Raw genomic sequence first — 54,350 nt, 5'->3', positions numbered from 1 at the left:
GCGTAGAACAGCGCGGTGGGGTCGTCGGCGCCGGCGAGTCCGGTCGCGAAGGCCGCGATCAGCTCGCGCTCGGCCTGGGACGCGTGCTGCACCGAGACGGGGCGGAACAGCGCGTCGAAGCTCGCCTGCAGCTGCTCGCGCGTGATCGGACGGCGCCGCCGCAGCGCGTCGAGCCCCGGCGTCACCTCCGCGATGCGGTCGACGATGTCGTCGGTCATGCGTTCTCCTTGAGGGTCGTGTCCGCGGGGGACGGGGTGAGGGCGTAGCCGAGTGCCGGGGCGACCTCGGCGGCGAACAGCTCGATCGAGCGCAGCACGTGCTCGTGGGGCGCGTCGACCGAGTGCACCTGGATCGCGACCTCGGTCGCGCGGGACAGCGTCGCGTCGTCCGCGAGCGAGGCGGCCACCTCCTCCGGCGTGCCCAGGTGGGTGTCGAGCGCGGCGATCAGGTCGTCGAGGTCGTCGCCCGGGATCGTCTGCCCCTGGCGGCGGAAGCCCTCCGCGGCGCGCCGCAGCCCGACCTCCGCGAACCGCAGCGCCTCGGCCCTGCCATCCGCCACGAACACGGTGCGCGAGGCCGTGATGCGCGGCGTGACGCCGGCCGGCAGCGCGTCGAGGTAGGCGTCGATGATGGGGTCCTGCAGCTCCGACAGCGGCGCGCGGAGGCGCTCGGCCGTGCGCGGCTGCGTGCGCGAGAGCAGCAGCCCGTGGCCGTGCACACCCGCGCGGCGCCCGCCCGCGGCCGAGAACGTCGCCTGCCAGACGCGCGAGGCGAGGTCGCCCGGGTCGGGGTACAGGGTGTTGTCGCCGCCGACGTCCTCGCCCGCGAGCGCGTCGAGCAGCACGCGCAGCTTGCGGTCGTACGTGGCGGCCTTGTCGCGCGCATCCTCCCCGAACGGCACGAACGACGAGGGCGTGCCCCCGCTGCCGAGCCCGAGATCGAGACGCCCGCCGGAGAGCAGGTCGGCGACCACCGCGTCCTCCGCCACGCGCACCGGGTCTTCCAGTGGCAGCGTGATCACCCCGGTGCCGAGCCGGAGGCGGTTCGTATGCGCCGCGGCGTGCGCCAGGAACACGAGCGGCGACGGCAGCCCGCCCTCCGCGGCGCGGAAGTGATGCTGCGCGACCCACGCACGACCGATGCCGTGCCGCTCCGCGTGCTGGAGCTGCGCCGTGGCCAGCGCGTAGCGATCGGCGGGCGACGCATCGTCGAGCAGACGGGTGAAGAACGCCACGGTGGGTGCGGCGGCTGGTGCGGTCATGCGAGGACCTCTCGGCTCTGGGGAGCGTCGCCGACGCCGGGCACGGCGGCGAGCAGCTCCCTGGTGTACTCGTGCTGCGGGTCGTGGAACAGCTCCTCGGTCCGGCCCTCCTCCACCACACGGCCGCGGCGCATGACCGACACCGTGTGACTGATGCGCCGCACCACCGCGAGGTCGTGCGAGATGAAGAGGTAGGTGAGCCCGAGCTCGGCCTGCAGCGAGGTGAGCAGCTCGAGGATGCGGGCCTGCACCGTCACGTCGAGCGCGGACACCGCCTCGTCGAGCACCACGATCTCCGGGTCGATCGCGAGGGCACGGGCGATCGCGACGCGCTGCCGCTGCCCGCCCGACAGCTCCCGCGGGGTGCGGCGGGCGACGTCGGCCGGCAGCGCCACCCGGTCGAGCAGTGCGAGTGCGCGCTCCCGCCGTTCGGCCCTGCCGCCGACGCGGAAGTTCTGCAGGGGCTCCGCGACGATGTCGACGACGTGCTGCCGCGGATCGAGCGACGCGAACGGGTTCTGGTACACGAGCTGGATGCGCCGGCGCAGCGCGCGCAGCGGCGCCCCCGTCGCGGCCGTCACGTCGGCCCCGGCGACCTCGATCGATCCGGCATCAGGGCGGTGGAACCGGGTGACGAGTCGTGCCGTGGTGGTCTTGCCCGAGCCCGACTCCCCCACGAGCGCGTGCGTGGTGGCGCGGCGCACGCGGAACGACACGTCGTCCACCGCGCGGAACCGCTCGCGACCCGCCACGCGGAACTCCTTCACGAGCCCCTCGGCGACGATCGCGTAGGGGTTCTCGGCGGCGACCGCGGCCGCATCCCGCAGGAACGGCGGTGCGTCCGGCCGGCGGAACCCGGTCGCGAAGGCGGGCGCGTCGGCGAGCAGCTGCCGCGTGTACGGCTCCCGCGGCGCCGCGAGCACCGCGTCGCTCGCCCCCTGCTCGACGATGCGGCCGTCCTTGAGCACCACGAGCCGCGCGGCACGGTCGGCCGCGACCCCCAGGTCGTGCGTCACCAGCAGGATGCTCGTGCCCTCCTCGCGCTGGAGCTCGTCGAGAAGGTCGAGCACCGTGCGCTGCACCGTGGCGTCGAGCGCGCTGGTGGGCTCGTCCGCGATCAGCAGCCGCGGGCGCAGCGCCACCGCGGTCGCGATCAGCACCCGCTGCCGCATGCCGCCGGAGAGCTCGTGCGGGTACTGCCGTGCGCGCAGCCCCGGGTCGTCGATGCCCACGCGGTCGAGCAGCTCGATCGCCCTGGCCCTGCGCGACCTCCGGTCCCGGTGCCCGTGCAGGCGCAGGATCTCCTCCACCTGCACCCCGACCGGGCGCACGGGGTCGAGCGAGGTGGTGGGGTCCTGCGGCACGAGCCCGATCTCGGGGCCGCGGATGCTGCGCAGGGCGCGGTCGCTCCAGCCGGCGATGTCGAGCTCGCCGAGGAGAACGCGCCCCGCGTCGACGCGGCCACCCTCCGGCAGCAGCCCCAGCAGCGCGTGCGCCGTGGTGGACTTGCCCGACCCGGACTCGCCGACGAGCGCGAGCGTCTCGCCCTCGGCGATGTCGAACGAGATGCCGTGCACGACCTCGCGGTCGCCATACGACACCGTGAGGTCGGTGGCGGCGAGGACGGGGCCCGCACTCATCGCACTCCCCTTCCGAGGCGGTGGCGGGTAACACTCATCGCACTCCCCTTCCGAGGCGATGGCTGATGCGGTTGGCGCTGAGCACCACCGCGACCACGACGAGGCCGGGGAGGGCGGTGAGCCACCAGGCCGTCGCGATGTAGTTGCGCCCCTCGGCGATCAGCAGGCCCCACTCGGGCGTGGGCGGCGGAGCGCCGTAGCCGAGGAACCCGAGCGTGGAGATGGCGAGGATCGCGGTGCCGAACTGGAGCGCGGCGAGCGCGACGATCGGGGTGAGCGAGTTGGGCAGCACGTGGCGGCGCAGCACGGCGACGAACGTCCCGCCACTGCCGAACGCCGCCTCGACGTACTCGGTGCGCCGCACCCGCGCGACCTCGGCGCGCATCAGGCGCGCGAACGCCGCGACGCTGCCGAGTCCCACCGCGATGGCCGCGTTGACGGTGCCGAACCCGAGCAGGATGATCACCGACAGCGACAGCAGCAGGCCGGGGATCGCCAGGAGCACGTCGACGATGCGCATCAGCACGTCGTCCACGATCCCGCCGACCGATCCGGCGATCGCACCGAGCACCGTGCCCAGGGCGAGGCCGACCGTCACCGCGATCAGCGCGCCGGAGAGCGAGTGCACCGCGCCGTGCACGACCCGGCCGAACAGGTCGCGGCCGAGCGTGTCCGTGCCGAACCAGTGCGCGGCGCTCGGTGGCAGCAGCTTGTCGGCCGGCACGCCCGTGAGCGGGTCGCCCGGCGCGAACACCCCGGGGATCAGCGCCCAGAGCACCGCGAGCGCCACCGCGGCGACGGCCAGGTAGAGCCCCCACGGGCGGCGACGCAGGCCGCGACGGCGCCGCGGGGTCGCGGCGGGGGCGGGGGCCGAGGGGGTCGCGGAGACGGCGTCCGCGGTCTCGGCGATCACGGGCGCGGTCATGCGGTGGCCTCCTGCAGCGTCCGGCGGGGTTCGGGGCGACCGCGGCGGGCGGAGGTGCGCTGCCGCGGGTCGATGAGCGGCGTGGCGAGGTCGACCGCGAAGCTGATGAGCACGAAGCCGAGTGCCGACAGCAGCACCACCCCCTGCAGCACCGGGATGTCCTGGTTCGCGACGGCCTGCTCCGTGAGGCGTCCGATCCCGGTCCGGCCGAACACGGTCTCCGTCACGACGGCGCCGCCCACGAGCTCACCGAACAGCACGCCCGCGATCGTGAGCGTCGGCACCGCCGCGTTGCGCGCGACCGAGCGCGTGAGCACCCACGCCGGCGGTGCGCCCTTCGCCCGCAGCACCGTCACGAACGGCTGCGCCTGCACCTGGTCGATCGCCCGCACCAGCACCTGGGCGAGGGGCGCGGAGATCGGCACGGCCAGGGTGAGCACGGGCAGCACGAGACCGCTCACCGGGTCGGCTCCCACGATCGGCACCCAGCCGAGGCCGAACGAAAACACCTGGATGAGCAGGATCCCGAGCCAGAACACCGGCACCGCGACGAAGAGGCCAGGCACCTGGCGCAGTCCCGTGCGCAGCCACGCGAACGGCGCCAGCGACGACAGCCCGGCGATCAGCACGGCCAGCACGAGCGCCACCGCGAGCCCGAGCGACGCGAGCAGCAAGGTGGCGGGCAGCGCCTCGGCCAGCATCGTGCGCACCGGGGTGCCGAACTGCGTCGAGTAGCCGAAGTCGCCGGCGAGGAAGCCGAGCCCGGCGTGCGCGTACTGCTCCCACCACGGCAGGTCGGCGCCATAGGTCGCGCGGATCCCGTCGAGCTGCTCCGGCGAGAGCCCGAGGCTCGGGTCGGAGAACTTGATCAGGATCGCGTCGCCCGGCAGGAGCTGCAGCAGGAAGAAGGTGGCCGTGAAGGCCGCGACCAGCACGATCGCGGCCTGCCCGGCTCGTCGGAGGACGAAGCTCATCGCGTCACCGTCGCCCTCAGTGCTCCGCGAGCCAGACGCCGGAGAACGTGGGGCGCCCGACCGACTCGAACGCCACGCCGTGCACGTACGTCGCGGCACCGTAGACCTGCGGCTCCTCGAACAGCGGGATCACGTAGGCCTGCTCGGCGATGTAGTCCTGCACGGCCTGCGACGCGGCGATGCGCGCGTCGGCGTCGGGCTCGGAGGCCACGGCGAGCAGCAGCTCGTCGAGCGTCGCGTCCTGCGAGATCAGCACGTCGCGGTTCTTCGTGAAGTACTGGCTCTTGATCACGTCGAGGTCGGCGCGTCCGACCATCGAGTGATAGAACCCGGTCTTCAGCGGGTCTCGCGTGTCCTCGGCATAGGTGCCGGCATCGCCGGGCTTCACGGTCAGCTCGACGCCGACCTTCGCGAGCTGCTGGGCGATCAGCTCCAGCGTCTGCTTCGACAGCGGCTGCGGCTTCGCCTCGTAGACCGTGATCGCGAGGCGCTCGCCGTCCTTCTCCCTGATGCCGTCGCCTGCGGGCGTCCAGCCGGCCTCGTCGAGCAGTTCCTCGGCCCGGTCGGGGTCGAAGGTGTAGTGCTCCGACTCGTCCTTGTAGCCGACCGCCTGGGAGGACAGCACCGACGTCGCCACCGGGTAGTTCTCGGTGAAGAGCGTGTCGACCACCTCCTGCGCGTTCACGGCCGCGATGATCGCCTGGCGCACGCGGATGTCGGAGAGCAGCGGGTTGTCCGGCCGCAGGGCGATCGAGTTGTTCACGCCGCGGGTCTGCGGGGCGTAGAGCGTGAAGCCGGCGCCCTCCACACGGTCCTCGTCGAACGCCTGCACGTAGCGCACGTAGTCGGCCTGCCCCGCGAGCAGCGAGCCGATGCGCACGGAGTCCTCCGGGGTGATCAGCACGTGCACGGCGTCGAGGTACGGGCGGCCGTCGTTGTCGGCGCTCTCCGGACCCCAGGCGTAGTCGTCGCGCGCGGCGAGGGTGTACTCCGTGCCGAGCTTCTCGTCGGTGACGGTGAACGGACCGGAGCCGACGATGTCGGCCGCATTGCCCGCGCCGAAGTCCTCGATCGTGCCGTCGAGCGTATCGGGTGACAGCAGGCCGGAGTTGATGGTGGACGTGGCCTGCAGGAACCCGGGCGACGGGGCGGAGAAGCGGAACGTGACGGTGTCCTCGTCGACCACCTCGCTGCCGGCGTAGTTGTTGATCGCCTCGGACACGGTGAGCCCGCGGTCGGCGTCGCCCAGGCCGTAGGTGTCGAAGTTCTTCGCGACGGCGGCGGCGTCGAGGGGCGTGCCGTCCGAGAAGGTGACGCCGGGGTTCAGGTCGAACGTGTACTCGGTGGCGTCGTCGTTCACGGTCCAGTCCGCGGCGACCCACGGCTCGATCTCGAGCGTCTCCGGGTTCTGCCACGTGAGCCGGGCGGCGATGTTGTTGACGATGCCGCCGTTCGGGTAGAAGCCGGCCTGCGGCGGGTACAGGTTCGTGTAGGCCTGGTGCTCCAGGTACGTGAGCGTGCCGCCCGTGACAGGGGCCCCGGCGTCGGTCGGTGTGCCGGCGGGGGCGGCGGAGGTCGCGCACGCGGCGAGGCTCCCGGCCAGGACGAGGGGCAGCGCGACGGCGGCGGTGCGGATCAGGCGGCGGTTCATGCGGAGGACTCCTCGGGGGTGCGGGTGGGTGCAGGTGGGTACGGGTGCGGCGTGGGGTTCACGCTAGGAAGCGGCGGGCGGTGCGCGCCGGGCGGCGGACGCGGAAGGTCGCCCGGCGACACCCGCGGTCACGCATCGACACGCGACGTCACACGCAGGCGGTCGCGCAGCGTGATCGCGCCGTCGCCGTGCTCGCGCAGCAGTCCGCGTCGCCGCAGCTCGGGCGCCGCCAGGTGCGTGAACGCCTCGAACTGCGCGGGCTGGAACGCCGAGAGCACGTTGAACCCGTCGGCCGCTCCCGCGTCGCGCCACGTCTCGAAGTGGTCGGCGACCGCGGCGGCGTCACCGACCACGAACGCGGCGGGCACGGCGTGCGCGGCGACCAGATGCCGCCAGGTGAGGGCTGCGTCGGCGCCGATGCCGAGACCCGCGAGGTGGGCCACGCGCTCGATCAGGGCGGCCCCTCGTCCGCCGAGGCGCAGCGCCTCGGCGGGAGCGACGGGGGCGTCGAAGGCCGCGTCGCGCAGGGGGTCGTCCCCCGGCACGTCGAGGGCGTCCGCGAGCGCCGCGACCGTGCGGTTCGCCGGGAAACCGGGGCGCTCGACCTGATGCCCCTCCGCGAGCGGCACGAGCGCGAGCAACCGCGCCACGATGCGCTGCGCCTCGGCGTGCGTCTCGGCGACCACGGGCAGCACGGGCGCGATCACCCGCAGTTCCTCCGGCGAGCGCCCGGCCTCCGCCGCGATCTCCCGCAGCCCCCGCCGCGTGGCGACCGCGTCGGCCAGGGTCGGCGAGGCGATGAGGGCGAGGTCGGCCGCGGTCGCGGCGAGCGCACGCGACCGCGGCGACGTGCCGGCGTGCACCACCGGGATGCGCCCCTGCGGCGGTCGTGCGACGTTGAGCGGTCCCGTCACGCGCACGTGCGCGCCCTCCAGGTTCGCGGCGCGCAGCCGGTCGGCGTCGATCAGCACCCCGCGTTCGGCGTCGGCGATCCAGGCGTCGGCGTCCCACGAGTCCCAGAGCCGGCGCAGCGCCGTGACGAACTCCTCCGCCCGGTCGTAGCGGGTCTCGTTGTCGGCGTGCGCCTCGCGTCCGTGGTTGCCCGCCGCGCGCGGCTCGGCCCCGGTGACCAGGTTCACCCCGGCGCGTCCGCCCGAGAGCACGTCGAGCGACGCCAGCGACCGCGCGGTCGTGTACGGATCCGCGTAGGTCGTGTTGACGGTCGCGATGAGCCCGATGCGCGAGGTGAGGCCGGCCAGGAACAGCACGGCGCTGACCGGGTCGATGCGCGCGAGCAGGTACGGGTCGCGGAACTCCAGGTCGGGGCCCGTCGCGAGCCAGTCGCCGAAGAACAGGTAGTCGAGCCCGGCCTCCTCGCCCGCCGCGGCGATGCGCCGCAGGACCTCGGCGTCGCGTGCGGGGTCGCGGTGTGCTCCGGGGTGACGCCAGCCGGACGGGTAGGCACCGAGCGTGCGCACCATGGCGCCGATCACGAGGGGTTCGGTCATGCCGTCACGCTAGGAGCGCGGGACGGCGGCGACCACGGCGCGGAAGCCGGGGGTCACGCGACGTCACACGGCGACATGTCCACCCCACCCTCTACGCTGAGAGGATGACTGGTCTTCGTTGGGGAATCCTCGCGACCGGCGGCATCGCCGGCGCCTTCGCTTCCGACCTGCGCACGGCGGGCCTCGACCTGGTCGCGGTCGGCTCGCGCTCGCAGGAGTCCGCCGACGCGTTCGCCGCGCGGTTCGACATCCCGCACGCGCACGCCTCGTACGAGGCGCTCGTGGCGGATCCCGACGTCGACATCATCTACGTCTCCACACCCCATCCGATGCACCACGAGAACGCCCGGCTCGCCCTGGAGCACGGCAAGCACGTGCTGGTCGAGAAGGCGTTCACGCTGAACCAGACCGAGGCCGCCGACCTGCAGGCGCTCGCCGCCGAGCGCGGCCTGCTGGTCACCGAGGCCATGTGGACCAGGTATCTGCCGCACATGGTGCGCATCCGCGAGCTGATCGCCGAGGGGGCGCTGGGCGAGATCCGCACCGTGAGCGCCGACCACACGCAGCTCCTGCCGACCGACCCGGCGCACCGCCTGAACGCGCTGGAGCTGGGCGGCGGCGCGCTGCTCGACCTCGGCATCTACCCGATCTCGTTCATCTGGGACATCCTGGGTGCCCCCACCAGCATCCGCGCGGTGGGCCGCCTGGTCGAGACGGGCGCCGACTCCGAGGTCGCCACGGTCATGACGCACGAGGGCGGCGCAGTGTCGACCAGCCTGTCGTCCTCGCGCGGCGCGGGCCCCAACGCGGCGAGCATCGTGGGCACCGCCGCCCGCATCGACATCGATCGCGTCTGGTACGCGCCCACCACGTTCCGTCTGGTGCTGCCCGACGGCACGGTCGCGGAGGAGTACGTGACCGACATCACCGGGCGCGGGATGCAGTTCGAGGCGATCGCGGCGGAGCGTCTCGTGGCCGAGGGGAACCTCGCCGGCGACATCCTCCCGATCGCCGAGAGCGTCGCGATCATGGGGGCGCTCGACGAGATCCGCGCCCAGATCGGCGTCCGCTACCCCGGCGAGGAGGACCACCGTGGCTGAGACCCCCGACGCCCGTGTCGCGGTCTACCTCGACTTCGACAACATCGTCATCTCCTGGTACGACCGCGTCCACGGCCGCAACTCGTACGGCAAGGACCGCCAGCGCATCACCGAGAACCCGAACGACCCCGAGGTCGCCGAGCGGTTGAACAGGGCGATGATCGAGGTCGGCGCCATCATCGACTACGCCGCCTCGTTCGGCACCCTCGTGCTCACCAGGGCCTACGCCGACTGGTCGTCGCCCGTGAACGCCGAGTACCGCTCGCAGCTCGTGGCCCGTGCGGTCGACCTGGTGCAGCTGTTCCCGGCCGCCGCGTACGCCAAGAACGGCGCCGACATCCGGCTCGCGGTCGACGCGGTGGAGGACATGTTCCGCCTGCCCGACCTCACCCACGTGGTGATCGTGGCGGGCGACAGCGACTACGTGCCGCTCGCGCAGCGCTGCAAGCGCCTCGGCCGCTACGTGATCGGGGTCGGCGTGGCCGGCTCCACCGCGAAGTCGCTCGCCGCCGCGTGCGACGAGTTCGAGTCGTACGACTCGCTGCCCGGTGTCGCCCGCCCGGCGAAGAGCGTGAACCGCACGCCCGCGGAAGCCCCGGCGGAACTCGCGGCCCCACCGGCGGACACCGCGACCAAGCCGAAGGCGGCGCCCAAGACGCGCGCGAAGGCCAAGGCCGCGAAGACCGAGGAGCCCAAGGTCGAGGAGAAGATCGACGACCAGGGCGAGGCCACGCGTCTGCTGGAGCGGGCGCTGCGCCTCGGGCACGACAAGGCCGATGCCGACGAGTGGCTGCACAGCTCAGCGGTCAAGACGCACATGCGCCGCATGGACCCGTCCTTCAGCGAGAAGGCGCTCGGCTACCGGTCGTTCTCCGACTTCCTGAAGTCGCGCGACGACATCGCCGAGCTCGAGGAGACGGGGCACGAGCGCCTCGTCCGCCTGCGCGAGCCCTGATCCCCCCGCCTGCGCGAGCCCTGATCCACCCGCCTGCGCGGGGCCTGGCCCATCCGCCTGCGCGGGGCCTGGCCCATCCAGGCCGAGGTCCGGCCCCTACTGGTTGCTGAAGGCGGCGTCGAACGCGGCCTCGGGCGGCGGCCACAGCAGCGACCGCACGAAGCCGAGCGCTTCGGGGGCACCGTGGAGCCGGTCCATGCCGGCGTCCTCCCACTCGATCGAGATCGGGCCGTCGTAGCCGATCGCGTCGAGTGCCCGGAAGGCGTCCTCCCACGGCACGTCACCGTGACCGGTCGACACGAAGTCCCAGCCGCGCCGCGGGTCGCCCCACGGCAGGTGCGACCCGAGCACGCCCGCCCGGCCGTTGTGCGGACGCATCCGGGTGTCCTTGCAGTCCACGTGGTAGATGCGGTCGGCGAAGTCGACGATGAACCCGACCGGGTCGATGTTCTGCCACATCATGTGCGAGGGGTCCCAGTTGAACCCGAACGCCTCGCGGTGGTCGATCGCGTCGAGCGCACGCACGCTCGACCAGTAGTCGTAGGCGATCTCACCCGGGTGCACCTCGTGCGCGAACCGCACGCCCTCGCCGTCGAACACGTCGAGGATCGGGTTCCAGCGGTCGGCGAAGTCCTGGAACCCCTGCTCGATCACGGCGGCGGGCACGGGCGGGAACATCGCCACGTAGGGCCAGATGGACGAGCCGGTGAAGCCCACGACCGTGTCGACCCCGAGCTTGCGGGCGACCCGGGCGGCGCGCGTCATGTCCTCGGCCGCTCGCTGCCGCACCCCTTCGGCCTCGCCGTCGCCCCACACGTACGGGCGCAGGATGCCCTGATGGCGGAAGTCGATCGGGGCGTCGCACACGGCCTGGCCCGCCAGGTGGTTCGAGATCGCGAAGAGCCGCAGGCCGTGTCGGTCGAGGATCTCGCGGCGCGAGGCGAGGTAGGCGTCGTCCTCGTCGGCGCGGCGCAGGTCGAGGTGGTCCCCCGATGCCGCGACCTCCAGCCCGTCGTAGCCCCACTCGGCGGCGAGCCGGGCTACCTCCTCGAACGGCAGGTCGGCCCACTGGCCGGTGAACAGGGTGACCGGACGAGTGCTCATGGATCCTCCTTGGTCGCGGGTACGGGGGTCGGGGTACGGGGGTCGGGGTCGCGGGGTCAGGCCCCGAGGGCGCGGAGATGGGCGATGCTGCGCGCGGCGAGCTCGTCCTGGCTCGCAGCGAGCGGGCGCCACACCGACGCCGCGACCGCGATCGTCGCGTTCTCGCCGGTGAAGCTCTCCAGCCCGAGCACCCCGCGGTAGCCCGCGTCGTCGAGCGCCGCGAGGATGCCCGGCCAGTCGGTGTGGTCGTCGCCCACCGCCCCGCGGTCGCTGCCGCACACCTGCACGTGGGCGATCGCGGATCCCGCGGCCCTGATCGCGTCGGCCGGCCGCTTCTCCTCGATGTTGAGGTGGTACGTGTCGAGGGCGAGCCCCACGCCCGCGCCCAGCAGCGGCTCGAGCGCGTCGAGGCTCTGCGCGACCGTGTTGAGCACGCTCGTCTCATACCGGTTGAGGGGCTCGACGGCGAGGATGAGCCCGGCGGCCGCCGCCTCGTCCGCCAGGGGCGCCAGGTTCTCCCGCAGCTCGGCCACGACCGCGGTGCGCTCCTCCGCGTCCATCCGCCAGGTCGCCCCGGTGGGCGCGTAGAACGGACCGGCCACGACCGGGGAACGGAGGATCGCGGCCGCGTCGAGGCAGGCGCGCAGGTAGTCCTGCGTCGCCGGCACGTCGCCCGCGCGTGCCACGAGCGACCGCCCCTGCCCCATCGCGCCGACCAGGACCGCGCCCATCCCGAGGCCGTCCAGCACGGCACGCGCCCGCACGGGGTCCCAGTCGCCGGGGTTCTCCAGCGGCAGTTCCAGGGCGTCGTAGCCCATCCGTGCGGCGGTGTGCGCGAGCGGCTCCAGCGTCTCGTCGGTGAGCGGAGACGTCCACACCCAGGTGTTGACGGCGATCGTGCGGGGCATCGTTGTCCTTCGATCAGGGAGTCGCTCCCACCCTCCCACCCCGGTGACACGGAGCGGAAGGGCGGGAGCGCAGGCGGTTACGGGATCTGCCGCTCCTGCCACACCGTCGGGTACCCGGGGAGGTTCTCCCCGCCGAACTTGGCGTAGTGGCCGTCGGGCATGCCCTCGTTCGCCGCCAGGTAGTCGTCCAGCTCCGCCTCGGTGATGGGCTTCTGCGGCAGCACCCACTCCTTCGGCACCTCCTGGCCGGCGAAGATCATCTGCGCCGCGAGCAGCGGGGTGCGCCACTGGAAGTTCGAGTACACCGGGGCGAGGCCGGTGAGGCCCGTGTCCTTCCACTTGCGCAGGAAGCTCATCTCGTCCTCACCGGTCATGACCGGGTAGTCCGCGCCGGCGTCCTCGAACGCCTCGATGGCCGCGACGGCGCCGTCACCGGCGTCCATCCAGATGCCGTCGACGTCGCCCTTGGCGAGCTCGTCGCTGATGATGCTCTTGATCTCCGCCGGGTCGGCGCCCGTGAAGTAGTCCACGGCCTCGATGCCCGCCTCGTCGAACAGCTTCTCGGCACCGGCCCAGCGGTGCTCCAGCACGTCGACGCCGGGGAGGATGCGCAGGGCCACGACCTTGTCGCCCTCCTCCAGGTTGTCGATCAGGAACTCGGCCGTGTCGATGCCCCAGGCGAAGCCGCCGATGGGGTGGATGAAGGTGACGGGGCAGTCGGTGTTCACACCGCGGTCGAACACCACCACGGGCTTCCCGGTCTCGCACGCCCGGTCGACGGCGGGCGTCATGGCCGCCGTGCTGTTCGGCGAGATGAGGAACACGTCGCAGTTCCCCTCCGAGATGAAGTAGTCGATGTCGGCGATCTGCGTGTCATCGGAGTCCTGCGCGTCGCGCGTCTCCATCTCGCTGATCGCCCCGGCCTCCTGCAGCGCCTTGAGCTGCTCGTTCATGGTGATCCAGCCCGTCTGCCGCCACGGGTTGGAGATCGAGGCGTTCGCGAAGCAGGCCTTCTTGGCCCCGGCGCTGGCGAACTCGGACGTGTCGACCATCTCGGCGTTGATGTGCTGCAGGTAGGGCTCGTCGGCGGGACCCTGGGGTTCCACGCCGCGCTCCTCGTCCTGCTTGTCGAACAGCTCCTGGTCGAACCACTCGGTCGTCTCCGCCGCCTGCTCGGGGTTCTCCGACTCCGCCGGCGCCACGGACGGGTCGGTCGTGCACCCGGCGAGCGCGATGAGGCCGAAGAGGGCCACCCCGGCGGTGGCGATCTTCATCGATCGTCGCATTGCTAATCTCCTCTGGTTTCTGTGTGGATGGTGCGTGAGGTCGTGGCGGCCCCGTGGGTCACGGGCGCCGCGGGTTCGGGTGCCGCGGGCTCCGGCGCCGCGGGTTGGGGGCCGCGTGCGCGGCGGGCACGGAAGGCGACGGCGGAGTAGGCCACCGCAGCGATGATGATGACGCCCTGCACAGCGTCGCGCAGCGTGGACGGCACGCCCGCGATGTTGAGGAGCATGAACAGCGCCTCGAGCGTGAACGCCCCGGCGACCGCGCCCACGATCCAGCCCCGGCCACCGCCGAGCACGACGCCGCCGAGCACGACCGCCGTGATGGCGGTGAACTCGTAGCCGCGGCCGACCGACGGGTGCACGCCCGCATAGCCGACCAGCAGCACGGCCGACAGCGTGGCCGAGAGCGAGGAGATCACGAACGCGCGCGTGGTGACCCAGGCGCGGCGGGCACCGGCGTAGTCCACGGCCCTGGCGTTGTCGCCGATGGCGATGAGGGTCTTGCCGAGCGGCCGTTTCGTGAGGACGATGCCCAGCGCGAGCCACACGATCAGCAGCAGCACCGCCCACGGGATGAAGTCCAGCAGCGGCACGTCGCGCAGGCCGCCACGTCCGATCTCGCGGAAGCTGTCGGCGGGGTTTCCGGTGGCCGCTCCCCCTGTCCACCACATCACCCCGCCGAGCAGCGCGAGCATCATGCCGAGCGTCACGATGAACGACGGCACCTTCAGCAGCGTCGTGATCAGGCCGTTCACGAGCCCGACGGCCACCGCGAAGACCACCATGAGCAGCAGCACCGGGATGGTGCGGGCGTCGTCCTGGCCCACCAGGTTGCCGGCGATGATGACCTGCGCCGTGATGAGCGAGCCCTGCGACAGGTCGAACTCGCCGGCGATGATCACGAAGTACTGCCCGATCGCGACGATGGCGATGGGTGCGACCCGCTGCAGGAACCGCATGAACTGCCCCGGCTCGGCGAAGCTCGGGTTGAGGATCGTGACCGCGACGAGCAGCACCACCAGCAGCAGGAACACGGCGCCGCGCGGGCTGACGAGGGTGCGCAGGGCCTTCATGAGCGCGTTCCTTCCGTCGTGGAGCCGGGACTGGGCGCGAGCTCCCGCGCCGCCGCCGCCATCTCGGCCTCCGCGGCTCTGGCCGCCGCATCGCCCCCGGTGCGCGTGCCCCCGGCGCCGAAGCGCGGGCGACGCCGCACGATCGCGCGACGGCTGTACACCGCGACCGCCGCGACGATGACCACGCCGCGCACCACGTCCTTCAGGAACGGGTTCACCTGCAGCACGCTCATCACGTTGTCGACCACCGCGAGGATCGCGACGCCGCCGATCGTGCCCCAGATGGAGCCGCGGCCGCCGAGGAGCAGCGTGCCGCCCAGCACGACCGCGGCGATCGAGAGCAGCGCATAGCCGCCCTGCTGCCCGACGGTCGGGCTCCCGACGCCGAGGCGGCTCGCGAGCAGCAGTCCGGCGAGCCCTGCGAACACGGAGCACAGCACGTGCGCCCAGATCAGCGGCATCCGCGTGCGCACGCCGCTGAGCCGTGCGATCTCCGGGTCGCCGCCGACGGCGTACAGGTGCGCGCCGGTGCGGGTGCGGTTCAGCAGCACCCAGACCACCACGGCGAGCACGATCATGATGATCGTCGACACCGGGACGGGCCCGACGCCGGTGGCGCCGATCAGCTGGAACGCCCAGGGGACGTTGCCCGCCGAGCCCTCGAAGTTCGTGTTGAGGATGCCCTGGAGGATCAGCCCCACGCCGAGCGTGGCGATGAAGCCATTCACCTTGAGTACCGTCACGATCACGCCGTTGAGCAGCCCGATGCCCGCGCACACCAGCAGCGTGACGGCCACGGCGACCGGGATGTTGCCGGGGTTGCCGTTCATCAGGGTGGCCGCGAGCAGGCTCGACAGGCTGATGACGTAGGTGACGGAGAGGTCGAGCGACGCCCCGAGCACCACGAGCGTCTGCCCGATCGCGACCAGTCCGAGCACGCTCATGCCGGTCAGCACGTCGCGGATGTTGCCGGGGCTGAGGAAGTTGCGGCCGACGGTCGCGACGAGGATCGCCCCGACCACGAGGGTCAGCACGAGGATGCCGAGCACGATCACGGTGGAGTCGATGCGCAGCCGGGGGCGGGTGGCGGTGGTCATCGCTGGCCTCCCTCGGTCGAGGGGCGCGCATCCGCACCGGTCGCCGCGGCGAGGATCTCGTGCTCCGCGGAGCCCGCGGGCAGCTCGGCGACCAGCTCCCCGTCGTGCATCACCAGGATGCGGTCGCTCATGCCGATCACCTCCGGCAGCTCGCTCGAGACCATCAGCACGGCCGTGCCCTGCGCCGCAAGCTGGCGCATCAGCTCGTACACCGCGTACTTCGCGCCCACGTCGATGCCGCGTGTCGGCTCGTCGAACAGCACGATCTGCGGTCCGGTGAGCAGCCACTTCGCGAGCACGACCTTCTGCTGGTTGCCGCCGGAGAGGTACCGCACCTCCTGGTCGAGCCCGCGCGACGACACCTCCAGCGCGCTGAGCACGCCGGGCACCTCGCGGCGCGACGCGGCCGTGCGCCCGGCGAACACGCTGCGCACGACCAGCAGGGCGTTGTCGAGCACCGACTGGCCGAGCGCGAGGCCCTGCGCCTTGCGGTCCTCCGACACGAGCGCGAGCCCCGCACGGACGGCCGCCCGGGGGCCGGTGATGCGCACGGGGGCGCCGTCGATGCGCATCGTGCCGCGCGTGAACGCCTGGATGCCGAACACGCCCTCCACGAGCTCCGTGCGTCCGGAGCCCTGGAGCCCGGCGACGCCGACGATCTCGCCGGCGCGCAGCGTGAGCGACACCCCGTCCACGTAGGCGTTGCCGCAGCCGTCGAGCTCGAGCCGCGGCTCCCCCACCGCGGTGCCCTCGAGCGCGTCGGGGAAGTACGACTGGATGGAGCGCCCGACCATGCGCCGCACGAGCTCGTCGGTCGTGAGCGCCGCGGTGTCGTCGGTGGACACGAGGGCGCCGTCCTTGAGGATGGTGATGCGGTCGCAGAGGTCGAAGATCTCCTTGAGCCGGTGCGACACGTAGAGCACCGCGACCCCGCGCGAGGTGAGCCGGCGGATGATGGCGTACAGCAGCTCGACCTCGCGGTCGCTGAGTGCCGCCGTCGGCTCGTCCATCGAGATGACCCGGGCGTCGAACGACAGGGCCTTCACGATCTCGACGATCTGCTGCTCGGCCACGGTGAGCGAGCCGACGCGGGCCTGCGGGTCGATGAACGACACTCCGAGGTCGTCGAGCAGTGCGCTCGTCTTCGCGTTCATGCCGCGCACGTCCACGAAGCCCGCCCGGCGCGGCTCACGTCCGAGGTACACGTTCTGCGCGACCGTGCGCTCGGGCAGGAGGGTGAATTCCTGGAACACGGTCACGATGCCCGCGTCCATGGCCTGACGCGGGTGCGCGTGGTGCACCTCTTCGCCGAGGTACGTCAGGGTGCCCTCGTCGGCGGGCTGCACTCCGGCGATGATCTTCATGAGCGTGGACTTGCCCGCACCGTTCTCGCCCACGAGGCCGTGCACCTCACCCGGTCGCACGTCCAGGTCGACGCCGTGCAGCACCTCCACGCCGAAGAACGACTTGCGGATGCCGCGCGCCGCGAGCACGGGCTGCGTCGTCGTGGCGGTCATGCCGTCACCTCCACCCATCGGCCGTCGTGCGCCGCCGAGTCGAGCACGGCCTCGGTGAGCACGGCGGAGCGGTGTCCGTCGGCGAAGGTCGGGAGTCCGTCCGGTCGGGCCCCGCCGATCGCGGCGTACACGTCGGCGACGAAGCCGTTGAACGCGTCCTGATAGCCCATCGCATGCCCCGCTGGCACCCGCTGCAGCCGGGCCGCATCGGCGCCGGCGGTCGCGGGGTCGCGCAGCAGCAGCCGGGACTCCTCGCGCATCCCGACCCAGAGCTCCTCCGGGCGCTCCTGCTCGAACCGCAGGCTCTGCCGCGAGCCGTGCAGCTCCAGGGTGAGGGCGTTCTTCCGCCCCGGTGCCATCTGCGAGATGAGCAGCGTGCCGAGCGCGCCGGAGCCGGTCTCGACGAGCACGGCGACGAGATCCTCGGTGTCGACGGCGTGCCCGCCGCGCTCCGCGTAGACGCGGCGGCTGCGGGCGCTGAGGGCACGGATGCGCTCTCCCGTGACGAACTCGATCAGGTCGCACAGGTGCGAGCCGATGTCGGCGAAGGCGCGCGAGGCGCCGCCTGCCTCAGACCTCACGCGCCAGTCGTCGTCGCCGGGCAGCAGCATCCAGTCCTGGAGGTAGGAGCAGTCGAGGGTGAGCAGGTCTCCCGCCTCTCCCCTGGCGATGCGGGCCCTGGCCTCGCGCACCATGGGGTGGTAGCGGTAGATGAAGGGGACGGCGCCGATGAGGCCGGCCGCGGCGGCCGCCTCCGCGAGCTCGCGGGCGTCGTCCGCGGTGGTCGCGAGCGGCTTCTCGCAGATCACGTGCTTGCCGGCGTGCAGCGCGCGGCGCGCGAGGTCGGCGTGCGTGGCGTTGGGGGTGCAGATGTGCACCACGTCGATGTCGTCGGCGTCGAGGAGGGCGTCGGCGTCGACCTCCGCCCGCTCGGCCCCCAGTGCCTGCGCCGCATCGCGTCCGCCCGCGGCCGACCGGGTGGCGATCGCCCGCAGCTCTCCCCCTGCGTCGCGCGCTGCCGCGCGGTGGACGCGGGCCATGAATCCCCCGCCGAGGATGCCGGCTCGGATCGTCCCGAGACCGGTGTCTGTGACATCCGTTGTCATGTCGGGGAGTCTGACACACTCCGAACGACTTTTGCTAGCTTTTCGTCAAAAGTTGTTCGAACCGAATTCGAAGTTCTGCCTCTGCACTCCGAAGTGCTGTGGTTTACTGACCGAATGGTTGACGTGCTGAGGCCGGTCACGGTGCCCTCCCCGGGGACGGGCGAGATCTTCCAGATCCTCCGCGACGGCCAGGCGCGCACCAAGGCCGAGCTCGCGGCGCTCACCGGACTCGCCCGCTCGACCGTCGCCCTCCGTGTCGACGCGCTCCTCGCCGCCGGGCTCCTGCGGCCGGCGGGCGAAGCCGCCTCCACGGGCGGACGCCCGCCCGCGCGGGTGGCCTTCAATCCCCGCGCCGGACTCTCGCTCGCGGTCGACCTCGGGGCCACGCACGCCACGGTCGCGGTCGCCGATCTGTCCGGTGTCATCCTCGACGCCCGCACGCGCACGATCGACATCGGCGACGGCCCCGAGAAGCTCCTCGACACCATCCTCGCCGACGGCGCCGCGCTGCTCGCGGCGACCGCGGACGGACTACCGCTGGTCGGCGTCGGCATCGGGGTGCCCGGCCCCGTCGAGCACTCGACCGGACGGCCCACGAACCCGCCGATCATGCCGGGGTGGGACCGCTTCGACGTTCCCGCCTATGTGCAGCGGACCTTCGACGTGCCCGTGCTGGTCGACAACGACGTGAACATCCTCGCGCTCGGCGAGCAGGCCACCAGCTGGCCGCGCGTCGACGACCTGATCTTCGTCAAGGTGTCCACGGGCATCGGCGCCGGCATCATCGCGGGTGGACAGCTGCAGCGCGGAGCCCAGGGCTCGGCGGGCGACATGGGCCACGTGCAGGTGCCGCGGGGGGCGGGATCCGAGCGCGATCCGGACGACGAGCGCGACCTCGAGGCCCTGGCCAGCGGCTCGGCCCTCGCGATCGCGCTGCGCGCGGCGGGGCACGAGGTGCACAGCGCCTCCGACGTCGTCGACCTGGTGCGCGGAGGCAACGCGGCGGCGATCGAGGCGACCCGGCAGGCGGGCCGCGACGTGGGCGAGGTGCTCGCCACCGTCGTGAACCTCCTCAACCCGTCGATCATCGTGCTGGGCGGCAGCATCGCGCGGGCCGGCGAGCATCTGCTGGCCGGTGTCCGTGAGGTCGTGTACCGCCGCTCGATCCCCCTCGCCACCCAGCACCTGGCCATCGTGCAGTCCCAGGCCGGAGACCGGGCCGCGGTGCTGGGGGCGGCGATCATGGTCGCCCGCGAGGTGCTCTCCCCCGCGAGCGTCGACCGCTATGTCGCGGCGAAGGGGTCGAAGTCGGCCGACAGCGCGCCGACCTGATCGAGCGTGCTGGCCACCTCGACGAAGCGGCGCTGTTCCGCGGCCTCCTCGATCGACAGCAGCGTGTCGAGCACGTGGTACGCGAACTCGCCCGTGGCGACGTGCGGGCGGTCGTCCGCGATCGAGCGGACCATGTCCAACAGGCCGATGCCGCGACCGGCGAGCACGCCCTCCTGGGCGACGTCGACGATCTCCTGCTCCACGGGCTCCGGCGGCACGAAGTGGCGCGCGAGCGGGCGGGTGATCGTGATCGGTCCCCCGAAGGTGTTGGGGTCGGGGATCGTGATCGTGCCCTCGGTCCCGGTGATCTCCACGATGCCCTGCCGCACGAGGGGCGAGTCGGTGCTGTAGAGGCTCTGGGCCTGGCCGCCACCCTCGAAGTCGAGCAGCACGCTCAGCGTCGACGGGATCTCGACGGGGAACTCCTGCCCGGCGAGCTCGCCGACCTGCACCCGCCTGGTCGGCGCACCCTGCAGCCCGAGCGCGGCGACCGCCGCCACCGGGCCGAACACGTGCACGAGCGTCGAGACGTAGTACGGACCCATGTCGAGCAGCGGACCGGCGCCCTTGGCGTAGAGGAACGCCGGGTTCGGGTGGAAGATCTCCGGTCCCTGCCACTGGAACGTCGTCTGCCCGAACAGCGGCCGCCCGATGTCGCCGCGGGCGATCGCGCGCTTCGCGGTCTGCACCCCGGGGCCGAGCACCGTGTCGGGCGCGGCGCCGATGCGCCGTCCGGCCGCCTCGGCGGTGCGCAGCAGCCGGCTGGCCTCCTCCCGGCTCACGCCGAGCGGCTTCTCCGTCCACACGTGCTTCCCGGCGCGGATGATCGCCTCGGACACCGCGACGTGCGCGGCCGGGATCGTGAGGTTGACGACCACGGCGATGTCGGGGTCGTCGAGCACCACGTCCACGCCGCCCGCCCGCGGCACGCCGTACGCCTCGGCCTGAGCGCGGGCGCGCTCCGGGAGGAGGTCGCCGATCGCGAGCACCCGCACGTCGGGGAACCGGGTCAGGTTCTGCAGGTACTGGTCGCTGATGTTGCCCGCGCCGATGATGCCGACGCCGACCGCGTCGCCTGCGCGCCCCATCAGCCCGCGACCTCCGCGTCGAGGAACCGCCGACTGCGCTCGATCGCGTCGAACAGGTCGCCCTCGTAGTGGTCGAACTCCACGATGGCGAGCTCGAGCGCGGGGGCCGCCGCGATGGCCGCCACGAGCGGGACGGCGCCGTCGCCCGCGGGCACCTGGTCCGCCGGCGGGTAGGCGTCGAGCAGGGCGGGGTCGAGCGTGCCGTCCTTGGCGTGCACCGCGATCACGCGGTCGCCCAGGCGCTCCAGCAGGGCCACTGGGTCGACCCCACCGCGCGCCACCCAGTAGAGGTCCACCTCCAGCACCACGCGGTCGTCGAGCAGGCCCGCCAGCACCTCCAGCCCCGTCACGCCGTCGAACGCGGCCCCCAGCTCGTGGGCGTGGTTGTGGTAGCCGACGCGCACGCCCATCGCGGCGCCGACCTCGGCCGCGGCGTTGAGCAGTCGGGCGGTCTCGGCGATCTGCTCCACCGACTCCCAGCGGGCAGGTTCGGTGTACGGGTCGATCACGGTGTGCATGCCGAGCGTCTTCGCCGCCGCGAACACCTCGGCGGGCGCGGGCACGGGCAGGGTGGTGCCGCTGCCGTCCGGGTTGACGAACGACTCCGACGCCAGGAACGCGTGTCCGGAGGGCGCGGTGAGACCGGCGGCGGCGAGCGCGGCGGCCATCGCCTCGGCCCTGCGCACGAAGTCGTACGGCTCGACGGCCGTGAACCCGCGCGCGGCGACGGCGGCGAGAGTGCCGTCGAGGTCGGCCTCCAGCTGCTCGCGGATGGTGAACAGCTGCAGGGACGTCTGGATCGTCATCGGTCGTGCTCCTGGTCGTCGGCGACTCGCGGGTGGTGCCCCGCGCTGGCACGCTATCACCGAATACCTCCACATGGAAGTTTTGGTCGCACTAGACTCGGGCCATGCCCCCCTCCTCCGCCGACGGTCCGGAGCGCCCACGCGCCCGCGGCGCCTACGCCAAGGGGATCGCGCGTCGGCAGGAGATCCTCGACCGCGCGATCGAGGTGTTCGCGACCCGCGGCGCCGACCGCACGAGCCTGCGCGCGATCGCCAGCGAGGTCGGCGTCACGCACGCCGCGCTCACGCACTACTTCGGCTCCCTGGAGGAGCTCCTGGTCGCGGTCTACCGCGAGAGCAACGCCCCGGGCCGGCACCCCGAGGCGCGAGACGACGCGACGCCCGTGGAGAGCATGATCCTGTCGGCCAGGGTCAACCGCGAGGTGCCAGGACTCGTGCAGCTGTACTCGGCCCTGGTGGCCTCCGCGCTCGAGGAGGGCCATCCGGCGGCGAGGGAGTTCGCCACCGACCGGTTCGCGCGACTGCGAGCGAGCATCGCCGCGACCGTGCGGCAGCAGCAGCGCGAGGGGCGCATCCGCGACGACGCCGACCCCGAGGCGGTCGCGGCCCTGGTCATCGCCGCCTCGGACGGCCTGCAGACGCAGTGGCTGCTCGACCCCGACGCCCCGCAGCACGAGGCGCTGACACTGCTGGACCGCCTGCTCCGCCCCACCCCGGGTGCCGAGCCCCGACCACCGGAGGATGACCGCGCATGAGCACAGGACGGGTCGTGGTGGGCGGGTCCACCGGGTTCATGGGGCAGTACCTCACGGAGCGCCTGCGCGGACAGGGGCGGGAGGTCGTGACGGTCTCTCGCGCGGGCGCCGATCTCGCCTGGACCGATCAGGCCGGGATCGACGCGGCGGTCGAGGGTTCCGCGCTCGTCCTCGGCCTCGCGGGCAAGAGCGTCAACTGCCGGTACACGCCGGCGAACCGCGCCGAGATCTTCCGCTCCCGGCTCGACACCACCGCCGCCCTGCGCACCGCGATCGCGCGCGCCTCGGCCCCGCCCGCCCTGTGGATCAACTCGTCCACCGCGACGATCTACCGCCACGCCGAGGACCGGCCGATGACCGAGGCGGACGGCGAGCTCGGCAGCGGCTTCTCGGTCGAGGTCGCGAAGGCCTGGGAGCGGGAGCTGTTCACGGGCGCGCTGCCCGGCACGCGCCGTGTCGCCCTGCGCAGCGCGATCGTGCTGGGCGACGGCGGAGTGCTCGGCCCGCTGCGCACCCTCGCCCGCCTGGGCCTCGGTGGTCCGCAGTACGACGGGCGCTGGCCGGTGAGCCGTGCGCGCCGGGAGGCCGGCACCGCGCATCGCTTCGGCGCGCGCCGCGGTCGCCAGCGGTTCAGCTGGATCCACCTCGAGGATGTGGCGCGGATCGTGGAGTTCCTGGAGCAGACGCCGGCGCTGGAGGGTCCGGTGAACGCCGCGTCGCCGAACCCCGTGGACAACGTCGCCTTCATGGCGGCCGTGCGTCGCGCGCTGGGGGTGCGTCTCGGCCCGCCGACGCCGCGGTGGATGCTGGAGCTGGGCGCGATCGGCATCCGCACCGAGACCGAGCTCGTCTTGAAGAGCCGGTGGGTGCTGCCCGAGAAGCTCCGTGCCGCGGGCTTCACTTTCCGCCACCCCGACCTCGATGAGGCGCTGCGCTCCTCCTTCGCCGCGTCGACCTGATCGCACCCCGGCGCGCGATCAGGTCGACGTCTCCGGCGAGGGTCACACCGAACGCTGCAGGGCCGGGAACGTCCAGCTCCCGTCGAGGAGCTCGGCCCGCGGACGGTACAGACGCACGAGGTAGTTCCACCCCTCCGGAATCGGGATCACGTTCGGCACGCCGTCGGGGTGGTCGCCGAACCGCACCGTGATGGCGCCGTCGTCGTCCCGGACTCCGGTGATGTTGTTGATCGTGTAGGCACCGCGGTCGTTCGGCTCGAAGAAGCCGTCGGCGTTGTACACCGAGATGGACCAGAACCCGTCCACGGGAACGTCGATCACCCGGAGTTCGTACCGCCCCCGCGGCAGCCGCGGGTCGACTCCGATGTACTGAGCCTCCCAGGAGGGCAGCCCTCCCCACCCCGCCGCGGTTCCGATCAGGTGCCGGACCGGATCGACTTCGGCCTCGGACCCGAACATGCGGTCGAAGCCGCGCAGGTTCCGCGCAAGAGTCAGCAGCGCCCCGCGTGTCTCGTCCAGGTCCGCGGGGTCGTCGTCGGGGAGGGGGAACGGCTCGGCGGACGCACTGTCGATCCCGAGCTGATCCTGGAGCGCCGTCACGACGGCCACGTCTGCCTGGTCTTCCGGGTCGACGAGGATGCGCACCGCGACCACGACGTAGGGTGTGCCGAACCGCTCGGTGGTCAGCCGGTACTCTCCGGGGTCGTGGAAGACGGCGTCCACGTAGTGGCGTTCGTTGACGACCATCGCCGAGAGGTAGCGATCGCCGTGGTCCGGGATCGTGAGCGTCGCCCCCGCGCGGATGTCGACGACGGCGAAGCTGTAGAGCGTGTCGCGGTTGAGCCGGATGACCGTCTGATGCTCGATCGCGGCCGGCTCCCTGTTGTGTCGGAACCGGTTCACGCCCCCGGCATCGCGCTGCAGGTCGGACATCATGCGGTGGGTCTCGGCGACGGCGAAGTTCTCCACGTTCACGGGTGCGCTCATACCGGCATGATGGCACCGACCCGCACCCCGAGCCAGGATCGTCTCGAACGGCCGGTCTCCGAACCGTCTACGCTCCCGCCGCGGGCGCGTCGCCGTCGTCGCGTCGCCGCTTCTCGAGTTCCTCGCGCAACCGCCACTCCTCGATCTCGCGGTCGAGGTCGGCGATCTGCTGCTCCGTCGTGCGGGTGTCGCGGGGCCGGGAGGGGGGCGCCGTCACGGTGGGTGCGGCGGGTCGTTCGGCCCTCCGCATCCGGGGGATCGCGACGCCGCCCTCGCCGTACTCGCGTCCGAGCGCGAACCACAGCAGGCTTCCGACGAGCGGCAGCAGGATCACGATGATCAGCCACACCGTCTTGGGCAGGTGCTTCACCTGCCCGTCGTCGCGGGTGATGATGTCGATCAGCGCACCGACCATCAGCGCGATGATCAGCAGCGAGAACAGGAACGGCATGAGTTCAGGGTAGACGACGGGTCGTGCGCCGCGCCGCCCTAGGGCAGGAGGTGCCCGGCGGCGCGGAACAGCTCGTACCACTCGGGCCGCGTGAGGACGACGTCGGCGCCGGCCGCCGCGTCCCGCACGCGCTCGGGGGTCGTGGTACCGAGCACGACCTGCATCCCGGCGGGATGCCGCGTGATCCACGCGGTGGCGATCGCGATCGGCTCGACGCCGTACTGGGCCGCGAGCCGGTCGATCACGGCGTTCAGCTCGGCATACTCCGGACTGCCCAGGAAGACACCGGCGTCGGTGCCGCTCTGGAACGGCGACCACGCCTGCACCGTGATGCCGTTCAGTCGGCAGTAGTCGACGATGCCCCCGCCGTCCCGCACGATGCTCTGGTCGTGTCCGCCGATGTTCGCTGCGACCGGCTGCGCGATGATCGGCGCGTGGGTGAGCGACAGCTGCAGCTGGTTGGCGATCAGGGGCTGGCGGACGGCCGTGCGGAGCAGGTCGATCTGCGACGGGGTGTGATTCGAGACGCCGAACGCCCTGACCTTGCCGGAGGACTCGAGGTGGTCGAACGCGCGCGCGACCTCGTCGGGCTCGACGAGCGCGTCCGGTCGGTGCAGCAGCAGGACGTCGATGCGATCGGTGCGCAGCGCCGCGAGCGATCCCTCGACCTGGGTGACGATGTGGTCGTAGGAGAAGTCGAACATCCCCTGCGTCGGCACGATGCCGCACTTGGTCTGCAGCACGATCTCGTCGCGCTCGCCCGGGCTGAGGGCGAGCGCCTCCGCAAAGCGCGATTCGCAGCGGTGCATCGCGCCACCGTAGATGTCGGCGTGGTCGAAGAAGTCGATGCCCGCGTCGCGGGCTGTCGCGTACAGCTCGCGGATGTGGGCGTCATCCTTGTCGGCGATACGCATCATCCCGGCGATGACGGCGGGGGCGGTGGCGGTTCCGAAGGGCACGGTCTTCATGGTCGCCACGCTATCGCGCACTCACGGGTCCACGGCAGTCGAGAACGGCAGGAGGTCCGTCACCGGGATGTCGAGCGCCGCCGCGATGCGCGCGAGGTCGACCATGGTGAAGTCCACGCGCGCGTCGAAGAGCTCGTGCAGTCGACGAGCGGAGATGCCTGATCGATCCGCCAGCCGGTCGAGCGACACTCCGGCGTGCAGTCGCGCCGCCTCCACCGTCGATGCCATCGTGTGACTCAGTTCTGTCCCCATACGCCGACACTACCCCCACACGCGGACACTCACTCGGGAAGAATGAACCGATATGACGGCATCTTGATCTCGGAGCGCTGCTAGGGTGTGCCGAATGAGGACACCTGCCGAGCAGTTCAACGAGGCCGTCGGGCGGCAGATGCGGGCCGAGATCGCCGCCGCGCGCAGCAGCATCGCGGCGATGGCGCGCAGCGTGGGGATCGCACGCAGCGCCCTCGACAACTACGTCACCGGAAAGCGCGCGATCCCGGTGCCCGTGGTCTATGCCGTGTGCGCGACTCTCGGGATCGAGCCGCACGTCCTGGTCGCGAGAGCCGAGGAGCGCCTCGACGCCGACGGCACCACCGCCATCATCACTCCCCTGCGCCGCACCACCGATGTCGCCACCCCGCGCGACAATACCCGCGAGGTCGCCTTCGAATCCGACGAGCGGCACGACGCCGACACCGACGACCTCTACGACTGACGCCGACGACCGTGGGAGGACGCACATGCAGCAGCTCCTCCTGCGCGCCGAAGACCTCGGTCTGCGCGTGATCGAGCGCCCGGGACGCACGCGCGGCGGGTTCGACCCCGCGACCGGCACCATCCGCCTCGCGCCGGGCATGAGCAGACGGACGGCGCGCAGCGTGCTGGCGCATGAGCTGGGTCACGCACATCTCGGTCATCGACCCACCGAGGTCCCCCACACCCGCGAACGCCAGGAACGGGCGGCGGACGAATGGGCCGCCCGGCTCCTCCTCACACCGCAGGCGTATGCCGCCGCCGAGCGGGCTCGCGGCGCGCACCTCGCGAGCCTCGCCTTCGAGCTCGATGTCACGGTCGAGATCGTCGTCGCCTTCCAGCGTCTGCTGCGCCAGGGGAACACCGCGACCCGGGCGGCGTGAGGTCCACCCGCATCGCGCTGGTTGAATGGGGACATGGCCTTCCTCGTCCCGCCCGCCCCCGTGACCCTGACCGGCGACCTCGTCGAGCTGCGTCCCCTCGATCGCTCCCACATCGACGGGCTGGTCGACGCCGTCCGCGAGGGCGAGCTGTGGAAGACGGCGTGGTACACGTCGGTCCCGGAGCCCGACGGCGTGGCCGCGGAGGTGGATCGGCGGCTCGGGCTCGTCGACCGCGGCGAGATGCTGCCGTTCACCGCGATCGACGCGAGCGGACGGATCCTCGGCCTCACGTCGTACTACGACATCGTCGCCGACGTGCCCCGGCTCCACATCGGCTACACCTGGAACCGCCCGTCCGCGCACGGAACCGGAACCAACGCGGAGTCGAAGCTGCTGCTCCTGCGGCACGCGTTCGAAACGCTCGGGGTGTTCCGCGTCGGGCTCACCACGCAGTGGGTCAACTTCCAGTCGCGCACGGCGATCGAGCGACTGGGCGCCAAGCAGGACGGCGTGATGCGCGCGATGAGTCGTTACCGCAACGGCGCGCTCCGCGACAGCGTCGAGTACTCCATCATCGAGCCCGAGTGGCCCGCGGTCCGGGCGAACCTGGAGGCGCGGTTGTCCCGTCGGCGCTGAGCGATCGCGCCGACGGGGTCGGCCTCACTCGGTCGGGCTGCCGGTCCAGTTCTTGGAGCGGCGCGTGGCCGAACCGCGCTGCCGCATCGCGAAACCGAGGGCGAGCGAGACCAGGATGATGCCGGCGCAGAAGGTGAGCGCGGCGGCGGTGTCGGGAAGCTCGTGCGCGATCCCCAGCAGCCAGAAGCCCCCGAGGAAGAGGATCATGAAGAACAAGAAGCTGAGGATCACGGGATCTCCTGTCGTCGGTGCCCTACCAGGATAGCCCGGGCCCGGGAAGGCCCTGTGCCGCGGTCACCGGCCCTGGTGTGATCGTCGCATGACCAGTACGCTCACCGCCCTCGCGATCTCCTGCACGCTCAAGCCCTCCCCCGCGGAGTCGAGCTCCGACCTCCTCGCGCGCCAGCTGCTCGACGCGCTGTCCGCGCACGACGTCTCCGGCGACATGGTGCGGGCCGTCGACTTCGACATCCGTCCCGGCGTCGAGAAGGACATGGGCGACGGCGACCAGTGGCCAGCCCTGCGACGGCGGGTGCTGGCGGCGGACATCCTCGTGTTCGTGACGCCGACCTGGATGGGCCAGCACTCGAGCGTGGCGCAGCGCGTGCTCGAGCGGCTCGACGCCGAGCTGAGCGAGACCGACGACCAGGGCCGCCCGATCCTGTTCGACAAGGTCGCGATCGCCGGCGTGCTCGGGAACGAGGACGGCGCCCACCACATCTCGGCGATCCTGTTCCAGGCGCTCGACGACATCGGCTACACGATCCCCGCCCAGGCCTCGGTGTACTGGAACGGCGAGGCGATGCAGACGGTCGACTACAAAGACCTCGAGGAGACCCCGGAGAAGGTGGCCTCGGCCATCCAGACGGCCGCGCGCAACGCGGCACACCTCGCACGGCAGCTGACCGCGCAGCCGTACCCGGCGTCCTGACGCGAGGACACCCGCCGCGGCGCCCTCACTCCGTGGCCGCGAGGCGCCGGCGCCAGTAGTCGATCTCCGCCTTCGACCGTGGATGGCTGAGGGGATCGACCGCGGCATCGGCGTCGTCGAGCCACGCCTGCGCGGAGAGCCGGTCCCCGGCCACGCACGACAGGGCGCCGAGCGCGATGCCGGGCGTGAACGGTCGGGTGCGCAGGTGGAGCGTCGTCTCGGTGTGGCCGGTCACCGGATCCCGCACGCCCTCCGCAGCCGGGATGCCCTCCCCTGTGGTGAGCACCGCCGCGAGCCGAGCCCGGTCGCCGCAGGCGCCCAGGAACGGCACGATGGCCGAGCGCACGCGGGCGGCCAGCCGCTCGAGGGTGTCCTCCTCCGCGAACCACGCGCTCTCCACGATCGACACATCGAGCTGGTAGGGCTTCACCCGCTGCGGGTCGCGGTGGGCGGCGACGCCGTCCTCCGGATGCAGCGCCGGGAACAGCACGCCGTAGTGCACGCTCATGTGCAGGCCGCTGGAGAAGAAGTCGACGACCTCGACGCGGTCCTCCACGGTCCGCCGCCACGTGCGCCCCGACTTGCGGAAGCCGAATCCGCGCATCGTGCCGTCGACGTGGTCGCGCAGCAGCCGATCGACCTCACCGCGCAGCACCCGAGGGATCGGATTCGCCTTGGCGCGCACGGCCGCCGCTTTCTCCCGCTTCAGGTCGTCGTCGCGCGTCGCCGCTCGGGCCGTCGCCTCCGAGCCGAGCGCCGTTCCGATGCGCTTCACCAGATCGCGGCGTGCGATGCTCTCCAGCAGCGCCTCGAGCTCTGCGATGTCGGCGGGCGCCTCGCGCTGCACCAGACTGTCGATCGCCGCGGTCGCCACCCGCAGGGCGAGCGACTCGGTCTGCGGGGGTCGCGTGGCGGCGCCCTGGCGGGCGAGCGCGCCGAGCAGCGGCGCGGGTACGTCGTCCGAGGACAGCCAGCGCGCGGCGACGACGGCCGCGCGCACGAGATCCTCGTTCGACGGCGTGAAGAGATGGCCGTCCGCGGCCACCCCGGTCTCGGCCGCGGCGCGTATCCACTCGCGCACCAGACGGCGGCCGGCGTCGGACTGCACGTGCTGCCGCGCCTGGCGCTGCCAGGTCTGGGACGGCGCCTTGTGTCCGAGCGCGGCCAGGTGCCGCACGATCGGTTCGATGTCATCCACGGGCAGCGCGCGGGCGAGTCGTCGTGCCCGCTCGGCCCACTCGTCCCCGTCGTCGACCACCGTGAGGTCGAGGACTCCCGACGGCAGGAACGACGCCCGCAGGCGGCGCGCGACCTTGAGATCCTTGTCGACGCCGTAGCGAGAGGCGAACCGTCCGGACATCAGCCCGTCGAGGTGCTGCACGCTGGCCTCGAGCGCCTCATACAGCTCGGCATCCCGATGCCCGGCGTCCATCGCCGTCTCGGCGCCGCGCAGCGCCGGGGCGCACACATAGCTCATGGCATCGATGGCGAGCGCGGCGCGCAGGGCGAACGCCGCGGTCTCCGCGTCCCAAGGCAGCTTCTTGCGCGGGAGGGATCGGATGAGATCGTCTTCGGCCGATCGATGCCGCCACCCGTTCACGAGCTGCGGGCTGACGTCCATGATCAGCAGCAGCGCGACGAGCTGGAGGCGCGGTGTCGACGCTCTCCCGGCGAAGGCCTCCGCCCAGTCGGTGTCCGACGACACGGGACGACCGAGGGCCTCCCCCAGCTCACGGCGCAGTGCCTCGCGGGTCAGTGCCACGCCGGCACCGCCGAGCGCTTACTCGGCGGGACCATCGATGACTTCGTCGACCAGGCTGATACCTCCGGACGAGCTCGCCTCGACCATCAGCGCCTGGATCCACTTCACGTTGAGCTGCGGGGTCTCCGGCTCCTCGAACGTGAACCGGAGCGGGATGGACGGGTGCAGCCAGATGGTCGAGCGACCGGGGGTGTCGCCCTCCGGGTGACGCCAGGAGAGCGTGAAGCTCTCGTTGCGGCGGAGCTTGGTCGCGATCGCGACCTTGAGGTGTGCGAGGGCGCGGTCCTCGATCTGGATCTCGCTGCCGCTCCCGTACTGCATGGTTCCCATGCCACGACTGTAGCGGGCGGCTCTCCCGCATGCGAAGGCCGTGCTGCGCTCGCGGGAGGAGGACTCGTCCGGGGCTGTCAAGGCCCTGGGCCCGGCGCGGTGCGGGTGTAGGTTCCGCGCATGGAGACGATCAGAGTGGGTCTCGTCGCGGATCCGGCGTCGCCCACCGCCGTTGCGCGCCGGATGACCGGCCTCACTCCACCGCTCGCCGCCGAGGCCGACGGATGGATCGTCGAGCTCGTCAGCGAGCCGTTCACCCTCGGGTCGGAGGATGTGGACGTCGCTCTGGAGCGACTCCGCTCGCACGCCGATCAGCACGGGTGGGACCTCGTCATCGGCGTCACCGAGCTTCCGCTCCGCGACGACGACGGCCGCTATCTCCTGGCAGCGGTCCACCCTCGACGGCGCTCCGCCGTCCTGTCGCTTCCCGCACTGGGAGGGTTCCGGGTGCAGCGCCGCGCACGACACGCGGTTCGGGGCCTCGTGGACGGGATGGCTGAACCCGTCTCGCCGGAAGAGCAGCGCCTGCCGCTCCCCCGGCTCAGCGCCCGGGGGCGTGTGCTCCTGGGCATGGTGCTGGCCAACCGCCCGTGGCGGCTCGCCGCGGGTCTCAAATCGGCGCTCGTCGCCGCCCTCGCCACCGGCGCGGTGGCGACCATCGAGCCGACCGTGTGGTCTCTCGCCCTCTCGCTGTCGCCCTGGCGCCTGGTGGCGGCGACGGTGGCCTCGATCGCGATCATCATCGCCTGGATCGTGATCGACGGCAGGCTGTGGGACCGACCCGACGACGACTCGCCCGCGGCGCGGGAGCGATCCCGTCTCTACAACACCTCGACGCTGCTGACCCTCACCGTCGGGATCGTCATCTGCTATCTGACGCTCTACGTCGTGAACCTGGCGTGGGCGCTGTTCGTCCTCGACCCCGCGGTCATGAGTGAAGACCTCGGGCGGTCCGTCGAGTTCGGCGATCTGTTCGTGCTCACCTGGTTCGTCGCGTCGGCGGCGACTGTCGGCGGGGCGTTGGGCACCGGCCTGGAGTCCGACGAGGCGATCCGGGCCGCCACGTACTCCAAGCGCGAGGAGGAGCGCCGCGCCCGGTTGGCCGACGAGCGCGACGCCCGGTGACGACTGCCGGGTGCACGTCCACGCGGAAGGGCCCCGCCACCTGCTCATGGTGAGCGGGTCGCGGGGCCTATCGATCGTCGACGTCGGCCGGGGGACTCAGAAGTCCCAGTCGTCGTCTTCCGTGGCCTCGGCCTTGCCGATGACGTACGAGGAGCCCGACCCCGAGAAGAAGTCGTGGTTCTCGTCCGCGTTCGGGGAGAGCGCCGACAGGATCGCCGGGTTCACGTTGGTGACCGTCGAGGGGAACATCGCCTCGTAGCCCAGGTTCATCAGGGCCTTGTTGGCGTTGTAGTGCAGGAACTTCTTGACGTCCTCGGTCAGGCCGACGCCGTCGTAGAGGTCCTGCGTGTACTGCACCTCGTTGTCGTACAGCTCGTAGAGCAGCGAGAACGTGTAGTCCTTCAGCTCGTCCTTGCGCGCCTGGTCGAGCGTCTCGAGCCCGCGCTGGAACTTGTAGCCGATGTAGTAGCCGTGCACGGCCTCGTCACGGATGATGAGGCGGATGAGGTCGGCGGTGTTGGTGAGCTTCGCCCGGCTCGACCAGTGCATCGGCAGGTAGAAGCCCGAGTAGAAGAGAAAGCTCTCCAGCAGGGTCGAGGCGACCTTCCGCTTGAGCGGGTCGTCGCCGCGGTAGTAGTCCGTGACGATCTGCGCCTTCTTCTGCAGGTTCGGGTTCTCCACCGACCAGCGGAACGCCTCGTCGATCTCCTTCGTCGAGCACAGCGTCGAGAAGATCGACGAGTAGCTCTTCGCGTGCACCGACTCCATGAACGCGATGTTCGTGTAGACGGCCTCCTCGTGCGGAGTGATCGCATCGGGGATGAGCGACACGGCGCCGACGGTGCCCTGGATGGTGTCGAGCAGCGTCAGGCCGGTGAACACCCGCATCGTGAGCGTCTGCTCCTCGGGAGTGAGCGTGTTCCACGACTGGATGTCGTTCGACAGCGGCACCTTCTCGGGCAGCCAGAAGTTGTTCACCAGGCGGTTCCAGACCTCGAGGTCCTTGTCGTCCTGGATGCGGTTCCAGTTGATCGCCTGCACGCTGTCGACCAGCTTGAGGGGTTCGTGCGGAGTCATTTCTCGTTGTTCCTTGGGGTGCGGAGGCCGGTCAGAGCATGCAGGAGACGCACTCGGTCATGTCGGTGCCCTCGAGCGCCAGCTGACGCAGGCGGATGTAGTAGATCGTCTTGATGCCCTTGCGCCACGCGTAGATCTGCGCCTTGTTGATGTCACGCGTGGTGGCGGTGTCCTTGAAGAACAGCGTCAGCGACAGGCCCTGGTCGACGTGCTGCGTGGCCGCGGCGTACGTGTCGATGACCTTCTCGTAGCCGATCTCGTACGCGTCCTGGTAGTACTCCAGGTTGTCGTTCGTCATGAACGCCGCCGGGTAGTACACGCGACCGAGCTTGCCCTCCTTGCGGATCTCGATCTTCGACGCGATCGGGTGGATCGACGACGTGGAGTTGTTGATGTAGGAGATCGAGCCCGTGGGCGGCACGGCCTGCAGGTTCTGGTTGTAGATACCGTGCTCCTGGATCGACGCCTTCAGCGCGGCCCAGTCCTCCTGCGTCGGGATGTGCTTGCCGGCGAAGAGCTCCTTCACCTTCTCGGTCTCGGGGACCCAGGCGCGCTCGATGTACTTGTCGAAGAACTCCCCCGATGCGTAGGTCGAGTCCTCGAACCCATCGAACGTGGTGCCGCGCTCGATGGCGAGGTTGTTCGACGCGCGCAGCGCGTGGAACAGCACCGTGTAGAAGTAGATGTTCGTGAAGTCGATGCCCTCCTCCGAACCGTAGAACACGTGCTCGCGGGCGAGGTACCCGTGCAGGTTCATCTGGCCGAGGCCGATCGCGTGGGAGCGGTCGTTGCCGTCTTCGATCGAGCGCACCGAGCCGATGTGACTCTGGTCGCTGACCGCGGTGAGCGCGCGGATCGCGGTCTCGACCGTCTGGCCGAGGTCGTCGGCGTCCATCGACAGCGCGATGTTCATCGAGCCGAGGTTGCACGAGATGTCCTTGCCGATGCTGTCGTACGACAGGTCGTCGTTGTACGTGGTCGGCGTGTTCACCTGCAGGATCTCGCTGCACAGGTTGGACATGTTGATGCGCCCCTTGATGGGGTTGGCCTTGTTGACCGTGTCCTCGAACATGACGTACGGGTAGCCGGACTCGAACTGGATCTCGGCGACGGTCTGGAAGAACTCGCGGGCGTTGATCTTCGTCTTCTTGATGCGCGGGTCGTCGACCATCTCGCGGTACTTCTCGGTGACCGAGATGTCGCCGAACGGCACGCCGTAGACCTTCTCGACGTCGTACGGCGAGAACAGGTACATGTCCTCGTCGTTCTTGGCGAGCTCGAACGTGATGTCGGGCACGACCACACCGAGCGACAGCGTCTTGATGCGGATCTTCTCGTCGGCGTTCTCGCGCTTGGTGTCGAGGAACCGCATGATGTCGGGGTGGTGCGCGTTGAGGTACACCGCGCCGGCGCCCTGACGCGCGCCGAGCTGGTTGGCGTAGCTGAAGCTGTCTTCGAGCAGCTTCATGACGGGGATGATGCCGGACGACTGGTTCTCGATCTGCTTGATCGGCGCACCGGCCTCGCGGATGTTCGACAGGAGCAGGGCGACGCCGCCGCCGCGCTTGGACAGCTGCAGCGCGGAGTTGATGCCGCGGGCGATCGACTCCATGTTGTCTTCGATGCGCAGCAGGAAGCAGCTGACGAGTTCGCCGCGCTGCGCCTTGCCCGCGTTGAGGAACGTGGGGGTGGCCGGCTGGAAGCGACCGGAGATGATCTCCTCGACCAGGTTGACCGCGAGCTTCTCGTCGCCGTCGGCCAGGGCGAGGGCCGTCATCACGACGCGGTCCTCGAAGCGCTCCAGGTAGCGCTTGCCGTCGAACGTCTTGAGCGTGTAGCTCGTGTAGTACTTGAACGCGCCGAGGAACGTCTCGAAGCGGAACTTCTTGGAGTAGGCCAGGTCGTTGAGCTTCTGCACGAAGTCGAACGAGTACTTCTCGATGACCGCACCCTCGTAGTACTCCTTCTCCACGAGGTAGTCCAGGCGCTCACGGAGCGAGTGGAAGAAGACGGTGTTCTGGTTCACGTGCTGCAGGAAGTACTCCCGCGCGGCGCGCTTGTCGGCGTCGAACTGGATCTTGCCGTTCGCGTCGTACAGGTTGAGCATCGCGTTGAGGGCGTGATAGTCGAGCCCCTCGTATGCGGGGTTCACCTTGAAGGCCACCGTCTCGGTCACTGAAGTTCCCACCGTCGTTCCAATCCGTCGCTCACGCGATCCACGTCGTCCTGTGTGCCGAAGATCTCGAGCCGATACAAGTGAGGCACGTGGCACTTGCGGCTGATGATGTCGCCGGCGAGGCAGAACGCGTCGCCGAAGTTGGTGTTGCCCGCGGAGATCACTCCGCGGATGTGGCGCCGATTGCGCTCGTCGTTGAGGAACCGGATCACCTGTTTGGGCACCGCGCCCTTCTCGACGCCGCGCCCCGCACCCCCACCGTAGGTGGGGGTGACCAGCACGAAGGGCTCGTCGACCACGAGGTCTTCGTCCGTGCGGTGAAGGGGGATGCGTCGGGCGGGGAACCCGAGTTTCTCGATGAAGCGCGCGGTGTTACCCGACACGCTCGAGAAGTAGACCAGGAGCGGCGCTGCGGTCGCGACGGCGCTCATGGCCGATCACGCCAGGCGGGAGGCGAGCTCGTCGATCTTGTCGGGACGGAAGCCCGACCAGTGGTCCTCGTCGGTGACGACGACCGGCGCCTGCATGTAGCCGAGCGCCTTGACCTGCTCCAGGGCCGTCGGGTCCTCCGACAGGTCGTGGATCTCGTACTCGATGCCCTTGGCGTCGAGGGCGCGGTAGGTGGCGTTGCACTGAACGCAGGAAGGCTTGGTGTAGACCGTGATCGACATCTGATTCCCCTCGAATCTCTGGTTTCTCCGGCAGGCCCCCGCCGGGATCTCAATACTACATATGGGTGCGGACATTCGGAGTGACCACAAGGGGTAGTAGTTACATCCGTGTAGTTTTTCCACCGCTCTCCACTGATACAACACAGGTTCTCCACCGTTTCTTCCACAGGCGGAGGTGCGCTCGCAGACCTCCCGAACCGCGTGAAATCGCGGCTGGGAAGACGCTGGGAGAGATCCATCCACAGGGGGCACCGTACGCCGGGCCTCGGACATCCGAATGCCTGTGGAATTCGCTCTTCGGCGTGTCGCGGGCGTGTCGCGGCGTGTCGTCCCCGACGCCGTCTCCGCAGCCCCCTCGCGGGCCGGTACCGTTGTCGGGTGGCGGGCTATCGGGATCTCCTTCGCACGCCGGGAGTCGGGCGCATGATCGCCGCCCAGCTCACCGCGCGGTTCCCCAACGGGATGATGTCTTTGGCGATCCTGCTGCACGTCGAACAGCAGACCGGCTCCTACGGATCGGCCGGTCTCGTGCTCGCCGCGACCAGCGTCGGGCAGGCCGTCGCCGGGCCGATCACCAGCCGCTGGATGGGCGCGTGGGGCATGCGTCGCGTGCTCACCCTCACCCTGACGGTGTGCGTGCTCGCCGTGCTCGGCCTGGCCGTCCTCCCGCTCTCGGTGCCGGGATACATGGCGCTCGGCATGGTCGCCGGGCTCTCCACCCCTCCCGTGCAGGCCGCTGTGCGCACGATCTACCCCAAGCTCGTCAACGCCGGTCAGCTCACCCCGCTCTTCTCGCTCGACGCCTCGCTGCAGGAGATCATCTGGGTGCTCGCCCCCGTCGTCATCACCCTGGTCTCCACCCAGATCGGCACGACCGAAGGGCTGCTGCTGGTCGCGATCGTGCTCGTGGGCGGCGGCGCGTGGTTCATCCTCTCCCCCGAGGTGGGGCGCGTGCGCATCCCGCGCAGCCGCAACGCGCTCGGCACGGTCGTGCTCAAGCCCCCCGTGCTGCTGTCCACCGTGATCGGCTTCCTCCTGATCGGCGCCTGCTCGGCCGTGGAGGTCGGCGTCGTCGCGACATTCGAGCACGGCAGCCTCGCGGCGGGCCTCATCCTCGCGGTGTTCTCGGCGGGCAGCCTGGCCGGAGGCCTCGCGTTCGGCCACATCCCGATCGGCCCGTGGGCCATGGCCCGACGGCTCCTCATCGTCACGGTCGGGCTCGCGCTCACCATGGTCATGCTCAACGTCTTCTGGCTCGGGGGCACCCTGATCCTGGCGGGCATCGGCATCGCCCCCGCGCTCGCGGTCCTGTTCGCCATCACGACCGCGAGCGTCAAGTTCAGCGAGACAGCCGAGGCCTTTGGCTGGGCGGGAACCGGGCAGCTGATCGGCGCCGCCGCGGGGTCCGCCGTCGCGGGCTTCCTCGTCGACGTCGGCGACTGGCGCGGCGCCTACCTCGCCGCCACGATCTTCGCCGGCGTCGGCCTCCTGGTCTCCATCGTCTTCGTCCGCGCCTTCCCCGACCTGCGTCACCGCGACGCGAGCCCGCATCCCGACACCGAACCCCTGGCGGTCACCCCCTCATGAGCCTCCCCGTCCCCTCCCCCGCGCCCGAGATCGTCTGCGTCGGCGAGTCGATGGCCCTGATCACCCCCACCGGCGCCCCCCTCGCGGACGCCGACACCGCGACCCTCACCCATGCCGGCGCGGAGGCCAACGTGGCGGTCGGCGTCGCGGCGGCCGGGCACCGCGCCGCCTGGGCCTCGCGCCTCGGCGACGACCCGCTGGGCGACCGTCTCGCCGGCGAGCTCGAGCGTCGCGGGGTCGAGCTGTGGGTCGAGCGCGACGGGGACGCGCCGACCGGGGTCATGTTCAAGGATCCCGGTGTCGAGTCGTCCGCGGTCTACTACTACCGGCGCGGATCCGCGGCCTCCCGCATGGCCCCCGGCTTCCTCGACGCCGCCCGGCTCGAGGGCGTGCGCATCGTGCACACCACCGGCATCACCCCGGCGCTCTCCGCCACCTGCCTGGCGATGGTCGATGCGCTGTACGCCGACGCCCGCGCCGCGGGAGCCACCGTGTCGTTCGACGTGAACGACCGCCGCGCCCTGTGGAGCCCGGAGGACGCGGCCTCGACGCTCGCGCGACTCGCGGACGCCGCCGACATCGCCTTCGTCGGCCGCGACGAGGCGGAGCGCATCTGGGGCACCGCGACACCGGCCGCGATCCGGGCGCACCTCCCCCACTGCGCGCTGCTCGTGGTGAAGGACGGCGACGTGGGCGCGACCGCGTTCGCGCACGACGCCGAGCCCGTGTTCGTCCCGGCCCCCACGGTGGACGTGGTCGAGCCGGTGGGAGCCGGCGACGCGTTCGCCTCCGGCTTCCTCGCGGCGACGCTCGAGGGCGAGGACCTCGCCGCACGCCTGGCCGCCGGGCACGCCGCCGCCGCCCGGGTCCTGCGGATCGCGGCCGACCTGCCCCCGCTGACCCGCGTCGGCTGAGCCCCGCCGGGCCGACCGGTGCCGCGGCCGCGGTCGTAGGCTGGTGCCATGCCCGCACCCCTCACCCTGCCCCGACGGTCGTGGGGCGATCCCGCAGCCGCGCGCCGCATTCTCCTCGTGCACGGACTCGGCTCGTCGGGCGCCCTCATGTGGCGGCTGGGCGATGCGATCGCGGCGACCGGAGCGACCGCGACCGCGGTCGACCTGCGCGGCCACGGTGACGCCCCCCGCTCCCTCGACTACACCGTCGACGCGTACGCCGCCGACCTCGCGGCGACGGCATCCGACGGCGGAGGACCGTGGGACGCGGTCGTCGGCCACTCGCTCGGCGGCGCGGCCGCGACGGTCGCCGCCGCCGGCTCGCCGGACTGGACGCGACGCCTCGTGCTGATCGACCCCGCCCTCCACGTCGACGGACGCGACGCGGGCATCGTGCGGCGCAGTCAGGAACGGGCGTTCGCCGACAACCGGATCGAGGTCGTCCGGGAGGAGCACCCGCACTGGCACCCGCAGGATCACGAGCTGAAGATCGACGCCGTGCGGCGCGCGAGCGCCTGGGCCGTGGAGCAGACCAGCGCGCAGAACCAGCCGTGGGACGTACGCGCGCACGCCGCCCGTCTCACCGTCCCCACCCATGTCATCGGCGCCGATCCCGCCGTGTACAGCATCTTCGCGGGCGACCTCGCCGCCGAGGTGCTCGCCGGCAACCCGCGGATCACGATGTCGGTCGTGGCGGGCGCCGGGCACTCCCTTCATCGCGACCGGCCGGAGGAAGCGATCCGACAGCTCCTGGAGGCACTCGCATGACCGCGTTCGACCCGACCCGCTACCTCCCGGACGACCTCCTCGCGCGCATCCGCGAACGCGCGCCGATCCACGACCGCGAGAACACGTTCCCGCAGCAGGACCTCGACGAGCTCCGCGACGCCGGCTACCTGTCGATCCTGGTCCCGGTCGAGCGCGGCGGCGCCGGACTCGGGCTCGCCGAGGCCGCGATCCTTCAGCAGCGTCTTGCCGGCGCAGCCCCCGCCACGGCCCTCGCGATCAACATGCACCTGGTGTGGACCGGGGTCGCGAAGGTCTTCTCCGACCGGGGTGTTCCCGGGCTCGAGTTCGTGCAGGACGGCGCGGTCGCCGGCGAGGTGTTCGCGTTCGGCATCAGCGAGGGCGGCAATGACCTCGTGCTGTTCGGCAGCGACACGGCCGCGGTGCCCGACGCCGACGGGGGCTACGCGTTCACGGGCACCAAGATCTTCACCTCGCTCGCGCCCGTCTGGACCAGGCTCGGACTGCACGGCCTCGACACCACCAGCGCGGACGCCCCGAAGCTCGTGTTCGCGTTCGTCGAGCGGACCGACGCCGTCACCACCTCGGACGACTGGGACACGCTCGGCATGCGCGGCACCCAGAGCAGGACGACGCGGCTCGACCGCGCCGTCGCCGACGCGGCGCACGTGGTCCGGCGGATCGACCAGGGCCCGAGCGCCGACCCCATCGTCTTCGGCATCTTCTCGGTGTTCGAGATCCTGCTGGCCTCGGTGTACACCGGCATCGCCCGCCGTGCCCTCGAGCTCGCGGTCGCGACCGCGCAGACCCGTCGCTCCAAGAAGAGCGGCGCCGCCTACAGCCAGGACCCCGACATCCGGTGGCGCATCGCCGACATGGCGATCGCGTACGACGCGCTGCCGCCCCAGATCGCCGCGCTCGCGCGCGACGTGGACGAGCGCGTCGACCACGGGCCGCGCTGGTTCCCCGCCCTGTCCGGCCTCAAGCACCGTGCCGTGACGATGGCCAAAAGCGTGGTCGACGAGGCGATGCTGGTGGCGGGCGGCGGGTCCTACTTCTCGGGGAACGAGCTCTCCCGGCTGTACCGCGATGTGCTCGCCGGGATGTTCCATCCGTCCGACCCCGAGTCGGCGCACGCGACCGCGGCGAGCGCCTGGCTCGGACCCGTGGAGGCCTGACCGAACGCACGGATCGTGCAGGTCGGTCACTCAGATTCGACGGATCCGGTTGTCCATGACCGCCGCCAGTGCCAGGATCGCAGCATGGCACCGGCGAAGAAGAACTCCGCCCTCGACGCGATCTCCAAGACCATCATCGAGCTGCTGCAGGACGACGGGCGTCGCTCCTACTCCGACATCGGCCGCGTGGTGGGCCTCAGCGAGGCAGCGGTCCGCCAGCGCGTGCAGCGGCTCACCGAGACCGGCGTGATGCAGATCGTCGCGGTCACCGATCCGATGCAGCTCGGCTTCCACCGCCAGGCGATGATCGGCATCCGTGTGGCCGGGGACGCCCGGCACGTGGCGGAGGCGATCGCGGAGATCGACGCCGTCGACTACGTCGTCATCACGGTGGGTTCGTTCGACGTGATCGTCGAGGTCGTGTGCGAAGACGACGACCACCTGCTGGCCCTCGTGAACGACGTGATCCGTCCGATCGACGGCGTGCTGTCGACCGAGACGTTCATCTACGCGAAGCTGCAGAAGCAGCTCTACAACTGGGGGACCCGATGACCTCGCGCTCCGTGCCGTCCGCGTCCGCGCTGCAGTCCATGGCGAAGGATCACCTCTGGATGCACTTCACCCGCCAGTCGACCATGGCGGACTCCGGCGTGCCGATCATCGTCCGGGGCGACGGGCACCGCATCTGGGACATCGAGGGCCGGGAGTACATCGACGGTCTGGCGGGGCTGTTCGTGGTGAACGCGGGACACGGCAGGCGCCGGCTCGCCGAGGCCGCGGCGGCGCAGGCGTCCGAGTTGGCGTTCTTCCCGCTGTGGTCGTACGCGCACCCCGCGGCGATCGAGCTCGCGGACCGGCTGGCGGACGAGGCGCCCGGCGACCTCAACCGCGTGTTCTTCTCCACGGGCGGCGGCGAGGCGGTGGAGACGGCCTTCAAGCTCGCGAAGCACTACTGGAAGCTGCAGGGGAAGCCCGCCAAGCACAAGGTGATCTCGCGTGCCGTCGCGTATCACGGCACCCCGCAGGGGGCCCTCGCGATCACGGGGATCCCCGCCATGAAGGCGATGTTCGAGCCGGTCACCCCCGGCGGGTTCCGCGTGCCCAACACCAACTTCTATCGTGCGGCCGAGATGGGCGCGCCCGCCGACGACCTCGAGGCGTTCGGGCGCTGGGCCGCCGACCGCATCGAGGAGATGATCCTGTTCGAGGGTGCGGACACCGTCGCGGCCGTGTTCCTCGAGCCGGTGCAGAACGCGGGCGGCTGCTTCCCCCCGCCGCCCGGCTACTTCGCCCGCGTGCGCGAGATCTGCGACCGGCACGACGTCCTGCTGGTGTCAGACGAGGTGATCTGCGCGTTCGGACGGCTCGGGCACACCTTCGCCTGCACGGGGCTGGGGTATGTGCCCGACATGATCACGTGCGCCAAGGGCATGACCAGCGGCTACTCCCCCATCGGCGCCACGATCGTGAGCGACCGCGTGTACGAGCCGTTCGCGCAGGGCGATGTCTCCTTCCCGCACGGCTACACGTTCGGCGGCCACCCCGTGTCGGCCGCGGTGGCCCTGGAGAACCTCGCGATCTTCGACGAGGAAGGGCTCAACGCGCACGTGCGGGAGAACTCGCCGGTGTTCCGCGCGGAGCTGGAGACACTGCTCGACCTCCCGCTCGTGGGAGACGTGCGCGGCGACGGGTACTTCTTCGGCATCGAGCTGGTCAAGGACACCGCCACGCGGGAGACGTTCGACGAGGAGGAGTCGGAGCGGTTGCTGCGCGGCTTCCTCTCGCCCGCACTGTTCGAGGCCGGGCTGTACTGCCGGGCGGACGACCGCGGCGACCCGGTCATCCAGCTCGCCCCGCCGCTGACCGTCGGACCCGCGGAGTTCCGCGAGATCACGCAGATCCTGCGGGACGTGCTCACGCGGGCGCAGGCGGTGCTCTGAGCCACGCCGTGCGGCGTCAGGAACGTTCTCGGGCTCCGCGGGGCCGCGTCAGCAGCGCGATGTGCAGCGCCGCCAGCACCTCGCCGTCGTCGAGGTCGACGGCGAGCAGATCTGCGATGACCGCGAGCCGCTGGTAGAACACGGAGCGGGACAGGTGGCTCGCCGTCGCGGCCGCCGACCGGTTCCCCGGGTGGGCGACGAGCGCGGCGAGCACGTCGAGCAGATCCCCGCGGCGCTCCCGGTCGTGGCGGATCAGCGGCGCGAGCATGCGTTCGCCGTGCTCTTGCAGTCGGCGGTCATCGCCGAGCGCCGCCACCAGCTGCGCCAGCGGACGGTCGGCCACGCGGCGCACGGTGTCGGCGGCGTCCTCCGGGGCCCGGGCGGCGAGTTCCAGTGCAGCCCTGGTGGACGCGAGGAGGCCGCGCACATCGTCGGCCGGCTGACCGATGACCACCGCGACCGCGGGGCCGGCGATGCGGCGCGCGGCGGCGTCGCTCAGACCTCCGGCTGGTGGGACGACGAGAAGCACGACCGCGTCGTCGCGTCGGGCGGCGAGCGCGGCCACCCCTTCCGCGGTCGCGCGGGCTCGGATACTCTCCGCCGCCTCGGTCGTGCGCACGACCACGCCGCACGCCGGACGCCCGCCCACGTCGAACCCCAGACGGGCGAGCCGTGCCGCGACATCGTCGACGCGCGCGAACCGCGACCCCAGCAGGTCGTCGATCAGCGTGCGATGCGCGAGCACCGTCCATTCCGCCGCTCCGTCGGCGAGGCATCCGAACGCGAGCGCGGTGGCCCCCAGCTCCAGGACCGTGAGCCGACCGGCCGGGTGCGGGGGCCCCACGAGTGCCGTGAGCGACCCCCAGCGCACACCCCTCGCCTGCACGGGTACCCGCTCGGACGCCCCGTCGGCGGCCAGCGCGAGCACCTCGGCGACCGGACGGGACAGCGCTTCGGTGGCGATCACCTCTCCCGCCAGGTTCTCCAGCACGACCGGCGCGTCGAGCGCGCGGGCCGTCTCGGTCACGATCACGTCCGCCGGGGCTCCCCGCAGGCTGAGGGCCGTGAACAGCTCGTGCAGTCGCTGCCGTTCGCGCAGGGCCGCCGTCTGCGCGTCGATCAGTGCGCGGTGCACGGCCTCCGTCACGGTGACGAACTTGACCTCTCCGGCCAGCGCGACCAGGGCGAGCGACGCCTCCGCGCACGCCTCGACCACGGCGTCCGGCACGCGCGGCATCCGGTCGCCGAGCTCCACCACGACCCCGGAGACGCCGACCGCGGCCAGCTCGCGCACGAGCGCGCGCAGCGAGCGGGCGTCGCGCGGCCAGGCGGCCGCCGTGGTCAGCAGCAGCTCTCCCCCGTCGAGCAACCGCGCGACCCCGGCATTGTCGGATGCGTGCACCCAGCGCACGCCCGCGTCCAGCGCCGCCCCACCCACGAGCACGCGCGGCGCACCGTCCTGCACCACGGGGAGCGCGACCACGTCCGCCACGCGCAGCAGCGGCGATCCGTGTCGCTCCGGACGATCTGTCTCGGACGGGGAGAACTCCCGACGTTCTGACACTCCGCATCTCCTGCCGGCTCTGTGACCATGGACTCGCACCCAGCGTAGCGAGCGCCGGTCAGAGTGTCCGGTCACGCGCATCACCCAGCGGAGGAACCGTGGACATCGTCCGACACATCATCGACGGCAGCGAGACCGCGGCGGCACGCCGCACCGCCCCCGTGTACGACCCCGCGACGGGCCGGATCACGAAGCAGGTGGCGCTCGCCGACGCCACGGAAGTCGAGGCCGCCGTCACCGCCGCGGCCGCGGCGCTCCCCGCGTGGCGGGCCACCAGCCTGATCAAACGCGCCGACGTGTTCTTCCGGTTGCGGCAGCTGCTCGCCGACCGCACGTCCGAGCTCGCGGCGATCGTGACATCCGAGCACGGCAAGGTGCTCTCCGATGCGGCGGGCGAGGTGTCGCGCGGCATCGAGAACGTCGAGTTCGCCGCCGGGCTCGTGCACCTGCTCAAGGGCGAGCGCAGCGAACAGGTCGCCCGCGGCGTGGACGTGCACTCCGTCAAGCAGCCGGTCGGTGTCGTGGCGGCCATCACCCCGTTCAACTTCCCGGTCATGGTGCCGCTGTGGATGGTCGCGTCCGCGATCGCGTGCGGCAACACGGTCGTGCTCAAGCCCAGCGAGAAGGACCCCTCCGCGGCGGTCTGGCTCGCGAAGCTGTTCCGGGAGGCCGGGCTCCCCGACGGCGTGCTCAACGTCGTGCACGGCGACCGGGAGGCCGTCGAGACCCTGCTCGACTCGCCCCGCGTGGATGCGGTGAGCTTCGTCGGCTCCACCCCCATCGCGCGCTCGATCTACCGGCGGGCGTCGGCCGCGGGCAAACGGGTGCAGGCGCTCGGCGGCGCGAAGAACCACATGGTCGTGATGCCCGATGCCGACCTCGACGCCGCGGCCGACGCGGCCGTGTCCGCCGCCTACGGCTCCGCGGGTGAACGCTGCATGGCGGTGTCCGTGCTGGTCGCGGTCGGCGACGTGGCCGACGACCTGGTGGCCGCGGTCGCCGCACGCATCGGCGGACTCCGGATCGGCCCCGGCACCGACGCCGCGAGCGACATGGGACCGCTCATCACGCGCGAGCACCGTGACGCGGTCGCCTCGTACGTGCACGGCGCACCGGCGGAGGGCGCGACGGTCGTCGTCGACGGCACGGGGCAGGAGTTCGACTCCGACGGGTTCTTCCTCGGCGTGAGCCTGCTCGACCATGTGCGTCCCGGCATGGCCGCGTACGACCAGGAGATCTTCGGCCCGGTGCTGTCGGTCGTCCGTGTGGACACCTACGCCGACGCGGTCGCCCTCGTGAACGCCAACGCCTACGGCAACGGCACCGCGATCTTCACGCGCGACGGCGGCACCGCCCGCCAGTACGAGTTCGACGTCGAGGTCGGCATGGTGGGGGTGAACGTGCCGATCCCTGTACCGATCGGCGCGTACTCGTTCGGCGGATGGAAGGACTCGCTGTTCGGCGACTCCCACATCTACGGTCCCGAGTCCATCCACTTCTACACCCGCTCGAAGGTCGTCACGACCCGCTGGCCCGACCACACCCCCTCCCAGATCGACCTGGGCTTTCCGAGCAACCACTGACCACCGCGACCGGAGGGCACGACTCATGACCACCTACACCGATCGGCACGGCGCCACCCTTCCCCTGCCCGATGCGGCGGCCGACGCGCGCGTGCGTTCCGACGACCGCTCGCACGTCTTCCACTCCTGGAGCGCGCAGGCCGCGATCGATCCGCTGCCCGTCGCCGCGGGGCACGGCTCCACGTTCTGGGACTACGACGGCAACGCCTACCTCGACTTCTCCAGCCAACTGGTCAATCTGAACCTCGGTCACCAGCACCCCGACCTCGTGGCCGCCATCCAACGGCAGGCGGGGCGGCTCTCGACCATCCAGCCGGCCATGGCCAACGACGTCCGCGGCGAGCTCGCCCGGCTGATCTCCGAGGTGGCGCCCGACGGCTTCGAGAAGGTGTTCTTCACCAACGGCGGCGCCGAGGCGAACGAGTACGCGGTGCGCATGGCACGCCAGTCCACCGGGCGCCGCAAGGTGCTGTCGATGTACCGCAGCTACCACGGCTCCACCTCGACCGCGATCTCGCTCACGGGCGACCCCCGCCGCTGGGCGAACGACACCGCCGACGCGGGAGCCGTGCGCTTCTTCGGCCCGTACCTGTACCGCTCCCCGTTCCACGCCGAGACGCCGGAGCAGGAGGCCGAGCGCGCCCTCGCCCACCTGGAGCAGACCATCCAGCTCGAGGGACCGCAGACGATCGCGGCGATCATCATCGAGACGGTCGTCGGCACGAACGGCGTGCTGGTGCCGCCGCCCGGCTACCTCCCGGGGGTGCGCGAGCTGTGCGACCGCTACGGCATCGTCTACATCGCCGACGAGGTGATGGTGGGGTTCGGACGCCTGGGCGAGTGGTTCGGCATCGACGCGTTCGGCGCGCAGCCCGACCTCCTCACCTTCGCGAAGGGCGTGAACTCGGGCTACGTGCCCCTCGGCGGTGTCGTGATCTCCGACCGCATCGCCCGCGCGTTCGACACGATGCCGTTCGCGGGCGGGCTCACGTACTCCGGGCATCCGCTGGCGTGCGCGGCCGGCGTCGCGACGTTCGAGGTGTTCCGCCGGGACGGGATCCTGGAGCGCGTCCGCGACCTCGGCGAGCGCGTCGTCGAGCCGACCCTGCGCTCCTGGGTCGAACGGCACCCGTCCGTGGGCGAGGTGCGGGGGCGCGGGCTGTTCTGGGCGGTCGAGCTCGTGCGGGATGCGGAGACCAGGGAGCCGTTGGTGCCGTTCAACGCCGCGGGGGCCGACGCTGCACCCATGGTCGCGTTCGCCGCGGCCGCTCGACGCGCGGGGGTCTGGCCGTTCACGCACTTCAACCGCGTGCACATCGCGCCGCCGCTGGTGATCGAGGAGGAGGAGCTGCGGCGCGGGCTGCGGGTGATCGACGAGGCACTGGCCGTGGCGGACGAGGTGGCCGCCGGCTGAGGAGCCGGGCGGCCGGCGGGACTACTTGGAGTCGAAGTCGAACGCCTTGAGCAGTTCCAGGACGGCCTTGTCGCGCTCCTCGCCGCCCTCCTCGAACATGTGGGTCACGTGCGTGCGCAGGTGGTTCTCGAGCAGCAACCGGTTGAGAGACTCGAGGGAGCGCTGGATCGCCCGGGACTGCGTGATGATGTCCATGCAGTACTCCTCGTTCTCGATCATCCGCGCGACGCCGCGCATCTGACCCTCGAGGATGCTCGTGCGATGCAGGGCGCGCTTCTTGATGTCTTCGATCACGTATCGAGGGTACTCGCCCCGTGAAAGGATGACGTCATGCCGCGAACACCCACAACGCTGCTCTCCCTCGCCGATCAGGAACGGCGGCGAGCGCTGCGGCGGATGAAGGCCGTCGCCCTCGGCGCCCTGCTGTTCATGGCCCTCGCGTTCGTGATCGCCTTCGCGTTCCAGGAACGCATCGGCTGGCTCTCCTACGTGCGCGCAGCGGCCGAGGGTGGCATGGTCGGTGCTCTCGCGGACTGGTTCGCGGTCACGGCGCTGTTCCGTCGCCCCCTGGGGCTGCCCATCCCGCACACGGCGATCATCCCCAACCGCAAGGACGAGATCGGCCGTACGCTCGGCGAGTTCGTAGAGACGAACTTCCTGGCCGCCGACGTGGTGCGCACGAAGCTGTCGACCACCGCGATCGCGCGCCGCGCCGGCGAGTGGCTGCGGGAGGAGCCCCATGCGGAACGCGTCGCCGCGGAGGGCGCGACGATCGCGACGGCGGTGCTCAACGCCCTGAGCGACGACGACGTCCGTGACCTGCTCACGGATCTCGCCCGTGAGCACCTGGTGGCGCCGGAGTGGGGTCCGCCCGCCGGGGCCTGGCTGGAGAAGATCGTCGAGTCCGAGGCGCACCACGGCGCCGTCGACCTGGCGGCCGACAGCATCGAGCGCTGGCTGGAGGCCAACGCCACCTCGTTCACCGGGCTCGTGTCGCGACGCCTCCCCGGCTGGGTTCCGAAGCTCGCGCATCGGTTCGTCGACGACACGGTGTACAACGAGGCCCTCAAGTTCGTGCGCGCCGTGCAGGCCGATCCGCACCACCCGGCACGCCTGGCCGTCGACGGCTATCTGGCCCGGCTGGCCGACGCCCTGCAGAACGACCCGGCGACCCGCGCGAAGCTCGAGAGCGCGAAGGCGTCGCTGTTCGACAGCCCCCGGGTGGGAGCGCTGGCCGCCGAGGCCTGGAACACCGCGAAGAACGGACTGCTCACCTCGCTCGCCGATCCGGAGAGCGGACTGCGGAGCCGGGCGGTGCAGGCGCTGCAGGAGGTGGGCGGGCGCCTCACCACGGACGCCGCCCTGCAGCGTCGCGTCGACACCTGGGTGTCCGACGCCGCGGTCTTCCTGGTCGAGCGCTACCGTCATGACATCGCCTCGATCATCACCGACACCGTGGAGCGCTGGGACCCCGCCGAGACCACCGAGAAGATCGAGCTGATGGTGGGCAGGGACCTGCAGTACATCCGCCTGAACGGCACCGTGGTGGGCGCGCTCGCGGGCCTGGCGATCTTCACGCTCGCGCACGCCCTGATCCCGGGAGTCTGACATGGCACTGTCCCACGACCCGCTCTGGCCCCGCGCCGGATCCTGGCCCGCGTTCGATGCCGCGGCCGACGCCGTGCTGCTGGGCGTGCCGACCTGGCGCACCTCGCTGTCGCCCACCGGAGCGCACGCCACGCCCGCCGCGATCCGCGAGGCCCTCCCCCGCTACGGCACCGCGCTGATGGGTCCGCCGCCCCGCGACCTGAACGAGCTACTGCGCATCACCGACGCCGGTGACATCGCCGAACCGGACGGGCCCGAGGGCGAGTCGGAGGTGATCGACCGCGTGCGAGAGCTCTCGGAGGCGGCGGAGCTCGTGGTCGCCCTCGGCGGAGACAACTCCCTCACGTACCCGGTCGCTCTCGGTGCGCGGGCCACGGGGCTCATCACGTTCGACGCGCACTTCGACCTCCGCGACGGCGTGTCCAACGGCAGCCCGGTGCGGCGCCTGGTCGAGGACACCCCGGTGGCGTCGCTCCTGCCGACGACGCGGCTCGACCCCACCAGGGTCGTGCAGATCGGGATCGCGGACTTCGCGAACTCGGTCGCCTACGCCCGGCGCGCCTCGGAGTGGGGCATCCGGGTGATCACGCTCGACGAGCTGCGGCGGCGGGGTGCCGCCGACGTGGTGACCGAGGCGCTGGAGATCGCGGGGGCGGGCGCCGACCCGCGCGTGCACCTCGACATCGACGTGGATGTGTGCGACCGCGCCGTCGCTCCCGGCTGTCCGGCGAGCGTCCCCGGTGGGCTGCAGGCGTGGGAGCTCCGCGCCCTCACGCGTGCCGTGGCGTCGGATCCCCGCGTCGTGAGCGCCGACATCGCCGAGGTCGACGCGACCGCCGATGCCGCCGACGCTCGGACGGTGCGACTCGCCGCCCTGTGCGTGCTGGAGCTGCTGACCGGGCTCGCGCTCCGGCGATGAGGATCGTGCCGGCGAGGCCGGCGAGGCCGGCGAGGGTGTCCGCGGCGGACGCTGTCCGCTCCTGAGCCGGAGCGCGGGCGGTCAGCCGACCTCGACGCCGTCCTTCCACACCCGGTGCACGAGCGGAACGCCGGGGCGGTAAGCCAGGTGCACGCGGCTCGGCGCCTCCAGCAGCACCAGGTCCGCGCGTGCACCCGGTGCGAGCGTGCCGATGTCGTCTCTGCGCAGGGCGCGGGCGCCGCCGGCCGTGGCCGCCCACACCGCTTCCGCCGGGGTCATGCCCATATCGCGCACGGCCACGGCGATGCAGAACGGCATCGACGAGGTGAAGCTCGACCCCGGGTTGGTGTCGCACGCGAGCGCCACGATCACCCCCGCATCGAGCAGTCGTCGCGCGTCCGGGTACGGCTGACGCGTCGAGAACTCCACCCCGGGCAGCAGGGTGAGCACGGTGTCGGATCCGGCGAGCGCCGCCACGTCCGCATCGGTCAGGTAGGTGCCGTGGTCGATCGACGCGGCGCCGAGCTCGACGGCGAGCTGCACCCCCGCGCCGGGGCCGAGCTGGCTGGCGTGCACCCGCGCGCCCAGTCCCCGGGCGATGCCGGCTTCCAGCACGCGCCGCGACTGCGCGGTGGTGAAGGCGCCGGTCTCACAGAACACGTCGATCCACCGGGAGTGCGGCGCACAGGCGTCGAGCATGGGACCCGCCACTAGGTCCACGTACTCGTCGGCGCGATCCGCGTACTCCGGTGGCACGACGTGCGCTCCGAGGAACGTGACCTCGGGCGTGATCTCGGCGGCGAGCCGCACGAGCCGTTCCTCGTCCTCGACGCTCAGCCCATACCCGCTCTTAATCTCGACGGTCGTGGTGCCCTGCGCGAGCATCTCGTCGCGGAACCGCCGCAGCCGCAGCCGCAGCTCGGCGTCCGTCGCCGCCCTGGTCGCGGCCACGGTGGAGCGGATGCCTCCGGCGGTGTACGGGCGCCCCGCCATGCGGGCCTCGAACTCGGCGGCGCGGTCGCCCGCGAACACGAGGTGGCTGTGGCTGTCGACGAACCCGGGGATCACGGCACGTCCGGCAGCGTCCACGACCTCGAGGTCTGCCAGCCCGGCGGTGCGCGCCGCGGCATCGCCAGCGGGGCCCGTCCAGACGACGCGCCCCTCGTCGAGGAGCACAGCTGCGTCGACGGCGGTACCGCAGGGATCGCGGTCGCTCACGACGTTCGTGGTGAGTTCGCCGATGCGGGTGATGAGCGTGGGCATGCGGTCTCCTGGGTCCGGGCGGGTCAGAGCATCGGGATCGTCAGGCCGCGCTCGCGCGCCACCTCGCGGGCGTGCTCGTACCCGGCGTCCACGTGCCGCATCACGCCCGTCCCCGGGTCGTTCGTCAGCACTCGCGCGAGCTTCTCGGCCGCGAGGTCCGTGCCGTCCGCGACGGTCACCTGGCCCGCGTGGATCGAGCGCCCGATGCCGACGCCGCCGCCGTGGTGGAGCGACACCCAAGCGGCGCCCGAGGCCGTGTTGAGCAGCGCGTTGAGCAGCGGCCAGTCGGCGATCGCGTCTGAGCCGTCCTTCATCGCCTCGGTCTCGCGGTACGGCGACGCCACCGACCCGGCGTCGAGGTGATCACGACCGATCACGATCGGCGCGGAGAGCTCCCCCGAGGCCACCATCTCGTTGAACTTCAGCCCGGCGAGGTGCCGTTCCTGGTAGCCGAGCCAGCAGATGCGTGCCGGGAGGCCCTCGAACTGCACGGAGGACCCGGCCTTGTCCAGCCAGCGACGGAGGGCGGTGTCCTGCGGGAACAGCTCGGCGATCGCGCGGTCGGTCTTCGCGATGTCGGCGGGGTCGCCGGAGAGCGCAACCCAGCGGAAGGGCCCTCGACCCTCCTCGAACTGGGGACGGATGTAGGCGGGTACGAAGCCGGGGAACGCGAACGCGCGGTCGAATCCGCCGAGCTCGGCTTCCGCGCGGAGGGAGTTGCCGTAGTCGAACACGGCCGCCCCGTCGTCGAGGAACCCGACCATCGCCTCGACGTGCGCCGCCATCGACGCCCGCGACCGTCGGGTGAACTCCTCCGGGTCCCGCGCGGCTTCGGCTCGCCAGTCCGCCACGGATACGCCGACGGGCAGGTAGGCGAGCGGGTCATGCGCGCTGGTCTGATCCGTCACGATGTCGATGGGCACTCCGCGGCGCCGCAGCTCGGGGAAGATCTCGGCGGCGTTGCCGACCACGCCCACGGAGCGCGCCTGTCCCGCGTCCTTCGCGGCGACCGCTCGGGCGACGGCGGCGTCGAGGTCGTGCGTGTACTCGTCGAGGTAGCCGTGTTCGACGCGACGCGCGAGCCGGGTCTCGTCCACGTCGACGATCAGCACGGCCCCCTCGTTCAGCGTCACGGCGAGGGGCTGCGCGCCCCCCATTCCCCCGGCGCCGGCGGTCAGCGTGAGAGTGCCGCGCAACGAATCGCGTCCGAGCGAGCGGGCGACGGCCGCGAACGTCTCATACGTCCCCTGCAGGATCCCCTGCGTGCCGATGTAGATCCACGACCCCGCGGTCATCTGCCCGTACATGGTGAGCCCGAGCTCCTCCAGCCGACGGAACTCGGGCCACGTGGCCCAGTCGCCCACGAGGTTCGAGTTCGCGATGAGCACGCGGGGCGCCCACTCGTGCGTGCGGAACACGCCGACCGGCTTGCCCGACTGCACGAGCAGCGTCTCGTCGGGCTCGATCTCGTCGAGCGTGCGGACGATCGCCTCGTATGCGGCCCAGCTGCGCGCCGCGCGGCCCGTCCCGCCGTAGACCACGAGCTCTTCGGGGTGCTCGGCGACCTCGGGGTCGAGGTTGTTCATGAGCATGCGCTTGGCGGCTTCCGCGCCCCAGCTCTTGGCGGTGCGGGTGTTCCCTCGCGGTGCGCGGACGGTGCGGCTCTTTGGTTCGACGGTGTCACTCATGCATGTGCTCCTTTGCGATGCGGGCGACCTGGCCCGACTGGACGAGTGCGGTCACGGCTTCCATGTCCGGCGAGAGGTAGTGGTCGGGGCCCGGACCGGCGGCGACGGTCCGCACGAGGTCGCGGACGGCGCCGGTCGCGGCTCCGGCCTCGAGGGGCGCGCGCAGATCGAGGGCTCGCGCAGCCGTGAGGATCTCGATCGCGAGCACGCGCGACAGTCCATCGATCGCACGGCGCAGCTTGCGGGCGGCCGCCCAGCCCATCGAGACGTGGTCCTCCTGCATCGCCGACGACGGGATCGAGTCGACCGAGGCGGGCACGGCCAGGCGCTTGAGCTCGGAGACGATGCCCGCCGCGGCGTACTGGGCGATCATGAGGCCCGAGTCCACGCCCACCTCCGCGGCCAGGAAGGGCGGCAGTCCGTGGCTGCGCGCGGGGTCGAGGGCGCGGTCGGTGCGGCGCTCCGACACCGAGGCGACGTCGGCGACCGAGATGGCCAGGAAGTCCAGCACGGCGGCGACAGGTGCGCCGTGGAAGTTGCCGTTGGACTCGATGCGGCCGTCGAGGGTGATGACAGGGTTGTCGATCACGCTGGAGAGCTCACGCAGCGCGATCGTCTCGGCGTGCGCGACCGTGTCCCGGGCGGCCCCGTGCACCTGCGGAGAGCACCGGAGGGAGTAGGCGTCCTGCACACGTCCATCCTCCGGCCCCTTGTGGCTGGCCACCATGGGCGAGTCGGCGAGCAGCGCGCGAAGGTGTGCCGCCGAGATCGACTGTCCCGCCTGCGGGCGCAGCGCCATCAGGTCCGCAGCGAAGACGGCGTCGGTACCGAGCTGCGATTCGATGGACATCGCCGCGGCCACGTCCGCCGTGAGAAGAAGTGTGTCGAGGTCGTGCAGGGCCAGCGCCAGCATGCCGAGCATGCCGTCCGTGCCGTTGATCAGCGCGAGGCCTTCCTTCTCGACCAGCGTCAGCGGAGCGATCGCCGCGGCAGCCAGGGCGTCGGCGGCGGGGACGAGAGTCCCCTGCGCGTCGCGCACGTCCCCCTCCCCCATGGTCGCGAGCGCGATGTGGGCCAGGGGCGCCAGATCGCCGGAGCAGCCGAGGGAGCCGTACTCGCGCACGACCGGTGTGATGCCGGCGTTGAGGAGCGCCGCGTACGTCTCCACCACCGCGGGCCGCACCCCGGTGCGACCGGAGGCGAGGGTCTGCAGGCGCAGCAACTGCAGTCCGCGGACCACCTCGCGCTCGACCTCCGGACCGGTACCGGCGGCGTGCGAGCGGATCAGACTCGCCTGCAGCTGCAGACGACGCTCGGGCGCGATGAACGTCGTGGCCAGCGCGCCGAAGCCGGTCGACACTCCGTAGTGCGGGTGCGGATCCGACGCGAGCCCGTCGATCACACGACGGGTCTCGGCGACCCGCTCCAGGGCATCGGTGGGCACGATGACGGGTGCTCCGTGACGAGCCACGCGGACGACATCCGCGAGAGACACGGGACCGCGACCGACGACGACGGGGGTGGAAAAGCTCATGGATCCGATTCCACACCCGACGGCCCCGTCGCGCGGTGTCTTCGTGAGATCCTGTGTCTGTGATCCCAGACAGCAGCGAGCCCGCCGTGGCCGGTACGAGCGTGCCGGCCGCCGACCAGACGCTGCGGATCCTGAGCCACCTGGCCACCCGTCCGGCGCCGGTCGCTGCGTCGGCGATCGCGCGGGAGCTCGGGCTTCCGCGGTCCACCGTCTATCACCTGCTGAACACGCTGGCCGCCCGGGGCTTCGTGATCCACCTTCGCGACGACCAGCGGTGGGCGCTCGGCACCGCCGCGTTCGAGCTCGCGGGCGGGTATGCCCGTCAGCAACCGCTCGCCCGTCTCGGCCGGCCGATCGTCGCGGCGCTCTCCGACCGCCTGGGAGAGAGTGCGCACCTCGCCGTGATGAGCGGCAGTGACGTGCTGTACATCGTGGAAGAACGTGCGGCCCGACGCCCGGCCCTGGTCACCGATGTCGGCGTGCGCCTCCCCGCTCATCTCACGGCGACGGGCCGCGCCATGCTCGCCGCGCTGCCCCGTGAACAGATCAGGGCGCTGTATCCCGGGCCCTCGGCGTTTCCGGACCGGACGGGTCGCGGTCCTCGTCGGCCGTCGGAGCTGCGTGAGCTGCTGCGGCAGGTGAGGGAGCGCGGGTACGCCACGGAGGACGGCGAGGTCGCGGACGGCCTGCGGTCCGTCGGTGCCGTCGTCGCGGATCGCACAGGATGGCCTGTCGCTGCGGTGGCGGTCACCTGGGCCGGCGACAGCCGTGACGCACCGCAGGACGGCCGCGACGCAGCACTGGCCACGGAGGTCCGCGAGGCGGCAGCGCTTCTCGAGGCCCGCACGACGCGTTGAGGCCGTGCCCTGCGCGCGCAGGTTCGGCGGCGCGGCCCGTTAACGCAAGGCGGCGCGGCCCGTTAACGCAAGGCGGCGCGGCCCGTTAACGCAAGAAGGCCACCCAACGATGGGTGGCCTTCTTGACTAAAAGGAGTCCGGCGGTGTCCTACTCTCCCACAGGGTCCCCCCTGCAGTACCATCGGCGCTGTGAGGCTTAGCTTCCGGGTTCGGAATG

The 54,350-nt window shown here is 71.6% G+C and carries 53 protein-coding genes and 1 rRNA gene (1 of these 54 running past the window's edge); 21 read left to right on the top strand and 33 right to left on the bottom strand.

The features are described from left to right. The 7 genes from ACFV3I_RS17600 to ACFV3I_RS17570 all read right to left on the bottom strand — a co-directional run. Positions 1 to 218, bottom strand: the 5' portion of a protein-coding gene (locus ACFV3I_RS17600; protein WP_378823829.1) for a CMD domain protein. It extends 442 nt beyond the left edge of the window; only the first 218 of its 660 coding nucleotides appear in the window; it begins with the start codon at positions 216 to 218; its stop codon lies beyond the left edge, outside the window. Beyond that, the gene (locus ACFV3I_RS17595) at positions 215 to 1,261 is read right to left on the bottom strand and encodes a putative FMN-dependent luciferase-like monooxygenase (protein WP_378823827.1); all 1,047 of its coding nucleotides are present in this window, start codon (positions 1,259 to 1,261) and stop codon (positions 215 to 217) included. The genes ACFV3I_RS17600 and ACFV3I_RS17595 overlap by 4 nt, the downstream gene beginning before the upstream one ends. Continuing rightward, on the bottom strand, positions 1,258 to 2,901 hold the full coding sequence (locus tag ACFV3I_RS17590) for a dipeptide ABC transporter ATP-binding protein (protein ID WP_378823826.1): 1,644 nt from the start codon (positions 2,899 to 2,901) through the stop codon (positions 1,258 to 1,260). Before ACFV3I_RS17590 ends, ACFV3I_RS17595 begins: the two co-directional genes overlap by 4 nt. A gap of 34 nt (positions 2,902 to 2,935) precedes the next feature. Beyond that, positions 2,936 to 3,826: an ABC transporter permease gene (locus tag ACFV3I_RS17585; protein ID WP_247639088.1), complete on the bottom strand. Its 891-nt coding sequence runs from the start codon at positions 3,824 to 3,826 to the stop codon at positions 2,936 to 2,938. Beyond that, a complete protein-coding gene (locus tag ACFV3I_RS17580; protein WP_378823824.1) occupies positions 3,823 to 4,800 on the bottom strand; it encodes an ABC transporter permease in 978 nt (325 codons plus the stop codon). Before ACFV3I_RS17580 ends, ACFV3I_RS17585 begins: the two co-directional genes overlap by 4 nt. A 16-nt stretch (positions 4,801 to 4,816) precedes the next feature. Further along, positions 4,817 to 6,451 carry a TIGR04028 family ABC transporter substrate-binding protein gene (locus ACFV3I_RS17575; RefSeq protein WP_378823822.1) on the bottom strand — a complete coding sequence of 545 codons (1,635 nt, stop codon included), beginning with the start codon at positions 6,449 to 6,451 and terminating at the stop codon, positions 4,817 to 4,819. A 128-nt stretch (positions 6,452 to 6,579) separates the two neighbouring features. Continuing rightward, entirely contained in the window at positions 6,580 to 7,959 is a 1,380-nt protein-coding gene (locus ACFV3I_RS17570) for an NtaA/DmoA family FMN-dependent monooxygenase (protein ID WP_378823821.1), read from the bottom strand. Between the two features lie 104 nt (positions 7,960 to 8,063). On the opposite strand from ACFV3I_RS17570, the gene ACFV3I_RS17565 reads away from it, so the two are divergent. Both ACFV3I_RS17565 and ACFV3I_RS17560 read left to right on the top strand, forming a co-directional pair. Continuing rightward, positions 8,064 to 9,059: a Gfo/Idh/MocA family protein gene (locus tag ACFV3I_RS17565; RefSeq protein WP_136031079.1), complete on the top strand. Its 996-nt coding sequence runs from the start codon at positions 8,064 to 8,066 to the stop codon at positions 9,057 to 9,059. Further along, a complete protein-coding gene (locus ACFV3I_RS17560) occupies positions 9,052 to 10,014 on the top strand; it encodes an NYN domain-containing protein (RefSeq protein WP_136031082.1) in 963 nt (320 codons plus the stop codon). The genes ACFV3I_RS17565 and ACFV3I_RS17560 overlap by 8 nt, the downstream gene beginning before the upstream one ends. Positions 10,015 to 10,110: 96 nt before the next feature. On the opposite strand, the gene ACFV3I_RS17555 is transcribed toward ACFV3I_RS17560, so the two are convergent. The 7 genes from ACFV3I_RS17555 to ACFV3I_RS17525 form a co-directional block, all read right to left on the bottom strand. Next, positions 10,111 to 11,118, bottom strand: coding sequence for a sugar phosphate isomerase/epimerase (locus tag ACFV3I_RS17555; RefSeq protein ID WP_136031084.1), 1,008 nt, complete (start codon positions 11,116 to 11,118; stop codon positions 10,111 to 10,113). Positions 11,119 to 11,174: 56 nt separating this feature from the next. After that, positions 11,175 to 12,026, bottom strand: coding sequence for a sugar phosphate isomerase/epimerase family protein (locus tag ACFV3I_RS17550; RefSeq protein WP_378803881.1), 852 nt, complete (start codon positions 12,024 to 12,026; stop codon positions 11,175 to 11,177). Between the two features lie 77 nt (positions 12,027 to 12,103). Then, positions 12,104 to 13,300 (bottom strand): substrate-binding domain-containing protein, encoded by a 1,197-nt coding sequence (locus ACFV3I_RS17545; RefSeq protein WP_372490612.1) that lies wholly within the window; start codon positions 13,298 to 13,300, stop codon positions 12,104 to 12,106. Between the two features lie 14 nt (positions 13,301 to 13,314). Further along, complete coding sequence (locus ACFV3I_RS17540) at positions 13,315 to 14,385, bottom strand: ABC transporter permease (RefSeq protein ID WP_206253045.1); 1,071 nt, start codon at positions 14,383 to 14,385, stop codon at positions 13,315 to 13,317. Then, on the bottom strand, positions 14,382 to 15,482 hold the full coding sequence (locus tag ACFV3I_RS17535) for an ABC transporter permease (RefSeq protein ID WP_136031092.1): 1,101 nt from the start codon (positions 15,480 to 15,482) through the stop codon (positions 14,382 to 14,384). Before ACFV3I_RS17535 ends, ACFV3I_RS17540 begins: the two co-directional genes overlap by 4 nt. Continuing rightward, positions 15,479 to 16,999: a sugar ABC transporter ATP-binding protein gene (locus ACFV3I_RS17530; RefSeq protein WP_206253042.1), complete on the bottom strand. Its 1,521-nt coding sequence runs from the start codon at positions 16,997 to 16,999 to the stop codon at positions 15,479 to 15,481. Before ACFV3I_RS17530 ends, ACFV3I_RS17535 begins: the two co-directional genes overlap by 4 nt. Next, a complete protein-coding gene (locus tag ACFV3I_RS17525; RefSeq protein ID WP_136044197.1) occupies positions 16,996 to 18,105 on the bottom strand; it encodes a Gfo/Idh/MocA family protein in 1,110 nt (369 codons plus the stop codon). The genes ACFV3I_RS17530 and ACFV3I_RS17525 overlap by 4 nt, the downstream gene beginning before the upstream one ends. 114 nt (positions 18,106 to 18,219) lie before the next feature. On the opposite strand from ACFV3I_RS17525, the gene ACFV3I_RS17520 reads away from it, so the two are divergent. Beyond that, positions 18,220 to 19,437 (top strand): ROK family transcriptional regulator, encoded by a 1,218-nt coding sequence (locus tag ACFV3I_RS17520; protein WP_136031098.1) that lies wholly within the window; start codon positions 18,220 to 18,222, stop codon positions 19,435 to 19,437. Here the strand turns inward: ACFV3I_RS17520 and ACFV3I_RS17515 are convergent. Together ACFV3I_RS17515 and ACFV3I_RS17510 are read right to left on the bottom strand one after the other, a co-directional pair. After that, positions 19,389 to 20,525: a Gfo/Idh/MocA family protein gene (locus ACFV3I_RS17515; protein WP_136045871.1), complete on the bottom strand. Its 1,137-nt coding sequence runs from the start codon at positions 20,523 to 20,525 to the stop codon at positions 19,389 to 19,391. The two genes, ACFV3I_RS17520 and ACFV3I_RS17515, sit on opposite strands and share 49 nt — an antisense overlap. After that, positions 20,525 to 21,331 carry a sugar phosphate isomerase/epimerase family protein gene (locus ACFV3I_RS17510; protein ID WP_378823818.1) on the bottom strand — a complete coding sequence of 269 codons (807 nt, stop codon included), beginning with the start codon at positions 21,329 to 21,331 and terminating at the stop codon, positions 20,525 to 20,527. Before ACFV3I_RS17510 ends, ACFV3I_RS17515 begins: the two co-directional genes overlap by 1 nt. Positions 21,332 to 21,435: 104 nt before the next feature. Here ACFV3I_RS17510 and ACFV3I_RS17505 point away from each other — a divergent pair, with 104 nt between their 5' ends. Together ACFV3I_RS17505 and ACFV3I_RS17500 are read left to right on the top strand one after the other, a co-directional pair. Next, a complete protein-coding gene (locus ACFV3I_RS17505) occupies positions 21,436 to 22,086 on the top strand; it encodes a TetR/AcrR family transcriptional regulator (RefSeq protein ID WP_378823816.1) in 651 nt (216 codons plus the stop codon). Continuing rightward, positions 22,083 to 23,045 carry an epimerase gene (locus tag ACFV3I_RS17500; RefSeq protein ID WP_378823814.1) on the top strand — a complete coding sequence of 321 codons (963 nt, stop codon included), beginning with the start codon at positions 22,083 to 22,085 and terminating at the stop codon, positions 23,043 to 23,045. Before ACFV3I_RS17505 ends, ACFV3I_RS17500 begins: the two co-directional genes overlap by 4 nt. Before the next feature lie 42 nt (positions 23,046 to 23,087). On the opposite strand, the gene ACFV3I_RS17495 is transcribed toward ACFV3I_RS17500, so the two are convergent. The 4 genes from ACFV3I_RS17495 to ACFV3I_RS17480 form a co-directional block, all read right to left on the bottom strand. Beyond that, entirely contained in the window at positions 23,088 to 24,032 is a 945-nt protein-coding gene (locus ACFV3I_RS17495) for a DUF1214 domain-containing protein (RefSeq protein ID WP_378823812.1), read from the bottom strand. A gap of 67 nt (positions 24,033 to 24,099) precedes the next feature. Beyond that, positions 24,100 to 24,483 carry a PLD nuclease N-terminal domain-containing protein gene (locus ACFV3I_RS17490; protein ID WP_378823810.1) on the bottom strand — a complete coding sequence of 128 codons (384 nt, stop codon included), beginning with the start codon at positions 24,481 to 24,483 and terminating at the stop codon, positions 24,100 to 24,102. Positions 24,484 to 24,521: 38 nt separating this feature from the next. Next, positions 24,522 to 25,451 carry an aldo/keto reductase family oxidoreductase gene (locus ACFV3I_RS17485; protein ID WP_378823809.1) on the bottom strand — a complete coding sequence of 310 codons (930 nt, stop codon included), beginning with the start codon at positions 25,449 to 25,451 and terminating at the stop codon, positions 24,522 to 24,524. 21 nt (positions 25,452 to 25,472) lie between these two features. Next, positions 25,473 to 25,703, bottom strand: coding sequence for a helix-turn-helix domain-containing protein (locus ACFV3I_RS17480; protein ID WP_378823807.1), 231 nt, complete (start codon positions 25,701 to 25,703; stop codon positions 25,473 to 25,475). A gap of 94 nt (positions 25,704 to 25,797) precedes the next feature. On the opposite strand from ACFV3I_RS17480, the gene ACFV3I_RS17475 reads away from it, so the two are divergent. Genes ACFV3I_RS17475 through ACFV3I_RS17465 form a run of 3 tightly spaced genes read left to right on the top strand, consistent with a single transcriptional unit; the run spans position 25,798 to position 27,226 of the window. Next, complete coding sequence (locus ACFV3I_RS17475) at positions 25,798 to 26,169, top strand: helix-turn-helix domain-containing protein (protein ID WP_378823805.1); 372 nt, start codon at positions 25,798 to 25,800, stop codon at positions 26,167 to 26,169. 25 nt (positions 26,170 to 26,194) lie between these two features. Further along, the gene (locus ACFV3I_RS17470) at positions 26,195 to 26,590 is read left to right on the top strand and encodes an ImmA/IrrE family metallo-endopeptidase (protein ID WP_378823803.1); all 396 of its coding nucleotides are present in this window, start codon (positions 26,195 to 26,197) and stop codon (positions 26,588 to 26,590) included. 33 nt (positions 26,591 to 26,623) lie between these two features. Further along, positions 26,624 to 27,226, top strand: coding sequence for a GNAT family N-acetyltransferase (locus ACFV3I_RS17465; protein ID WP_136031120.1), 603 nt, complete (start codon positions 26,624 to 26,626; stop codon positions 27,224 to 27,226). Positions 27,227 to 27,250: 24 nt separating this feature from the next. On the opposite strand, the gene ACFV3I_RS17460 is transcribed toward ACFV3I_RS17465, so the two are convergent. Next, a complete protein-coding gene (locus ACFV3I_RS17460) occupies positions 27,251 to 27,457 on the bottom strand; it encodes a hypothetical protein (protein WP_136031122.1) in 207 nt (68 codons plus the stop codon). Between the two features lie 88 nt (positions 27,458 to 27,545). Here ACFV3I_RS17460 and ACFV3I_RS17455 point away from each other — a divergent pair, with 88 nt between their 5' ends. Continuing rightward, positions 27,546 to 28,157 carry a flavodoxin family protein gene (locus ACFV3I_RS17455; RefSeq protein ID WP_247981995.1) on the top strand — a complete coding sequence of 204 codons (612 nt, stop codon included), beginning with the start codon at positions 27,546 to 27,548 and terminating at the stop codon, positions 28,155 to 28,157. 25 nt (positions 28,158 to 28,182) lie between these two features. Here the strand turns inward: ACFV3I_RS17455 and ACFV3I_RS17450 are convergent, their stop codons facing one another. Both ACFV3I_RS17450 and ACFV3I_RS17445 read right to left on the bottom strand, forming a co-directional pair. Continuing rightward, the gene (locus tag ACFV3I_RS17450; protein ID WP_378823802.1) at positions 28,183 to 29,919 is read right to left on the bottom strand and encodes a DUF4304 domain-containing protein; all 1,737 of its coding nucleotides are present in this window, start codon (positions 29,917 to 29,919) and stop codon (positions 28,183 to 28,185) included. Between the two features lie 18 nt (positions 29,920 to 29,937). Next, entirely contained in the window at positions 29,938 to 30,249 is a 312-nt protein-coding gene (locus ACFV3I_RS17445) for a hypothetical protein (protein WP_136031128.1), read from the bottom strand. A 120-nt stretch (positions 30,250 to 30,369) separates the two neighbouring features. Here ACFV3I_RS17445 and ACFV3I_RS17440 point away from each other — a divergent pair, with 120 nt between their 5' ends. After that, positions 30,370 to 31,374 (top strand): hypothetical protein, encoded by a 1,005-nt coding sequence (locus tag ACFV3I_RS17440; RefSeq protein ID WP_206253023.1) that lies wholly within the window; start codon positions 30,370 to 30,372, stop codon positions 31,372 to 31,374. Positions 31,375 to 31,470: 96 nt separating this feature from the next. Here ACFV3I_RS17440 and nrdF read toward each other — a convergent pair whose 3' ends face one another. From nrdF to nrdH, 4 genes are read right to left on the bottom strand one after another with little or no spacing between them, the layout of a single operon-like run. Further along, complete coding sequence (gene nrdF / locus ACFV3I_RS17435; protein ID WP_136037131.1) at positions 31,471 to 32,451, bottom strand: class 1b ribonucleoside-diphosphate reductase subunit beta; 981 nt, start codon at positions 32,449 to 32,451, stop codon at positions 31,471 to 31,473. 31 nt (positions 32,452 to 32,482) lie between these two features. Further along, a complete protein-coding gene (gene nrdE / locus ACFV3I_RS17430; protein WP_308194380.1) occupies positions 32,483 to 34,627 on the bottom strand; it encodes a class 1b ribonucleoside-diphosphate reductase subunit alpha in 2,145 nt (714 codons plus the stop codon). Further along, positions 34,624 to 35,058, bottom strand: coding sequence for a class Ib ribonucleoside-diphosphate reductase assembly flavoprotein NrdI (gene nrdI, locus ACFV3I_RS17425; protein WP_136031133.1), 435 nt, complete (start codon positions 35,056 to 35,058; stop codon positions 34,624 to 34,626). The genes nrdE and nrdI overlap by 4 nt, the downstream gene beginning before the upstream one ends. Positions 35,059 to 35,064: 6 nt before the next feature. Next, positions 35,065 to 35,298: a glutaredoxin-like protein NrdH gene (gene nrdH / locus ACFV3I_RS17420; protein WP_017202656.1), complete on the bottom strand. Its 234-nt coding sequence runs from the start codon at positions 35,296 to 35,298 to the stop codon at positions 35,065 to 35,067. 423 nt (positions 35,299 to 35,721) lie between these two features. On the opposite strand from nrdH, the gene ACFV3I_RS17415 reads away from it, so the two are divergent. The 6 genes from ACFV3I_RS17415 (at position 35,722) to ACFV3I_RS17390 (ending at position 41,703) form a co-directional block, all read left to right on the top strand. Continuing rightward, positions 35,722 to 36,885, top strand: a complete 1,164-nt coding sequence (locus ACFV3I_RS17415; RefSeq protein WP_378823799.1) for an MFS transporter — start codon at positions 35,722 to 35,724, stop codon at positions 36,883 to 36,885. Continuing rightward, a complete protein-coding gene (locus tag ACFV3I_RS17410) occupies positions 36,882 to 37,799 on the top strand; it encodes a sugar kinase (protein ID WP_136031138.1) in 918 nt (305 codons plus the stop codon). Before ACFV3I_RS17415 ends, ACFV3I_RS17410 begins: the two co-directional genes overlap by 4 nt. A 48-nt stretch (positions 37,800 to 37,847) precedes the next feature. After that, positions 37,848 to 38,606: an alpha/beta fold hydrolase gene (locus tag ACFV3I_RS17405; RefSeq protein ID WP_378823797.1), complete on the top strand. Its 759-nt coding sequence runs from the start codon at positions 37,848 to 37,850 to the stop codon at positions 38,604 to 38,606. Further along, complete coding sequence (locus ACFV3I_RS17400) at positions 38,603 to 39,763, top strand: acyl-CoA dehydrogenase family protein (RefSeq protein WP_136031142.1); 1,161 nt, start codon at positions 38,603 to 38,605, stop codon at positions 39,761 to 39,763. Before ACFV3I_RS17405 ends, ACFV3I_RS17400 begins: the two co-directional genes overlap by 4 nt. Positions 39,764 to 39,847: 84 nt before the next feature. Next, a complete protein-coding gene (locus ACFV3I_RS17395) occupies positions 39,848 to 40,315 on the top strand; it encodes an Lrp/AsnC family transcriptional regulator (protein ID WP_136031144.1) in 468 nt (155 codons plus the stop codon). Continuing rightward, positions 40,312 to 41,703 carry an aspartate aminotransferase family protein gene (locus tag ACFV3I_RS17390; RefSeq protein ID WP_378823794.1) on the top strand — a complete coding sequence of 464 codons (1,392 nt, stop codon included), beginning with the start codon at positions 40,312 to 40,314 and terminating at the stop codon, positions 41,701 to 41,703. Before ACFV3I_RS17395 ends, ACFV3I_RS17390 begins: the two co-directional genes overlap by 4 nt. Before the next feature lie 16 nt (positions 41,704 to 41,719). On the opposite strand, the gene ACFV3I_RS17385 is transcribed toward ACFV3I_RS17390, so the two are convergent. Then, complete coding sequence (locus ACFV3I_RS17385) at positions 41,720 to 43,267, bottom strand: PucR family transcriptional regulator (RefSeq protein WP_378823793.1); 1,548 nt, start codon at positions 43,265 to 43,267, stop codon at positions 41,720 to 41,722. A 98-nt stretch (positions 43,268 to 43,365) separates the two neighbouring features. Here ACFV3I_RS17385 and ACFV3I_RS17380 point away from each other — a divergent pair, with 98 nt between their 5' ends. Continuing rightward, positions 43,366 to 44,850 (top strand): CoA-acylating methylmalonate-semialdehyde dehydrogenase, encoded by a 1,485-nt coding sequence (locus ACFV3I_RS17380; RefSeq protein WP_378823791.1) that lies wholly within the window; start codon positions 43,366 to 43,368, stop codon positions 44,848 to 44,850. A gap of 25 nt (positions 44,851 to 44,875) precedes the next feature. After that, positions 44,876 to 46,264, top strand: coding sequence for an aspartate aminotransferase family protein (locus ACFV3I_RS17375; RefSeq protein ID WP_378823790.1), 1,389 nt, complete (start codon positions 44,876 to 44,878; stop codon positions 46,262 to 46,264). Positions 46,265 to 46,285: 21 nt separating this feature from the next. Here ACFV3I_RS17375 and ACFV3I_RS17370 read toward each other — a convergent pair whose 3' ends face one another. Next, the gene (locus ACFV3I_RS17370; protein ID WP_045255889.1) at positions 46,286 to 46,558 is read right to left on the bottom strand and encodes a metal-sensitive transcriptional regulator; all 273 of its coding nucleotides are present in this window, start codon (positions 46,556 to 46,558) and stop codon (positions 46,286 to 46,288) included. Positions 46,559 to 46,594: 36 nt separating this feature from the next. Here ACFV3I_RS17370 and ACFV3I_RS17365 point away from each other — a divergent pair, with 36 nt between their 5' ends. Next, the gene (locus ACFV3I_RS17365) at positions 46,595 to 47,872 is read left to right on the top strand and encodes a DUF445 domain-containing protein (RefSeq protein ID WP_378823788.1); all 1,278 of its coding nucleotides are present in this window, start codon (positions 46,595 to 46,597) and stop codon (positions 47,870 to 47,872) included. Between the two features lies 1 nt (position 47,873). Continuing rightward, positions 47,874 to 48,791 (top strand): arginase family protein, encoded by a 918-nt coding sequence (locus tag ACFV3I_RS17360; protein ID WP_206253013.1) that lies wholly within the window; start codon positions 47,874 to 47,876, stop codon positions 48,789 to 48,791. Positions 48,792 to 48,872: 81 nt separating this feature from the next. On the opposite strand, the gene hutI is transcribed toward ACFV3I_RS17360, so the two are convergent. The 3 genes from hutI to hutH are packed head-to-tail and all read right to left on the bottom strand — an operon-like array spanning position 48,873 to position 53,276. Further along, positions 48,873 to 50,054 carry an imidazolonepropionase gene (gene hutI / locus ACFV3I_RS17355; RefSeq protein ID WP_206253012.1) on the bottom strand — a complete coding sequence of 394 codons (1,182 nt, stop codon included), beginning with the start codon at positions 50,052 to 50,054 and terminating at the stop codon, positions 48,873 to 48,875. A 23-nt stretch (positions 50,055 to 50,077) separates the two neighbouring features. Beyond that, positions 50,078 to 51,742, bottom strand: coding sequence for a urocanate hydratase (gene hutU, locus ACFV3I_RS17350; RefSeq protein WP_378823785.1), 1,665 nt, complete (start codon positions 51,740 to 51,742; stop codon positions 50,078 to 50,080). Then, on the bottom strand, positions 51,735 to 53,276 hold the full coding sequence (hutH, locus tag ACFV3I_RS17345) for a histidine ammonia-lyase (protein ID WP_378803869.1): 1,542 nt from the start codon (positions 53,274 to 53,276) through the stop codon (positions 51,735 to 51,737). Before hutH ends, hutU begins: the two co-directional genes overlap by 8 nt. Before the next feature lie 53 nt (positions 53,277 to 53,329). Between hutH and ACFV3I_RS17340 the strand changes: the two genes are divergently transcribed. Then, positions 53,330 to 54,133: an IclR family transcriptional regulator gene (locus ACFV3I_RS17340; protein ID WP_378803868.1), complete on the top strand. Its 804-nt coding sequence runs from the start codon at positions 53,330 to 53,332 to the stop codon at positions 54,131 to 54,133. A 135-nt stretch (positions 54,134 to 54,268) separates the two neighbouring features. On the opposite strand, the gene rrf is transcribed toward ACFV3I_RS17340, so the two are convergent. Continuing rightward, a 5S ribosomal RNA gene (rrf, locus tag ACFV3I_RS17335) occupies positions 54,269 to 54,350 on the bottom strand; the annotation flags it as partial.

Origin of the sequence: Microbacterium sp. NPDC059771 (genome assembly GCF_042732495.1) — a bacterium.
Lineage (GTDB): Bacteria > Actinomycetota > Actinomycetes > Actinomycetales > Microbacteriaceae > Microbacterium > Microbacterium sufflavum.
This window is presented reverse-complemented; position numbering and strand designations above follow the sequence as displayed.

What these genes read in the sequence shown, in the direction of transcription:
- ACFV3I_RS17595 (WP_378823827.1), bottom strand. Translation starts at nt 1,261, where the DNA reads ATGACCGCACCAGCCGCCGCACCCACCGTGGCGTTCTTCACCCGTCTG.
- ACFV3I_RS17590 (WP_378823826.1), bottom strand. Translation starts at nt 2,901, where the DNA reads ATGAGTGCGGGCCCCGTCCTCGCCGCCACCGACCTCACGGTGTCGTAT.
- ACFV3I_RS17585 (WP_247639088.1), bottom strand. Translation starts at nt 3,826, where the DNA reads ATGACCGCGCCCGTGATCGCCGAGACCGCGGACGCCGTCTCCGCGACC.
- ACFV3I_RS17580 (WP_378823824.1), bottom strand. Translation starts at nt 4,800, where the DNA reads ATGAGCTTCGTCCTCCGACGAGCCGGGCAGGCCGCGATCGTGCTGGTC.
- ACFV3I_RS17575 (WP_378823822.1), bottom strand. Translation starts at nt 6,451, where the DNA reads ATGAACCGCCGCCTGATCCGCACCGCCGCCGTCGCGCTGCCCCTCGTC.
- ACFV3I_RS17570 (WP_378823821.1), bottom strand. Translation starts at nt 7,959, where the DNA reads ATGACCGAACCCCTCGTGATCGGCGCCATGGTGCGCACGCTCGGTGCC.
- ACFV3I_RS17565 (WP_136031079.1), top strand. Translation starts at nt 8,064, where the DNA reads ATGACTGGTCTTCGTTGGGGAATCCTCGCGACCGGCGGCATCGCCGGC.
- ACFV3I_RS17555 (WP_136031084.1), bottom strand. Translation starts at nt 11,118, where the DNA reads ATGAGCACTCGTCCGGTCACCCTGTTCACCGGCCAGTGGGCCGACCTG.
- ACFV3I_RS17550 (WP_378803881.1), bottom strand. Translation starts at nt 12,026, where the DNA reads ATGCCCCGCACGATCGCCGTCAACACCTGGGTGTGGACGTCTCCGCTC.
- ACFV3I_RS17545 (WP_372490612.1), bottom strand. Translation starts at nt 13,300, where the DNA reads ATGAAGATCGCCACCGCCGGGGTGGCCCTCTTCGGCCTCATCGCGCTC.
- ACFV3I_RS17540 (WP_206253045.1), bottom strand. Translation starts at nt 14,385, where the DNA reads ATGAAGGCCCTGCGCACCCTCGTCAGCCCGCGCGGCGCCGTGTTCCTG.
- ACFV3I_RS17535 (WP_136031092.1), bottom strand. Translation starts at nt 15,482, where the DNA reads ATGACCACCGCCACCCGCCCCCGGCTGCGCATCGACTCCACCGTGATC.
- ACFV3I_RS17530 (WP_206253042.1), bottom strand. Translation starts at nt 16,999, where the DNA reads ATGACCGCCACGACGACGCAGCCCGTGCTCGCGGCGCGCGGCATCCGC.
- ACFV3I_RS17525 (WP_136044197.1), bottom strand. Translation starts at nt 18,105, where the DNA reads ATGACAACGGATGTCACAGACACCGGTCTCGGGACGATCCGAGCCGGC.
- ACFV3I_RS17520 (WP_136031098.1), top strand. Translation starts at nt 18,220, where the DNA reads ATGGTTGACGTGCTGAGGCCGGTCACGGTGCCCTCCCCGGGGACGGGC.
- ACFV3I_RS17515 (WP_136045871.1), bottom strand. Translation starts at nt 20,525, where the DNA reads ATGGGGCGCGCAGGCGACGCGGTCGGCGTCGGCATCATCGGCGCGGGC.
- ACFV3I_RS17510 (WP_378823818.1), bottom strand. Translation starts at nt 21,331, where the DNA reads ATGACGATCCAGACGTCCCTGCAGCTGTTCACCATCCGCGAGCAGCTG.
- ACFV3I_RS17505 (WP_378823816.1), top strand. Translation starts at nt 21,436, where the DNA reads ATGCCCCCCTCCTCCGCCGACGGTCCGGAGCGCCCACGCGCCCGCGGC.
- ACFV3I_RS17500 (WP_378823814.1), top strand. Translation starts at nt 22,083, where the DNA reads ATGAGCACAGGACGGGTCGTGGTGGGCGGGTCCACCGGGTTCATGGGG.
- ACFV3I_RS17495 (WP_378823812.1), bottom strand. Translation starts at nt 24,032, where the DNA reads ATGAGCGCACCCGTGAACGTGGAGAACTTCGCCGTCGCCGAGACCCAC.
- ACFV3I_RS17490 (WP_378823810.1), bottom strand. Translation starts at nt 24,483, where the DNA reads ATGCCGTTCCTGTTCTCGCTGCTGATCATCGCGCTGATGGTCGGTGCG.
- ACFV3I_RS17485 (WP_378823809.1), bottom strand. Translation starts at nt 25,451, where the DNA reads ATGAAGACCGTGCCCTTCGGAACCGCCACCGCCCCCGCCGTCATCGCC.
- ACFV3I_RS17480 (WP_378823807.1), bottom strand. Translation starts at nt 25,703, where the DNA reads ATGGGGACAGAACTGAGTCACACGATGGCATCGACGGTGGAGGCGGCG.
- ACFV3I_RS17475 (WP_378823805.1), top strand. Translation starts at nt 25,798, where the DNA reads ATGAGGACACCTGCCGAGCAGTTCAACGAGGCCGTCGGGCGGCAGATG.
- ACFV3I_RS17470 (WP_378823803.1), top strand. Translation starts at nt 26,195, where the DNA reads ATGCAGCAGCTCCTCCTGCGCGCCGAAGACCTCGGTCTGCGCGTGATC.
- ACFV3I_RS17465 (WP_136031120.1), top strand. Translation starts at nt 26,624, where the DNA reads ATGGCCTTCCTCGTCCCGCCCGCCCCCGTGACCCTGACCGGCGACCTC.
- ACFV3I_RS17455 (WP_247981995.1), top strand. Translation starts at nt 27,546, where the DNA reads ATGACCAGTACGCTCACCGCCCTCGCGATCTCCTGCACGCTCAAGCCC.
- ACFV3I_RS17445 (WP_136031128.1), bottom strand. Translation starts at nt 30,249, where the DNA reads ATGGGAACCATGCAGTACGGGAGCGGCAGCGAGATCCAGATCGAGGAC.
- ACFV3I_RS17440 (WP_206253023.1), top strand. Translation starts at nt 30,370, where the DNA reads ATGGAGACGATCAGAGTGGGTCTCGTCGCGGATCCGGCGTCGCCCACC.
- nrdF (WP_136037131.1), bottom strand. Translation starts at nt 32,451, where the DNA reads ATGACTCCGCACGAACCCCTCAAGCTGGTCGACAGCGTGCAGGCGATC.
- nrdI (WP_136031133.1), bottom strand. Translation starts at nt 35,058, where the DNA reads ATGAGCGCCGTCGCGACCGCAGCGCCGCTCCTGGTCTACTTCTCGAGC.
- nrdH (WP_017202656.1), bottom strand. Translation starts at nt 35,298, where the DNA reads ATGTCGATCACGGTCTACACCAAGCCTTCCTGCGTTCAGTGCAACGCC.
- ACFV3I_RS17415 (WP_378823799.1), top strand. Translation starts at nt 35,722, where the DNA reads ATGATCGCCGCCCAGCTCACCGCGCGGTTCCCCAACGGGATGATGTCT.
- ACFV3I_RS17410 (WP_136031138.1), top strand. Translation starts at nt 36,882, where the DNA reads ATGAGCCTCCCCGTCCCCTCCCCCGCGCCCGAGATCGTCTGCGTCGGC.
- ACFV3I_RS17405 (WP_378823797.1), top strand. Translation starts at nt 37,848, where the DNA reads ATGCCCGCACCCCTCACCCTGCCCCGACGGTCGTGGGGCGATCCCGCA.
- ACFV3I_RS17400 (WP_136031142.1), top strand. Translation starts at nt 38,603, where the DNA reads ATGACCGCGTTCGACCCGACCCGCTACCTCCCGGACGACCTCCTCGCG.
- ACFV3I_RS17395 (WP_136031144.1), top strand. Translation starts at nt 39,848, where the DNA reads ATGGCACCGGCGAAGAAGAACTCCGCCCTCGACGCGATCTCCAAGACC.
- ACFV3I_RS17390 (WP_378823794.1), top strand. Translation starts at nt 40,312, where the DNA reads ATGACCTCGCGCTCCGTGCCGTCCGCGTCCGCGCTGCAGTCCATGGCG.
- ACFV3I_RS17375 (WP_378823790.1), top strand. Translation starts at nt 44,876, where the DNA reads ATGACCACCTACACCGATCGGCACGGCGCCACCCTTCCCCTGCCCGAT.
- ACFV3I_RS17365 (WP_378823788.1), top strand. Translation starts at nt 46,595, where the DNA reads ATGCCGCGAACACCCACAACGCTGCTCTCCCTCGCCGATCAGGAACGG.
- ACFV3I_RS17360 (WP_206253013.1), top strand. Translation starts at nt 47,874, where the DNA reads ATGGCACTGTCCCACGACCCGCTCTGGCCCCGCGCCGGATCCTGGCCC.
- hutI (WP_206253012.1), bottom strand. Translation starts at nt 50,054, where the DNA reads ATGCCCACGCTCATCACCCGCATCGGCGAACTCACCACGAACGTCGTG.
- hutU (WP_378823785.1), bottom strand. Translation starts at nt 51,742, where the DNA reads ATGAGTGACACCGTCGAACCAAAGAGCCGCACCGTCCGCGCACCGCGA.
- hutH (WP_378803869.1), bottom strand. Translation starts at nt 53,276, where the DNA reads ATGAGCTTTTCCACCCCCGTCGTCGTCGGTCGCGGTCCCGTGTCTCTC.